This window comes from Nodularia harveyana UHCC-0300, from assembly GCF_034931085.1.
GTDB lineage: Bacteria > Cyanobacteriota > Cyanobacteriia > Cyanobacteriales > Nostocaceae > Nodularia > Nodularia harveyana.
The window spans coordinates 1-44,078 of the sequence record NZ_JAYGHG010000002.1 but is presented as its reverse complement, the minus strand read 5'-3'; the positions used below and the strand labels follow the sequence as shown (position 1 = coordinate 44,078).

Here is a 44,078-nt window from a genome sequence, read left to right as displayed (position 1 = left end):
ATTTATCATCGACGAGTGATGATGATTTAGAGGAAATTAGTGCCTTTGAACAAGAGCCAGAAACTGTTGCGGAACCAAGACCTCTGAGTTCGGATGCGAATGATTTATTTGGGGACGATGCAGCCTTTAATTTATTATCGACAAGTGATGATGATTTAGAGGAGATTAGTGCCTTTGCACAAGAATCAGAAGATGATTTATTTGGGGACGATGCAGCCTTCAATTTATCATCGACGAGTGATGATGATTTAGAGGAAATTAGTGCCTTTGAACAAGAGCTAGAAACTGTTGCGGAACCAAGACCTCTGAGTTCGGATGAGAATGATTTATTTGGTGACGATGCAGCCTTTAATTTATTATCGACAAGTGATGATGATTTCGAGGAAATTAGTGCCTTTGAACAAGAATCAGAAACTGTTGCGGAATTGGGTGAGGAAATATTAGGGGAGACAGTAGATTATTTATTAGATGATCCGTTGAACATAGAGCCAATTTATGAGGATACAGAATTAGCTGAGAGCGAAAATGCTAATTTTGTTCTTCCTGAAGAGGATTTGACCACAGTAAGTTCAGTAGAGGAAGCTACCCCGGAAAATGACATTGGTACTGATATCCAAGATGAATTTGCAGATTTGGAAGCATTGTTAGAAGAGGAACCAGAAGCTAGTTTCACTACTAGTTCGATGGGAGAAGAAGATTTTGCCGATTTGGAAGCTTTGCTGAATACCAGCGACGATGAGTCAGAAGTAACTGGATCGGATCAGCAAGCATCTTACGCACCACATTTGGAAACAAATAGTACGTTATTAGATGTGGGTGATGAATTTAGCGATTTAGAAAAATTGCTCGCGGAAGCAGATCAAAGTATATCCCACTCATCAGCGAAGAAACCCACACTGCACACGAACAAAATCTCTCGTGCTTCAGATCGCCGTACTGCTAGATTTGAAGAAACAATGAAAGTACCAGTTAAGCAACTGGATGATATGAGTAATTTAGTTGGGGAGTTGGTAGTCAACCGTAATACTTTAGAGCAGGATCATGAACGGCTAAGACAGTCTTTAGATAACTTGCTGGTTCAGGTGCAGTATCTGTCAGATGTGGGAGCAAGGATGCAAGAATTGTATGAGCGATCGCTATTGGAAGCTTCTCTTCTGGCTAGTCGCAAACCCAAAGGAATTCCAGCACCTAACTTGAATAATGATAGTTCCCATACAAAAATGGGTTTTAGTGAGTTAGAAATGGATAGTTTCACTCCTTTCCACACCTTATCTCAGGAAATGATTGAATTTATTGTGCGGGTGCGTGAGTCAGCGAGTGACATTGACTTTGTAACTGAAGAAAGCGAAAGAGTAGCGCGACAGTTCCGCCAAGTGACCACCCAGCTACAGGAGGGACTGACACGAGCGCGAATGGTTCCTTTCTCTCAAACTATAGATCGCTTGCGACGAGGAGTTCGGGATAATGCGATCAAGTATGGTAAACAAGTAGAGCTAGTGATTTCAGGTGGAGATACCTTGATTGACAAGATGATTTTGGATCATCTCACGGACCCGTTGACTCATATGCTCAACAATGCGATCGCACACGGTATTGAAACACCAGATGTCAGGCAGAAATCTGGTAAACCACCAGTGGGATACATTACGATTCGGGCTTTCTATCAAGGGAACCAAACACTAATTTCTGTGGGTGATGACGGTGCTGGTATCGATCCAGAAAAGGTCAAAGCAAAAGCAATTCAGATAGGCATGATTACAACAGATCAAGCCGAATCTATGTCTCACATGGAAGTCTATGACCTGCTATTCCAGCCTGGTTTTAGTATCAAAGATAAAGCCGATGAAATTTCCGGGCGCGGCGTAGGAATGGATGTAGTGCGTTCTGAAATTAGCGAAATTCGTGGCATAGTCAACACAGATTCGGCTATTGGCAAAGGAACCACCTTTACTATTCGTCTACCGTTGACTTTGAGTATTTGCAAGGCTCTGTGCTGTGTCTCGGATAAAGCGCGGATTGCCTTCCCAATGGACGGGGTGGAAGATACCTTAGATATACCAGTAAAAAGTATTCAGCATCACCCCGATGGACAATCATATATTTCTTGGCGTGATACATTACTGCCTTTCCGACCGTTGAAAGAACTTTTAACCTTCAATCGTCTGCTGAGTCGCGGTAATGTCTATGGTGGAAACCGAGATGATGATATGGTCTCAGTGGTAGTGGTGCGATCGGGAAATACTTTGATTGCTCTACAAATTGACCTGGTGTTAAGTGAGCAAGAAATTGTCATCAAGCAATTTGAAAGCCCAGCACCCAAACCCATTGGCGTTGCTGGTGCTACCATCTTAGGTGATGGACGCATTATGCCCATCGCTGATGTATTAGAGATTATTGAAATCTTCCAAGGACGGATTTCTAAACAAAATGGTAGTAAACTTTGGCAGCAACCAGAAGAGCCAATTGAGCCAGAAACCACGGTCGAAAAAATTGATCCTACGGTGCTGATTATTGATGACTCAATTACCGTTAGGGAATTACTCTCGCTGACATTTATCAAAGCTGGTTATCGTGTTGAACAAGCACGTGATGGGCAGGAAGCTTGGGACAAACTCCGTTCTGGTCTACCTTGTGATATAGTATTTTGTGATATTGAAATGCCCCGTTGTGATGGACTGGAATTGCTCTCGCGCATTCAAAAAGATTCCCAACTGAACCGCCTACCCATTGCTATGCTGACTTCACGCGGTGCAGACAAGCACAGGCAAATGGCAATTCAACTCGGTGCTAGTGGCTACTTTACGAAGCCCTATCTCGAAGATGTGTTACTAGAAGCTGCTTCACGGATGCTGTCTGGAGAAAAATTGGTAAATTAACTCGACACTTCCAATATATACGCTGAAAGTTTTCCCGCAGGGTAGCAGGAAAAAGAATTTGGGATTTGTTAGTTTTGTCTTATGGGGAATAGGATTGAGAAATTCGTTTCTGCTTTACCTAATTTGAATACTCAAATGGCAGGGTTATGATTAATTCTGTTCCCTTCCCAGTTGTTGAATTACAGTTAATATTTCCATTATGTTTATCAACAATAATTTGGTAACTAATAGCTAATCCTAGACCTGTTCCTTTACCTACAGGTTTGGTTGTAAAAGATGGCTCAAAGATTTTAGCTTGCACTTCAGGCGGCATACCAAGAGCATTATCTTCGATACCAATGATCACAGATTTTTGTTGATGATTGATTGATGTCGTGATGGTGATTGTATAAGGGAAAGAATGAGCGGTTTCCTTGGTTTGCTTTGCGTGGAGATCATCAAAGGCATCAATAGCATTGGCGATAATATTCATAAATACCTGGTTGAGTTGTCCAGGGTAGCAAGTAATTGTAGTTAAATCGCCATACTGTTTAATAATCTCAATTTCTGGGCGATCGCCTTGGTCTTTCAAGCGATGTTTTAATAGCATTAAAGTACTATCTATGCCTTCATGAATTTGGAACTCCACCTGAGATGAAATATCAGAGCGCACAAAGGTTCTCAAAGACAAGCTAATATCTTTTAGTCTGCCAATACATTGGTGCATTGATCCTAAAATTTTGGGTAAATCCTCGACCATATACTCTAAGTCGATTTCTTCCACAAGTTCTTCAATTTCTGGATCTGGTTGTGGTAGCTTTTCTTGTTGGAGATTGACCAACCTCAGAAGATCCTGCACATAGTTTTCAATATGAGAACAACTTATACTAATAAACCCAATGGGATTATTAATCTCATGTCCAATACCTGCAACCAGTTGTCCCAAAGTGGACATTTTTTCACTTTGAATAAGTTGTAGTTGAGTTTGTTGTAGTTGCTGTAGAGATTTAGATAATTCTATAGTGCGTTCTTCTACTCTATATTCTAGGGTGCGGGTGAGATGAGAAATTTTTAGATGTAACTTTAATCGGGCAATAACTTCTTCTTGTTGAAAGGGTTTAGTAATATAATCAACTGCACCTATTTCCAATCCTTTAACCTTATCTGTGGCATCAGATAAAGCAGTCATAAAAATTATTGGTATATTCTGAGTATGAGAATTAGCTTTTAGTCTGCGGCAAGTTTCAAATCCATCTAGACCTGGCATCATCACATCAAGGAGAATTAAATCAGGATGGGCGTATTCTGTTTGTTCAATGGCCGATTCTCCATCTGTGGCCATGAGAGCTTTCCAACCACATCCTTGAATTGCCTCTGATAGAACTTTGAGATTATTAGCATTATCATCGACTAATAGAATATACTTTTCCGGTGCAAGAGAATCGGTGATCATTGGCGTGACTCCTTGATAACAAATGATTTTAGTAATTTACGTATTTTTGCTGTTTGAAAGTTGGCAGTAAGTTGGGACAACTTAGTCGTGAAGGGTATGAGTTCACTATTTTGCTGAATTAGCTCTTGGATAATCACCTCAATTCCCGGAATATCTCCCATCATTGCCAGATGGTAAAGTTGCTGTACAATTTCCTGTGATGGCAAAACCAATTCAGCCTCAGAGAGTTGTTGTTGAGGTTGTGAAAAGGACGGTTGAGGTGTAGATTGGTCATAAATCCACTCAACTTTAAGCAGTGATATCAGTGCATTGAATAGTTCATTGATTTGCAAAGGTTTGGGCAAAAATGCCGTTGCTCCCGCCTCTAAACTGCGTTGGCGATTTTCTTCAAACACACTGGCACTAGAAACAACAATGGGAATAGAAGCAGTTTGTGGATTTGCTTGTAAATGAACCATGAGTTCAAAACCATCCATATTAGGCATAGCTAAATCCAGTAAAATCACGTCTGGATGATGTTCATTTGCTATTTTTAGTCCCTGTTTTCCGTCTCTTGCTTCCCAGATATGACAACCCACTTTTTGCAGGAGACTGTTTAACATCAAACGGTGATTGGCATCATCATCGACAATCAAAATTTGTGGTGCTTTTCCGTGAACACCAACTACTTTCTGTGAAGTTAAATTGTAGGTGTAGCTTGTCGGATCTATGGAATTTGTCTGCCAATCATGGTCAACTGGGATGGAGACTGTTAAATCCAGCCAAAACAGACTTCCTTCGCCTAAACAACTCTGTACCTGAATTTTACTACCCATCAATTCCGCAATTCTTTGACTAATGGCTAATCCCAAACCAGTACCTTCAGATTTATGCTTGATATTACCTACTTGCTCAAAGGCTAAAAATATTTTTTCTAATTGTTCTGGTGACATACCAATTCCACTATCTTCAATCTGGAAACGAAGTGTCTGATGTCTGTTGTCTGGGAGTTCTTGGTCAATAACATCTATTTTGAAAGTGACGCTACCAGCATCTGTGAATTTAATCGCATTGCCTAGTAAGTTAATCAACACTTGCCGTAGCCGCTTTTCATCTACTTGAATGGCAACTGGTAGGTTATCGCCAATTAAAATCTTGAATCCTATTTGTTTTTGTTCGGCACGGATACTACAAATCTCAGTGACACCGTTTAGGAATTTAGGCAGATATACATGAGTGGGAACTAATTCTAATTTACGAGCTTCAATTTTTGACAAATCAAGAATGTCATTAATTAACATCAATAGATGTGTCCCACATTGGTGGATGATATTTACTCCTTGTAGGTTTTTATCTGTTAAATTAGGCGAGGCTTCTAATACTTGGGCAAAACCTAATATCCCATTTAGTGGTGTGCGGAGTTCATGGCTCATATTAGCCAAAAATTCGCTTTTGGCTTGGTTGGCAGCATCGGCAGCTTGCTTGGCTTCTAGTAGTTCCTGGGTACGTTCTTGGACTTTGACTTCTAAAGTTTTGGAATAATCTAAAAGTTGAGTATTGGCTATTGCTAATTGTCGATTGGCTTCTTCTAATTTCTGCTGTTTATAAGCATTGGTTGTTGCAATGACGCTGCCAATAAAAGCGGCTAAAGTAGGAGTAACAGGAATTAATATGCCACGCGAAAATATGCTGTAGCCACTCCCTAGAATTCCTACACTAATACCCAGAGTGGCCCAGAGAATTTTTCCCCCTGGTATCTTGAGTTTGGTCTGCGTACTAGCTAACCACCAACTACCGCCAGAACCAATCACAGTCCAAAAAATAATCCAGAGTAACGCTGTGCTAGCAGCAACACCATGCAAATTGGCTTCACCAGTTTTGGCTCCGCGTATGAGTTGGTGAGCAATATTGGCATGGATAACTACACCGGGTGTTGGTTTTTGGGCAGAAATCAAAGAAGAACTAAAAGGAGTGCTAAAAAAGTCATTGGTACTAGCAGCAGTTGAGCCAATAAATACCATGCGATCGCGCATTAAGTCTGGTGCAGTTTTCCCTGCTAATACATCACGCATACTAACTGTGCGAAACGCAGCCTCTGAACCATGCCAATTGAGTAAAATTTGATAGCCACCTAAATCGGCATCACCATAACCTGCTTCTAGATTTTCCAGTGGTATGTGTATTTGCTGACCTAAGCGAAATTTCTGCTGCTCTGGGTCAACCGATTCTAAGGAAATGTTTTCCGTTTCTAAATACTTAAGTGCCATAAGGGTAGCCAATCCGGCCTTAATATTGCCTTCTTCTTGGTCATCGATGGCTGTCAACAAAGCACGCCGCACAAAGCGATCGCCATCCAAGACTAAATCAGCTAATCCAACTTGGTCATTTTTTTTCAGTTCTGGTGGCGGATTGACACGTTCACCGGTGATTTTTTCCACTCCTATTAAATTCGGAGTAGTGCGAAAAATTTCTACAAGTTTTTCATGACCATCACCCTCTGGTAAATCCCGATAAAGATCCAAACCGATGGCGCGGGGTTTTTGTGAGCGAATTTTTTCTAATAATTGGGCTAGAGACTCATCTGGAATTGGCCATTTACCCACCGATTGAATATCACGTTCATCTATGGTGACAATGACAATTTCATCTGCGATCACACCAGATGATTGCTGACGTACCCATTGATCACGAATTTTCCATTCCAGTAAATTAAAAAGTCCCAACGATTGCCCAACAATGACAGTTAAAGCGACCGTGGGAGTAATTATTAAAACGCCACCAGTGCGTTGAATAAAAGATTGGAATTTGCGCCACATATTTGGGCCACACACTTAAATAATATTAATTAGCTTTGGGGACCAGGAGTTGAGAAAATATTTGTATCTCTCTATCCCTGTATCCCCTGCGTTCCCCGTCCTGATTTCTACTTAGCAGATGTTAATAACGGAGCTGTCACAATATCCTTCAAGCTAACTGAAGAAAGAAGTTCTTCCCACTGGTTGGCGACATTTGCATTATTGGGTTCAGCAATGTGTAATGTTGCCAATGTTGCTACACAGTCGTACCACACACCGTTTTTCCCAAAAGCAGTTGCTCGCTTCAATACATCTTCCTGCTGCATGGCTGTTGCCAGTTCAGCAGTAGGCTGGATGCGCTGAATCCAACCGTCAACATAAGGTGTACTGGGGGTGAGTGTGCCATCTACTTTGAGGGCTAAAAACCATTGGTAGTTTTTACCAACTGCTAAAGCGGGGGCATCTGCTGGTAAGGGAATTGATATCACTCCTGTTTTGCCAGCAACAGATATACTCATTTCATGCAGTGTATTACCAGCTTCATCCTTGAGGCTGAATATGGCTTTTTCTGCCTGAGTATCAGGAAGATATACTAGAATCGTCGGACGTTCTGATACTGTTGTCCCGTAGAAGCTCTGGGGTAGAAGTGCAATTAAGGCTGCTGGGCCTGTGCCTATTACCGTTCCCGGATTTAGATAATAAGTCCCAACGCGAGAAGCACCACCACTGGCTTGTCTGGGAGCGCCTTTATCGGACTCCGGTGTAAATAAATTCCCTCTGGAAGCGCCACCACTGGCTTGTCTGGGAGCGCCTCTATCGGCATTCGGTGTAAATAAATCACCTCTGGAAGCACCACCACTGGCTTGTCTGGGAGCGCCTCTATCAGCCTTGGGTGTAAATAAATTCCCTCTGGAAGCACCACCACTGGCTTGTTTAGGAGCGCCTCTATCAGCTTTGGGTGTAAATAAATTCCCTCTGGAAGCGCCACCACTGGCTTCTTTGGGAGCGCCATTTTTGATTGGTGGGGTAAATGTGATAGCGTAGGCACTATTCCAAGTACTGCCAGCAACCAGAGCTATGATGCTCAATGTACTAACTAAATATCGGAATTTCATGGTTTTAATTTTTCACAGCTAGGTGATAGTAAATACATTTATCCTGTTTGGGCAATCAGCAATTAAATTGCCGTTAAAACATCAAAATGTTTATATACCTAATCTGTATTATAACTAAGTCATGTCTTACTTAATGTAAAATTATGCATTGTTTTTTCCAGAATAGGTGAGTGTATTCACTTTATTTAAAGCCAATTACCAACTAGAACAAAAGCCGACCAAAAGAAAGGATGATCAAAATCAGTTTGCTGAATAAAGTTGATTTGGGCTTGTCGCAGGGCTTCGGCTTTAGTTACGTCGGGCTTTCGTAGTTGTTCATAGAAAAGCGTCATCAAGATTTTGGCGGCTCTATCTTTCACAGGCCAGAGAGTAGCAATAGTGGAACGCGCTCCGGATTTGACAGCTAACCCTGCTAGTCCCAAGACAGCGCGATCATCTCCAGTTGCTGTATCACAAGCACTTAGTACTAATAATTCGATGGCTTTGGATGAATTACCACTGCGATTTTGCAGGAGTTCAGATAACTCTTTGACATTTACTTGTCCATCCCATGTCAGTAAGAAGGTATCTTCAAGACGTGAGCTAAACTGTCCGTGGGTTGCTAAATGAATCAGGTCAGCATCACTGGATTTCAGGCGATCAGCAAGGGCTTGACTGGTAAATTCCTGATTCAATAAGACCGAAGATGGTACTGTCTGGGAAATTTTCTTGACTTCTGATTCCACATCTGGTAAAGCACTAAAACCAGCGCGGGATTGACTAATACCACCAATGATCCCCTGAAGGTTTTTTTCCTTGAGTGATTGGGCGGCCATTAGTTGTAACCCTGGTGAAAGGGCGACAGCATATTTTTCAATCAGATATTTCTGACCATCAAATAAAGCGGATATGGGTATATTGCGTAATTTCCCATCTAAAATAAACACTAATGTGTCGATATTGCGAAATGCTTGATCTTGTTCTGCTGGACGAATTAGCCAATCGTAAATCTGTCGGGACAGTCGCACCTGATCTTGAGTATCAGAAACAGGGTTGAGCGCTATGAGGAAATTATCAATAGTTTGCTCAATTTCTGCCTGTGGTTTGAGTGTGAAATAATAACGCAGAGGTTGTCCGGCTTGAGAAAGAATTACTGCCAAGCGATCGCTGAGGATAATCGGATAAATCACTGTGGCTGTGGGGTCAACTTGATCAATTTGCTGCACTTGATCGATACAAGCTTCCCGGAAAAAGTTATCTAATTCGGCAATTTGCAATGATTCAATTAATTCTCGCGCTTGCACTAATGCAGCTTGAGTTGGTTGTTCATCTAAAAGTAAACTCACCAATTCCCGATACACAGGTTCTACACTTTCGCGGAAAGAAAACTGTACATCGGGGTTGACGGCTACCATATCCCCTCTTAGTGCTTTTAATGACTGGACTGCCTCTGTATAAGCCGCAATTGCTTGAGGACGTTTACCTTGCTGTTTATATAACTGTCCTACTTGCCATGCTGATTGAGCAATAATATCTTCGGCTTGCAGTTTGCGGGCAATATTCAGGGATTGTTGAGTTAATTCTCTGGCCTCAGACCACTGGTTTGTTCGGCTGTAAAGTTGTCCCCATTGATAAAGAGCATAAGCTTGGGCGGCTTGATCTTCAATTTGTTTTGCAGATTTGACTGTAGCTGCCATCAGTTGTGCTACATCTTGCCTGGGTATAACTTGCTCAGGATTTTCTAACTGGTTCACACTGGCTACAAAATTAATTGCCGCATACAGGGAACTATGGCTAGGTGGTAATTCTAATAACTGTTGTAGTAGTTGAGGTGCTAGGGGAATGGCATATTCCAGTTTGTCGTAATCCACTAATAATTTGAACTGAGCTAAACGCGCTTGTAAAGCTTCATTGGGGTTTGTGGCTGCGATTTGTGCGTCTTCAAAGTAATTTAATGCTGCTTCCGGGTCTTGGAAATCAGAGGCAACTTTCCCTAGAGTGGAAAGAATAGAACTTAACTGAGTTTTAGCGTTAATTTTCTGGGCTATGGCTAGACTTTCTGTTAACACTGGTTGACTTTGTTGATCACCGATGGCTTGTAAAGCTAAACCGAGCGATCGCAACCCACTAACTTTGACTTCCGAATCAGGTAAATCACGCAGCTTTTGAGTAATCATTTTCAATTGCTGTTTTGAGCGGCGATAGAATCCCAATCTTTGTAAAGCTTGGGCCTGATTAATTTGACTACCTAAACTGCCTGTTATATCGCCGACTTGCTCATAATATTTTTGGGATTGTTGCCAATTTTCCAGAGCAATTTCCGCTTTACCAGTCAATAGTTCTAAATTAGCTTTGGTATTCAGTATTTGCGCCCAGATGATTGCATCCGCAGGTTGAGCCGTGGACAATATTTTCATACTTTGCTCAAGAGATTGTCTAGCTTCTGGCCATTGATTGAGTTCTTGTTGAGCTATAGAAATATAACTTAAACTTAGGGCTTCGTTGTTGCGATCGCCTTGGATACGATACTGTTGTGCTACGGTTTCCCAGATTTTCACAGCTTCTGCAAAACGTCCAGCTTGGTAAAGGTTTCGTCCTTGTTCTAACTGATTAGTAGACTGAGAAACAGAGACAATAGCAGGTTGGACTGGTGATGATGCTTTTACAGGTGTAATTATAAATGCTAAACAAAAAGTAAAAATACTAATACTGGCATATACCCAAGGATTTGGTTTGATTCGGAAGGCCATAATCACTAAATAGTAGGTGTTAATAACGATTACTAATAACACAAATGTTTGTATAATCACTTGTATCTTCTATATAGTATAGTACCCAAATCATTTTGTAATTTATCAGCGTTATATTTATTTGTGCCGACTTACTTAGATTCTGGAGTAAGCATTAGCACTGATGCGTAGAAGATTACTGTTTACTAAGTAAGTCAATTAAGGAGAGTGCATTCGTGAAGTTAGCTATTCATAAAAAAGTCATAAGCTCAGTAGTTATTCAGTCAATATTCAAGCTACATCTGAAATGCGGTTTTGTAATATTAGTAGGCTTATGCAACTATCATCAGGCGATCGCGCAAACTTCTAATCCGCAAAATTTCTCCCCTGGCCGCATAGAAGAGATTCCGATCAATCCCTTACCATCGGATGTACTACCACAACCAACCAACCAAGAGCAATTACTTCCTCCCCCACAAATGCCGGATCAGCCAACTCTACTAGAAAGTGATCCTGATGCTAAATTTCTAGTTGAACGCATCGAAGTTGTGGGTAGTACAATTTTCTCTCCAGAAGACTTTGCGGCAATTACAGATTCCTTTGTGAGACGAGAGATATCCTTTGCAGAACTGTTCCAAATCAAAGATGCGATCGCCAAACTCTACACTGATAACGGTTATGTAACGACTGGTGCTTTAATTCCACCACAGACAGCAGAAGCTGGGGTGATCACAATTCAAGTAGTAGAAGGTCGTTTGACAGAAATTCAAATCGTGGGTAATCAGCGATTGCGTAATAAATACATCCGCGATCGCATTTTACTTGGTGCTGGTACACCCCTTAATGTACCTTACTTAATTGAAAAGTTACAACTACTCCGCCTCGATCCACGTATTCAAAACTTATCAGCTGAGTTGCAAATTGGTGTAACTCCGGGAACCAATATATTACAAGTTGAAGTTCAAGAAGCTGATACATTCTCCCTCACCGCAACTTTAGATAATGGGCGATCGCCTAGTGTGGGGACTTTTCGCCGGGGTGTGGAACTACGAGAAGCTAACTTATTAGGTTTAGGCGACACCCTGGATATAGGGTACACCAACACTGATGGCAGTGACACAGTTCATTTACAATATTCCCTACCAATTAATGCTCACAATGGTACTATCTGGTTTAACTTAAACAGAGGATGGAATAACGTCATTGAAGAACCATTCAATGTCTTAGATATTCAGTCAAATATCAATTCTTATGAAATAGGCTATCGCCAACCACTTATACAAAAACCTACCCAAGAATTAGCAGTGGGGCTATCCTTTTCTCGTCAAGCCAGCCAAACTAAATTAGGTCTGGATGATATTGGCGGGTTTGCTTTATCACCCGGTGCAGATGCAGACGGAAACACCAAAATTTCGGCTTTACGCTTGACCCAGGAATATACCCAACGTGATAATCAGCAAGTTTTCGCCGCGCGATCGCAATTTAGTGTTGGTTTAGATTTGTTTGATGCCAATATCAATGAAGATGAGCCAGATAGCCGCTTTTTTGCTTGGCGAGGACAAACTCAATGGGTGCGACAGTTAGCACCAGAAACATTATTTTTAGCTAGAGGTGATTTTCAACTAGCAGCAAATTCCTTAGTACCTTTAGAACAATTGGGTTTAGGAGGACAAGTAAATGTCCGGGGCTATCGTCAAGATACATTATTAACAGATAATGGTGTACTCCTATCAGCAGAATTACGGTTACCAATAGTACGTGCCGACAAAATAGGAGGTGTACTACAATTAACACCATTTATCGACCTGGGTAAAGGCTGGAACACCCAAAGCGAAAATCCATCCACAAGCACCTTGATTGGTACTGGCTTAGGGCTATTGTGGCAACAAGATAATAATTTCTCAGCTAGGTTAGATTGGGGGATTCCCCTAATATCCGTAGAAGAAAATGATGGGCGATCGCTCCAGGAACAAGGCTTGTACTTCTCAATTCGATATTCGCCGTTTTGATACCTGATTTGGAAACTATGTATAAGTGCTGATTGCTGGGAACCAATCAAAGCATCTTGTGTTGGCAGGAATTTAGTTAATATTATTTTGACAAGTGGAATAATTTTCTGGAGTAACTTACCTAATGTCCAAATTACTCCAGATCAGACACTCAACACCACTGTTTCTCAAACTGGTAATAACTTTACATCACTAACGGTAGCCCTGCCCACAATCACTTATTTCACACTTCATTGTTCCCTACGTCTACGAATAAATTCAGAAACCAAACCGGATTCCTACAGTTAGTAATTTGAATAAAACTAACATTAGTGGGCATAATAAACTCGGTATAAAAGGAAATTATGCAATGACAATAGTTAGAGTGGGCTGGGATGTAGGAAATAAAATATTGCTAAATGTCATACTCCTACCATTAGGAATTTTTCTGAATATCGACTTTGCCAATGCTCAAATTAACTCAGATGGCAGTCTCAATACTACTGTCTCTGAAAATGGCAATCACTTCACAATTACCAATGGTAGTGCTTTAGGCAATAACTTATTTCATAGCTTCAGTAATTTTTCTATACCTACTGGTGGTTCAGCCACTTTTGATTTAGTAAATACATCTAATATTTCTACTATATTTAATCGCGTCATCGGCGGGAACGTATCTCATATTGATGGGATGATACAGACTATTAATCACAGTAACCCTGTCAGTTTATTCCTCCTAAATCCCGCCGGAATCGTCTTTGGGCAAAATGCCAGCCTGAATATCAGTGGTTCTTTTGTGGGTACAAGTGCGGAAAGTGTGGTGTTTGCTGATGGATTCAAGTTTAATGCAACCGACACGACAACACCCCCATTATTAACCATGAGTGCGCCTGTGGGATTGCAACTCGGAGCCAATGCAGGAGCAATTCGCACCGAAGGAATACCAGCATCTAATTTCTTTTTTCGCCCCTCGCAAAGCTTCCAAGCACAAACTTTAGCATTAGTGGGGAGTGACATTGATATCAATCAAACTAGCTTTACCAATCCAGACGGCAGAGTGGAACTATGGGCATTAAAAAATGCAGAAGTGGGATTGCATGATCAAGACGGATGGCAATTTACTAGTCCGGTAACTGCTGATTGGGGCATGATTTCCCTCAGACAATCTTCACTCATCGATACTTCTGGCATTAATGGGGGAGCAGTGAACATCCAGGGACGAGGTTTGACTATTCAGGAGGGATCAGCAATTTCTTCTGCTACCAATGCCTGGGGAACAGGACAAAATATTACTGTCAAAACTACAGAATTTGTCGATTTGTTGGGTGTATCTAGCCCAGAAAATTATTCCACCCCAGGAATCTTCACCAGTACATTTGGCTCTGGGGCAAAGGCAGGAGACATTACCATTGAGACTGAACGGCTACGCATTGCCAATGGCGCTTGGTTACAATCGATCAACTATGGCTTTGCTTTTGACTTATTGACTTTGATGCCTATTCCCATTCCTATCACCGATGCTAGTACCGGTAATATCATCGTTCTAGCCAAAGATATAGAAGTGAGTGGTTACAATCCATTTGCCGATTTTTTTACTGGTATGGCTAATTTCCAGCCGAGTGCGATTACTACCTTAGTCACTGGTGGTCAAAGAAATAATAGCGGCAGCATCACTATTGAAGCAGATCAAGTTCGCTTACTTAATGGAGGGCGTATTAGCACTGATCTCGTTGGTTCCGACTTTCCTGGTTTTGAGATGATGACCACTGGTAATGCCGGGGACATCTCCATCCAAGCTGCGGAAAGTTTGGAAATTCAAGGGGTGACACCAGGGGAAATGGTTAGTGCTGTGATCAGTGCCATTCAACCTTTTGCAGAAGGTTCAGGCGGAAATATTACTATTAACACTGGAAGTTTGCAGTTATGGGAAGGTGGAACTGTATCTAGTGCGTTATCAGGTGCTGGCGAAGCTGGCAATATAAATATTCAAGCCCAAGAGATAGAAGTTAGCGACCCAGTAATTGATATCATTAGCCAAACAGTAAGCGGGATCACCGTTGCAGTGGGAGAAAATGCGGTTGGTTCTGGTGGAAATATTAATATTCAAGGCGATCGCTTGCGTGTGTTTAACGGCGGACAAATCACATCGTCTAGTTTGGGGCAAGGTGCAGCTGGCAGTGTAAATTTACAAGTTAAAGATATAGACGTGCAAGGCATTTCGCAATCTTTATTTGATGGTCGTCAGCGACCCAGTACCATCACAGCCTCCTCAGCTAATGCTTTTACTGCTCAGTCAGTTAATATCATTGCTGATAGTTTGGGAGTCCGCGACCAGGCAGAAATTAGCGTCAGCAATTCTGGTACAGGAAATGCAGGTAACTTAAATGTCTTGGCTGGTCATATTTTTCTTGACAATGAAGCCAGTCTCAAAGCAGAAGTGAATGGCGGCGATCGTGGTAACATCAGACTCTTTGCCAGTGATTTTCTCCTGCTCCGCAACGGCAGTAAAATTATTACCAATGCTGCTGGTGCTTCTACAGGGGGAAACATTAATATCAATGCTGATTTTATTGTTGCTGTACCCAAGGAAAACAGTGATATTTCCGCTAATGCTGTCATGGGAAGCGGTGGTAACATTCAAATCACCACTGAAGGTTTGTTTGGCTTACAGTTTCGAGAACAACTCACACCGGAAAGCGACATTACCGCCAGTTCTCAATTTGGCCTGAGTGGTACTGTTCAAGTCAATACTGTCGGCGTTGACCTCAACTCTGGTTTAGTCGAACTACCTGCCAATGTCACCGACCCATCCCAACAAATTGCTACAGGTTGTATGGGTAGTGAAGGTAGTCGATTTGTCGCCACTGGTAAAGGTGGTATACCCCAAAATCCCAATCAACAAGTTTGGAGCGATCGCACTTGGTCTGATGTCCGTGATATCTCTGCATTCCAACATAAAACTAGCCCAGTCACAGCCAAAATATCAGAAACTCCAGCACCTTTAGTACAAGCAACTTCCTGGAGACTTAATGCACAAGGAAAAATTGAATTAGTTGCAGATGAATCTATTGCGCCAACACCACAATTATTAACTTGTGCTACGGTTACTAAAAGCTAATTTTTGGGAATCCTAAGTACAAGTCTAAATGGAAATGGGGTAAATGAACTTAACTTCTGTGTGCTTGGGTTTGATCAGTGGAATCTTGGCAGGTGGGATAATTTTCCCTGCAAATGCACAAGTCATATCAGATGGAACAACTAACACTACTGTTAACCCAAATGATAATAATTTTAATATTCTTAACGGTATAGAAAAAGGTAATAATTTATTTCATAGTTTTAGTAATTTCTCTCTACCCACAGGCGGTTCAGCGACTTTTAATTTAATTAATACACCAAATGTTACAACTATATTTAGTCGAGTAACTGGTGGCAATGTTTCTAATATTGATGGCTTGATTCAGACACTTAACGGCAATAATCCCGCCAGTTTGTTTTTAATGAATCCTAACGGGATTGTATTTGGAGAAAATGCCAAATTGGATATTGGTGGTTCATTTGTAGGAACTACTGCTAATAGTATTAAATTCGCAGATGGTGCAGAATTTAGTGCTGTTAATACCACATCACCCTTATTAACAATGAGCGCACCCATTGGATTGCAAATGGGCAATAATTCTGCTGCCATCAAAGCTGAAGGGAGAGGATATAAAGGATATACAAGTAGAGTTTTTTTTATAACTGGAGATGCAGACTCTACAGAACTACGTGTCAAACCAGGGAAAACTTTAGCATTAGTAGGTGGTAATTTACAAATAGATGGATTTGTATTGAGCGCCCCAGAAGGGCAGGTAGAACTGGGTAGTACAAACGGAACTGGACAAGTTAATTTAGTTCCCAATGCACAAGGTTATACTTTTGGCTATGAGAACGGGCAAATTTTTGATGATATTCAATTAGTAGAAAGGTCACTTATAGATGTAAGTGGTGTAAATTCAGGTTCTATTCGTTTGCAAGGCAGAAATATCCTTGTAAGTGACGGTTCATTATTGTACTCAGAGAATTATGGCGATCTTCCTGGTGGAGAACTGAGTCTTCAAGCATCGGCAGCAATTGATATAATTGGTAGAAGCGATAATGGAGTCGTGCCGAGCGGACTGCGTAGTGAAACCTATGGAATTGGAATAGGTGGAAATATTAGGGTTTCTGCTCAAAAGCTTACTGTCAAAGAAGGCGCTGGTTTGAATACTATAGTCGCTAGAACTGCTGACAGTGGTAATATCGAAATCAATGCACAAACAATTGAAGTATCTGGTTTTTCGCTAATAAACCCAGATAATGTTACTGGCATTGGCTCTCTGAGCTTTGCTTCGGGTAATGCTGGTGATGTCTTCGTCAATGGTGATAATTTACTAATATCAGATGGAGCTTCCATATCTTCGGTGACTTTTAGCACTGGAAGCAGTGGTAAAGTTTCAATTCGTAATCAACATACCAGGGTCATAGGCAACAGCCCTTCAGGATTTGATAGTGCGATTACCTTAGCGACATTCGCATTCGGAAATAACCAAGATTTGACATTGGATACTGCCAAATTAGAAATTTTAGATGGGGGAAGAATAGGTTCATCTACACTCTTTGCTGGTAATGGGGGAAATGTAAATATCAATGCAAGTGAAGAAATCTTAATTAGTGGTAGTAATAGTAATAACAATAGTGCCATCAATTCCTCTGCTTCGCGTTTAAATTCACAGCTAAATCCAATATTTGGTTTACCGGATCTGACAGCAAATTCAGGTACTCTTAGTATTACAACACCAAATCTGATCCTGGCGGATAGTGGTACTGTAACTGTAACGAGTGAAGGTACTGGTAATGCGGGCAATCTCAACATCACCGCAGATAACATCCAGTTAAAAAATCAAAGCTTAATTCAGGCACAGACAGAATCTGGGAATGGTGGTGACATTAATTTGCAAGTGGGAAATTTGTTATTAATGCGCGATCGCAGTAACATTACTGCAAGAGCCAGTGGTGCAGGAGATGGGGGTAATATCAACATCAATGCACCCGTTATTACCGGATTGGAAAATAGTGACATTATTGCTAATGCTGTAGAAGGAAATGGCGGTAATATCAATATTACGACTCAAGGCATTTTCGGTTTAGAATTTAGCGATGAATTCACCCCTCAAAGCGACATTACAGCAAGTTCTGAATTTGGAGTTAGCGGTACTGTACAAATTGATAATTTTGGAGTTGACCCCAATTCTGGTCTAGTTGAACTACCTGCAAACTTAGTAGATGCGTCCCAACAAATTGCCGCAGGTTGTGCAGAGACAAGTGGTAGTAGTTTTGTCGCTACAGGGAGAGGAGGAATACCCCAAAATCCCACTCAGGATGTGAGGAGCGATCGCACTTGGTCGGATGTTCGCAATTTGAACCCATATCGTCAAAATAGCCCAGTCACAGCCAAAATATCAGAAACTCTAGCACCTTTAGTACAAGCAACTTCCTGGAGACGTAATGCACAAGGAAAAATTGAATTAGTTGCCGATAAATCTATTGCGCCAAAACCACAATTATTAACTTGTGCTACGGTTACTAAAAACTAATTTTTGGGAATCCTAAGTACAAGTCTAAATGGAAATGGTGTAAATGAAGTTAACTTTTGTGTGCTTGGGTTTAATCAGTGGAATTTTAACAGGTGGGATAATTTTCCCTGCAAATGCTCAAGTCACATCAGATGGTACAACTAACACCATTGTCAACCCAAATGGTAATAATTTTAATATTCTCAATGGTATAGAAAAAGGTAATAATTTATTTCATAGTTTCAGTAATTTCTCTCTACCAACAGGCAGTTCAGCCACATTCAATTTAATTAATACACCAAATATTATAACTATCTTTAGTCGGGTTACAGGTGGAAATATTTCTAATATTGATGGCTTGATTCAGACTCTTAATGGTAATAATCCCGCCAGTTTATTTTTAATGAATCCTAACGGGATTGTATTTGGAGAAAATGCCAGTTTGAATATTGGTGGTTCGTTTGTGGGGACAACAGCCAATAGTATTAAGTTTGCCGATGGTGCAGAATTTAGTGCTGTAAATGCTTCCGGAACTCCCTTGCTGACCATGAGTGTTCCTATTGGGTTACAAATGGGGCAAAATTCAGGAGATATTCAAGTACAAGGAAGTGGTCATCAATTGACAGGAGGAGCATTTACCCCTGTAATTCGGGATAATACCCAATCAACCTTAGAGGTGAATTCCGGAAAAGCGATCGCATTAGTTGGGCAAAATGTCACTTTGTCAGGTGGTGTTTTAACTGCTGAAAATGGCAGGATTGAGTTAGGTGCAGTCAAAGCAGGTACAGTTAATATTAATGACGCATCCTCAAACTTGCAGTTAGATTATGATGCAAATATCGAAAATTTTGGAGATATCCAACTTCTAAATCAGTCTTTAGTCGATGCAAGTGGCTTAACCAGTCGTGGGATTCAATTGCAAGGGCAAAATATTAGTCTCAAAGATGGTTCTGTGGCTTTAATTCAAACCACGGAAAGCCAAGCACCGAGTAGTATTCGCGTTCGTGCAACAGGTTATTTAGACCTTTCTGGAGATGTCAGAACAGCACCGGATGTAGGAATTGTGACGGGAGTTATTTCTAGTCGCTTGATAACTGAAAGTTTAGGTCTAGGGAAGGGTGCTGATATTGATGTTTCTGCTGGAGATTTACTACTCAATGATGGAGGTATTGTCCTAGCAAGAAATTATGGTTTCGACTCTGGGGGTAATATTAATGTAAATATTTCCAGAGATATTCAAATTAATCGTGTATCACCGCTAAATCTGATTGCTACTAGTGGAATTGCTACACCTACCTTTGGCTCTGGTCCATCGGGCAATATAAATATCACTGCATCGAACCTAACAATTACAGATGGCGGCTTAATTATTTCTAACAATTTTGGAAAAGGGGATACCGGAAATGTAAATGTGAATGTTTCCAGAACTATAGAAGTTAAGGGTATATATCCAATAACTTTAGCTCCTGCTAATATTAGTTCATCTGTATTTGGCCAAGGTAATAGTGGTTATTTAAATATAAATACATCCAGACTGATTGTAAACAATAGTGGATCTGTTTCTGCTGCCACTCTCAATAGTGGTGCTGGTGGCAACCTCACCATTAATGCTTCTGAATCAATAGAATTTAGTAATGGCAGTATTAGCGCAGCAGCTCCAATTTTACCAATAACTTTGCGTCAAGCATTTGGACTTCCTGATCGCCCTAGTGGAAATGCTGGCAATGCAACCATTAATACTCCTACATTGCAAATAGATAATGGGTCATTAGTTACTGTCAATAATGAAGGATTGGGAAATGGGGGAATTTTAACTATAAATGCAAATTCCTTACGACTCAATAACCAAGGTAAATTAATTGCCAATACCGCTTCTGGGGAAGGTGGAAATATCAACTTGAATCTACAATCTGACTTGATTCTACGAAATAACAGCCTCATTTCTACAGAAGCTCTAGGAACTGGCAATGGCGGTAATATTACTATCAACTCTCCCATCATCGCCGGCTTAGAAAACAGCGACATCATTGCCAATGCAGTACAAGGAAATGGCGGTAATATCCAGATTGCTACTGAAGGTATCTTCGGGTTACAATTCCGCAACGAACTGACTTCAGAAAACGACATTACAGCAAGTTCTGAATTTGGAGTTAGCGGTACTGTACAAATTAATAATATTGGCATTGACCCCAATTCTGGCTTAATAGAACTACCTGCAAACTTAGTAGATTCATCTCAAAAAATTGCCGCAGGTTGTGCAGAGACAAGTGGTAGTAGTTTTATCGCTACAGGGAGAGGAGGAATACCTCAAAATCCCAATCAGGATGTGAGGAGCGATCGCACTTGGTCGGATGTTCGGAATATCTCTGCATTTCAACATAAAACTAGCCCAGTCACAGCCAAAATATCAGAAACTCCAGCACCTTTAGTACAAGCAACTTCCTGGAGACTTAATGCACAAGGAAAAATTGAATTAGTTGCAGATGAATCTATTGCGCCAACACCACAATTATTAACTTGTGCTACGGTTACTAAAAACTAATTTTTGCGGAATTATAAATATAACAGGACTTACGCAAGAATTACCGAGAATCTTGATTTATCGTTCGCGTAACGTGCGCGAAGCGCATACCGCCAAGTCACCCGCGCGCAGCGATGACCGCAAGGGCTGTAGAACGCCAATAAAAAGTAGATTATGCGTAAGTCTTATATAAGTAGGAATGGAGATAGTGTAAATGAAGTTAACTTCTATGTGCTGGGGTTTAATTAGTGGAATCTTGGCAGTTGGGATAATTTTCCCTGCAAATGCACAGGTCATATCAGATGGGATAACTAATACCATTGTCAACCCAAATGGTAATAATTTTAATATTCTTAACGGTATAGAAAAAGGTAATAATTTATTTCATAGTTTTAGTAATTTCTCTCTACCCACAGGTAGTACGGCAATCTTCAACAATAGAGCAAATGTACAAAATATCTTTAGTCGTGTAACTGGCGGGAGTGTTTCCAACATTGATGGTTTAATTCAAGCAAACGGTAGCGCTAATCTGTTTCTGCTTAATCCCAGTGGAATTATTTTCGGTGCAAACGCTCAATTAAATATTGGCGGATCGTTTATTGGCACAACTGCCGAAAGTATCAAATTTGCAGATGGTGTTGAATTTAGCGCAATTAATGCCTCAATTACCCCATTATTAACGATCAATGCTCCCATTGGTTTGCAACTAAGTAGTAATCCTGCAAGCATCAATGTTCAAGGCACAGGACACTCCTTGAGGAATTCCAGTGGACTGGCTCTGTTTCCTCTGGATCGGACTTCCAGTTCTACAAAACTGGGGGTACAACCGGGAAAAACCCTAGCTTTGGTGGGCGGCGACCTACATCTCAATGGGGCAACCCTGCTCGCTGAAAGAGGGCAAGTTGAATTGGGTAGTGTCAGAGGCAGAGGATTGGTCAACCTGATACCAAGCACACGAGGCTATACATTGGGATATGAAGATGGGCAAAGCTTTGGTGATATTCAGCTAACAGAGCGATCGCTATTAGATATTAGCGGAGTCAATGCAGGTGGCGTGCAAATTCAGGGTAGGCAAATTAATTTTACCGATGGTTCTTTGGTACTCGCACAAAATTACGGCAATCTCCCCGGTGGTGATATTCACTTTCAGGCAACGGAGTCCATTGATCTTATCGGCACAACAGCTGATGCTGCAATTCGGAGTGGAGTCCGTAGTGAAGTTCTCGGTATCGGCACAAGTAGTAAAATCAGTGTCATCACTCCCAAGCTCACCCTCAAGCAAGGAGCCGGGTTAAATAACACAACTTTGGGAACAGCTGCCGGTGGGGATATCTACATCGATGCAACAGCGATGGATGTGTCTGGCTTTTCACTGATTAATCCTAGTGTTATTACGATTGTTAGTACCACCACACTCGGCACTGGAAATGCTGGTGATGTTTTTGTTAATGGTAATAATCTACTAATATCAAGCGGTGCTTCACTGTCTTCGAGTACTTTTGGACTTGGTTCAGGCGGTAAAGTGACGATTAGCAACATCAACACCACGGTTACAGGAGAAAGCCCTTCTGGACTTTATAGCAACATTAGCTCCACTACATTTGCAACTGGAAATGTCCAAACCTTGACGCTGGATACTGCCAAATTGCAAATTCTAGATGGAGGTGCGATCGCCGCCACCGCATTTTTTGTAGGTAATGGCGGAGATTTGAGCATCAACGCTACTGACTCCATTCTTGTCAGTGGTCAAGGCCAGGCAAGTAATAGTAGTATTAACGCATCCACCATCCGACCAAATCCCTTCTTACGAGAGCGATTCGGTTTGCCAGATATACTAACAGCAAATGCTGGCAGTGTGAGCATTACCACACCGAACCTAACTTTGACGAATAGTGGGACAGTCAGTGTCACCAGTCAAGGCAGTGGAAATGGTGGCAATACTAGAATCAGTGCAGATCGCATCCAATTAAAAAATCAAGGCTTAATTCAGGCACAGACAGAATCTGGCAATGGTGGTGACATCAACTTGCAAGTAGGCAATTTTTTGCTGATGCGCGATCATAGCAAAATAACTGCAACAGCCGGTGATTCGGGAGATGGGGGTAATATCAAGATTAATGCACCTATTGTTGCTGGGTTAGAAAATAGTGACATTATTGCTAATGCTATTCAAGGGCGTGGGGGTAATATTGCAATTGCCACCCAAGGTATATTTGGCTTAGAATTTAGCGATCAACTTACCCCAGAAAACGACATTACAGCAAGTTCTGAATTTGGAGTTAGCGGTACTGTACAAATTGATAATTTTGGAGTTGACCCCAATTCTGGTCTAGTTGAACTACCTGCAAACTTAGTAGATGCGTCCCAACAAATTGCCGCAGGTTGTGCAGAGACAAGTGGTAGTAGTTTTGTCGTTACAGGGAGAGGAGGAATACCCCAAAATCCCACTCAACAAGTTTGGAGCGATCGCACTTGGTCGGATGTTCGCAATTTGAACCCATATCGTCAAAATAGCCCAGTCACAGCCAAAATATCAGAAACTCCAGCACCTTTAGTACAAGCAACTTCCTGGAGACTTAATGCACAAGGAAAAATTGAATTAGTTGCCGATAAATCCATTGCAACAACACCACAATTATTAACTTGCGCTGCGGTTATCAAAAACTAATTTTTGGGAATCCTAATGTAGAAGTCTAAATGGAAATAGGGTAAATGAACTTAACTTCTGTGTGCTTGGGTTTGATCAGTGGAATCTTGGCAGGTGGGATAATTTTCCCTGCAAATGCTCAAGTCACATCAGATGGTACAACTAACACCCTTGTCAATCAAAACGGGAATAATTTTAATATTCTCAATGGTATAGAAAAAGGTAATAATTTATTTCATAGTTTCAGTAATTTCTCTCTACCAACAGGCAGTTCAGCCACATTCAATTTAATTAATACACCAAATATTACAACTATATTTAGTCGAGTTACAGGTGGGAATATTTCTAACATTGATGGTTTGATTCAGACGCTAAATAGTAATAATTCTGCCAGTTTATTTTTAATGAATCCTAACGGCATTGTATTTGGAGAAAATGCCAAATTGAATATTGGTGGTTCGTTTGTGGGGACAACAGCCAATAGTATTAAGTTTGCAGATGGGACTGAATTTAGTGCCGTGAATCCGGTGGAACCACCGTTATTAACAATGAGCGCACCTGTAGGATTACAAATGGGAAGTAATGCTGGAACAATACAAGTGCAAGGAACTGGACACCAACTCCAACAAAATGGTAACTCTATCCCTCTAGATAGCAGCAATAATCCCACTGGATTACAAGTTAAAACAGGTAATACGCTGTCCCTAATCGGCGGTGTAGTCAACTTTTCTGGTGGCGTTGTCGTTGCAAATGGCGGTGGACATCTGGAAGTGGGCAGTGTTAGCTCTGGCCAAATTGGGCTTAATCCCACAGAACAGGGATGGGTGGGGGATTACTCCTCGGTATCCCAATTTAATGATATCCATTTCGCTCAACAATCCTTACTAGATGCTAGTGGTAGCAATGGCTCAATCCAAGTACAAGGTCGAAACATTAGCTTAACTGAAGGTTCTGTTACCTTAATTCAAAATCTTGGAACACAACCATCTGGTGGGATTTCCGTCAATGCCACGGATTCCATCAAACTAACAGGCAATACAGCCGATGGTCAATTAGGAAGTTTCATCAGAATCTCTAATTCTGGCACGAGTCAGACAGGAAATATTACCGTCTCCGCCGCAGAGTTATCTCTCCAAGATGGGTCAAGAATCGAAAATCGCATATTTTCTAACGCGGATAGTAGCAAAATTATAGTCAAGGTTGCAGGCATCACCGAAATCGATGGTTTTGCCCCTAGTAATCCACGCATTCAATCTGCGATCTCGACTAACACAATTAGTAGTGGTAACGCAGGAAATCTTAAGGTATTAACTGGTAGTTTGAGGCTTTTGAATTCTGGCATTATCGTCTCTGCAACGCTAGCCTCTGGAAAAACTGGAACAATAGAAATTAATGCGAAAGATTTAATAGAAATTGTTGGTAATAATCCCCTCACCCTAGCACAAAGTGGGGTAACTTCAGTCACTATTGGCTCTGGTAATTCCGGTAACGTATTTGTCGATACGTCCAGATTAGTGATTCGAGAAGGTGGATTTTTAGGGTCTAGCGTTCTTGCTACAGGTTCAGCAGGTAACGTAACAGTTAATGCTTCCGAATCCATAGATATCCAAGGTAGAGCCAGTGGCTCTATTATTAATAGCCGCATCGCTTCAAACGCTGAAATTCTCGATCAAATTTCTCAAATATTTTTTAGACTACCTCCAATTCCCAGTGGTAATTCAGGTTCTCTAACAATTAACACGCCATCATTAAATATCACAGATGGGGGATCTGTGAATACTAAAAATGATGGTTCAGGTATTGCTGGAGATGTGCATATTAATACCAACTCTATTTTCCTAGACAATCAAGGTAGTATCACTGCATCAACTGCTTCTGGAAACGGGGGTAATATTAACTTAAATCTCCAAGAAAACTTACTGATGCGTGGAAGCAGTTTGATTTCTGCTACCGCTATGGGTAGTGGGAATGGTGGAAACTTGTCAATTAATGCACCCCTTATTGTAAGTTTAGAAAACAGCGATATTGTGGCGAATGCGCTAGAGGGAAGTGGGGGAAATATCGATATTACAACTGAAGGTCTCTTTGGGTCAGAATATCGCAACGAACTCACCCCAAAAAGTGATATTACAGCAAGTTCTCAATTTGGAGTTAGTGGTACTGTACAAATTAATAATATTGGCATTGACCCCAATTCTGGCTTAGTTAAACTACCAGCAAATATAACAGACCCATCACAGCAAATTGCCGCAGGTTGTGCAAATCAAGGTAGCCGATTTGTTGCTACAGGGAGAGGAGGAATACCCCAAAATCCCAATCAGGATGTGAGGAGCGATCGCACTTGGTCGGATGTTCGGAATATCTCTGCATTTCAACATAAAACTAGCCCAGTCACAGCCAAAATACAAGAAACTCCAGCACCTTTAGTACAAGCAAATTCCTGGCGACGTAATGCGAGCGGAAAAATTGAATTAGTTGCCGATAAATCCATTGCACAAATGCTACAATTATTAACTTGCGCTGCGGTTACTAAAAACTAAAGTGCGAGTCTAAATGGAGATGGTTTGCATGAGAGTAATTGCTATGTATTTAGGTTTGTTCGGTGGAATTTTGGCAATTGGGATAATGTTTCCTGCAAATGCTCAAGTGACATCTGATGGCACAACTAACACCATCGTTAACCCAATTGGGAATGATTTTAATATTATTAATGGGATAGAAAAAGGTAATAATTTATTTCATAGTTTTAGTAATTTTTCTGTGCCTACAGGCGGTTCAGCGACATTCGATTTAATTAATACACCAAATATTACAACTATATTTAGTCGAGTAACTGGTGGAAATATTTCTAATATTGATGGCTTGATTCAGACTCTTAACGGTAATAATCCCGCAAGTTTATTTTTGATGAATCCCAACGGCATTGTATTTGGAGAAAATGCCAGCTTAAATATTGGTGGTTCGTTTGTAGGGACGACGGCGAATAGTATTAAATTTACAGATGGGACTGAATTTAGTGCAGTGAATGGGAATAATTCACCGTTGTTGACAATGAGTGTCCCCGTTGGTTTGCAAATGGGTAATAATCCGACCCCAATCACAGTTCAAGGTACAGGTCATGCCCTAACAGTTGTCAGTAACCTTGCCCCTATCACTAACAATCCTAGTTCCTCAGAATTGAGGGTACAGCCAGGAAAAACTTTGGCATTGGTTGGAGGCAACTTAAATCTCACCGGAGCAACCTTGAATGCACCCCAAGGGCGAGTGGAATTGGGAAGTTTAAGCGGAGTCGGAACTGTCAGTTTGAACCCCATATCCGAAGGTTATCAGTTAGGTTACCAAAGTGGACAAAGTTTTGCAGATATTAATCTCACTCAACAATCCTTGCTGACTGTAGGAGCATTGGCAAGTTTAGGGGCGTTGAATGCTGGTTCAGTACAGTTGCAGGGAAGGAACATTCAACTCAGTGATGGTTCAATTATATTTTCCGAAAATTTGGGAAATGTCGCTGGAGGTGAAATTTTTTTACAGGCTTCGGAAAGGATTGATATTGTTGGTACAACACCCAATGCCCAAATTCGTAGTGGTATTCGCTCAGAAGGGTTGAATACTGGCACAAGTTCATCTATCCATATCCTTACTCCTCACTTAACACTTTCACAAGGTGCAGGAGTCAACGCCAATGCTTTTGGATTAGCTGCTAGTGGCGACATTCAGATTGATGCTGGGACTGTCGAAGTATCGGGATTCACTCCCCTCAATCCCACAGGAGTAACTTCCCTCAGCACAAGTTCCCGAACTACTCAGTCAGCAGGTAATATCTCCATTAACAGTGATAATCTGTTAGTTGCTGATGGAGCAGCCATTTCTTCACTAACATTGGCCAGTGGTTCCACAGGGCAGGTAAACATTCGTAGTCAAAATATTACGATCGCCGGAGACAACCAGGTGGGACTCTATAGCAACATTAGTGCAATCACCTTTGGTACAGGTAATGCCCAAACTTTGACTTTGGATACGAACCGATTAGAATTGCTGAATGGAGGAGCGATCGCAACTACGTCCTTTTTGATTGGTGAAGCTGGAAATTTAAATATTAATGCGACCGAATCTATTCTAATTGACGGCAACAGCCAAGGGAACAATAGCAGTATTAACTCAGCCGTCCTTTTCTCTCCACCATTAATCCAACAGCTATTCAATTTGCCAGATGTTCTCTTAGCAAATGCCGGAACTGTGAATATAACCACCCCAAATCTGACTTTGAGCAATAGCGGTGTAGTCAGTGTGACTAACCAAGGGACAGGGGATGGAGGAAATATCAATATGACTACAGATAATATTCAATTAAGAAATCAAGGCTTAATTCAGGCACAGACAGAATCTGGTAATGGTGGTGACATCAACTTGCAAGTAGGAAATTTGTTACTAATGCGCGATCGCAGTAACATTACTGCAAAAGCCAGTGGTTCGGGAGATGGTGGTAATATCAACATTAATGCACCCGTTATTACCGGATTGGAAAATAGTGACATTATTGCTAATGCTGTAGAAGGAAATGGCGGTAATATCAATATTACGACTCAAGGCATTTTCGGTTTAGAATTCCGCGACCAACTCACAGACGAAAACGACATTACAGCAAGTTCTCAATTTGGTGTGAACGGTACAGTAGACATTAATAATTTTGGCATTGACCTCAATACTGGCTTAATAGAACTACCTACAAACTTAGTAGATTCATCCCAAAAAATTGCCGCAGGTTGTGCAGAGACAAGTGGTAGTAGTTTTGTCGTTACAGGGAGAGGAGGAATACCCCAGAATCCCACTCAGGATGTGAGGAGCGATCGCACTTGGTCGGATGTTCGCAATTTGAACCCATATCGTCAAAATAGCCCAGTCACAGCCAAAATATCAGAAACTCCAGCACCTTTAGTACAAGCAACTTCCTGGAGACGTAATGTACAAGGGAAAATTGAATTAGTTGCAGATAAATCTATTGCGCCAACGCCACAATTATTGACCTGCGCTGCGGTTACTAAAAACTAATTTTTTCGGAATTATAAATATGAATCTAAATGGAGATAGTGTAAATGAATTTAATTTCTGTGTACCTGGGTTTATTCGGTGGAATTTTTGCAGGGGGAATAATTTTACCTGCAAATGCAAATGCACAGGTCAGATCAGATGGCACAACTAACACCATAGTTAACCCAAGTGGTAATGATTTTAATATTATCAATGGTATAGAAAAAGGTAATAATTTATTTCATAGTTTTAGTAACTTCTCTTTACCTACTGGCGGTTCAGCCACATTCGATTTAATTAATACACCCAATATTACAACTATATTTAGTCGAGTTACAGGTGGAAATGTTTCTAATATTGATGGCTTGATTCAGACTCTTAATGGTAATAATTCTGCCAGTTTATTTTTAATGAATCCTAACGGCATTGTATTTGGAGAAAATGCCAGTTTGAATATTGGTGGGTCATTTGTAGGGACGACAGCCAATAGTATTAAATTCAGCGATGGGACGGAATTTAATGCTGTAAATCCGAATCAACCCCCCTTGTTAACAATGAGTGTACCCGTCGGTTTGCAGATGGGGCAGAACTCAGGAGATATTAGCATACAAGGAAATGGACATCAGTTAAGTATTATAAATAGTTTTTTAGCTTTAGAAGCTCGCAATACCGGGTTTGGTTTAAGAGTTAATTCCGGTAATACTCTGGCTTTAATCGGAGGAAACTTGACTTTGAATGGAGGTATTGTTAGCGCTGATGGTGGTCATATTACACTGGGAGCAGTAGCAACTAAAAATGGGAATTCCGCCCAAGTTAAATTGAACAATGTAGGTACGTCTTGGACTTTGGATTATTCACAAGTAGAAGAATTTAAAGATATTAACCTTACGAAACTTGCCTTAGTAGATGCAAGTGGTGTGATTAATGGTTCCATCCAAATTCAAGGACAAACAGTTTCTCTCAAAGACGGTTCCCTTATTGCTTTAGAAAATAAAGGAGAACAACCAGGAGGAGACATTCAAATAAACGCCACCAAGTTATTGGAATTTGCTGATTCTCCTAATGCAAATCCTAAAATAAGTCTTTTCAATAGTTTGATGAATGGCATATTTAATGATGCTACAAGCAGTGGTCAAGCAGGGGATATCATCATTTCAACGGAAGAATTATTAATGCAAAATGGAGGCGGTTTTATCACAAACCGAACATTCACAGAAACTGCTGGAGGTAACATTGTCATAGATAGTAAAGACATCAATATGCTCGGTTCAAGTAGCATAGACTCTGGCGCAATTGTTGCACGGACATTAGGGGCTGGGAATTCAGGAAATGTTACCATAAATACCGAACGGCTAAAAATCCTTAATCAAGGATTTATTGGTGCTGTCTCCACGGCTTTGGGTTCAGGGGGGAATATTACTATTAATACCCAAGAAAAAATAGAATTGATTGCTCCTGACTTCTCTGATTTTGGCTCTGCAGGTATTGGTGCTGGTGCGGTGAGCGAATCAGGCAATGGTGGAAATGTGACGATTAATACAGGTAAATTGATCCTACGGGATGGGATGCTCATTAGTTCCTCTACCTATAGTAATGGTAATTCAGGTTCAATAGTCATCAACGCTTCGGAAGCTTTTGAAATAGGTGGGGCGCGAGTATTGGATAATCAAGATGGTACTACTACTGTCGATGGTAGTATGGTTAGCTCTGCTGTTATTTTTTTAAATCCATTTCTAAGGCAGTTGTTTGGTTTACCAGATGTACTAGGAGGGAATGGAGGTAACATCATAATTAACACACCCCGTCTTAAGTTAGAAGATAATGGGTTAATTACAGTAGGTAATGACGGTACGGGGGATGCCGGAAACATAATTATTAATGCTGAGTCAATTTCTCTTAATAACCAAGGAGAAATTACCGCTACAACTGCATCCGGTGAAGGTGGAAATCTTAATTTGAATTTAAAATCCGACCTGATACTAAGAAATAATAGCTTGATTAGTACTGAAGCATTAGGTACTGGTAACGGCGGTAATATTACTATTAATTCCCCCATCATTCTTGGCTTGGAAAACAGCGATATCATCGCCAATGCAGTTGACGGAAATGGCGGTAATATCAATATCACTACCCAAGGTATATTTGAGCTAAAATACCGCGATCAATTGACTGATGAAAGTGACATTACTGCCAGTTCTCAATTTGGTGTCAAGGGTACTGTGGATATCAACAACTTTGGTGTTGACCCCAATTCTGGTCTAGTTGAACTACCTGCAAACTTAGTAGATTCATCCCAACAAATTGCCGCAGGTTGTGCAGAGACAAGTGGTAGTAGTTTTGTCGTTACAGGGAGAGGAGGAATACCCCAGAATCCCACTCAGGATGTGAGGAGCGATCGCACTTGGTCGGATGTTCGTAATTTGAACGCATATCGTCAAAATAGCCCAGTCATAGCCAAAATACCAGAAACTTCAGCACCTTTAGTACAAGCAACTTCCTGGAGACGTAATGTACAAGGGAAAATTGAATTAGTTGCAGATAAATCCATTGCGCCAACGCCACAATTATTGACCTGCGCTGCGGTTACTAAAAACTAATTTTTTCGGAATTATAAATATGAATCTAAATGGAGATAGTGTAAATGAAGTTAATTTCTGTGTACTTGGGTTTGATCAGTGGAATCTTGGCAGGTGGGATGATTTTTCCTGCAAATGCACAAGTCATATCAGATGGTACAACAAACACCATTGTCAACCCAAATGGTAATAATTTTAATATTCTTAATGGGATAGAAAAAGGTAATAATTTATTTCATAGTTTTAGTAATTTTTCTGTGCCTACAGGCGGTTCAGCGACATTCGATTTAACTAATACACCAAATATTACAACTATATTTAGTCGGGTTACAGGTGGAAATATTTCTAATATTGATGGATTGATTCAGACTCTTAACGGCAATAATCCCGCCAGTTTGTTTTTAATGAATCCTAACGGGATTATGTTTGGAGAAAATGCCAAATTGAATATTGGTGGTTCCTTTGTGGGAACTACTGCTACTAGTATTAAATTTGCTGATGGGACGGAATTTAATGGAGTTAATAGCAATACAACTCCTTTACTGACTATGAGTGTACCAATTGGGCTACAGTTTGGTAGCAATCCGGGAACAATTGCCGTTCAGGGAACAGGAAATAATCAGCAATTAGATGGCTCATTTCCTATTTCTGGATTAACCAGTTCCAATGGGTTACAGCTGTCATCTGGAAAAACACTCGCTTTGGTGGGTGGTGATCTTGTCCTAAATGGTAGCTTTCTTTCCGCACCAGGAGGACGAATTGAACTAGGAAGCGTTATTCAAGGCAATACAAATATCAATTTAACTTCTCAAGCATTAACACTTAGCTATCCTCATGACACCCAGAGCTTTGGTAATATTCAGATGAGCCAAGGTGCTGTAGCATCTGTTCGCGGAACAAGTCCAGGATCGATTCAAATTCAGGGAAAACAGATCGATCTTCGGGATGGTTCTTTGGCGGTAGTGCAAAATCTAGGTAGCAAGACTGCGGGGGATATTACCATTAATGCCACAGAATCGCTGCAAGTGATTGGGATGTCCCCAGACTTTCAAAGTTCTAGCGGTATAGTCAATGAAACTCTACAAGCTGGGGCATCAGGAAATATTGCCATTAATACCCCAAAACTCACTATTGATCAAGGTGCGATCGTTATTAACCGTACTTATAGTTCAGCACCAAGTGGTAATGTCGTAGTCGAAGCAAATGAAGTGTCAGTGGGTGGTATTAAACCTGGTAATCCTTCTCCTGCGCCGATATTTGGCGTGTTGATAGCTGCAACTTATGGCAGAGGCCAAGGTGGAGATTTATTGCTTTCTACCGATCGCCTAACAATTTTTGGTGGTGGTAATGTGGGTACGAGAAGCTTTCTCGCTGGTAATGGTGGCAATGTTAAGATTCGTGCCGATACTGTTCAGGTATCAAGTTTGAATACCCTGCCAGGATCTTTATTGATTAGTCTCTTATCAGCTAATACTTTTGGCTCTGGGAATGCTGGCGATCTTCAGCTTGATACTCGCACACTGTCGATTCAAGATGGGGGTTTAGTTTCAGTTTCTACTGTGAATTTTGGGAACGCTGGCAACCTCACGATTAATGCCTCTGAGTCAATTGATGTAAGTGGGATAAAAGACTCGCAAAATCCCAGCTATATTGGAGCGATCGCCCGTCCATCCACTGTGTTCACACCTGCTGGTATTAGTGATAATAGCAACTCTACTGCCAAAGCTGGTAGCGTCACCATCAATACTCCTAAATTAACCGTTCGCAACCAGGGAACAGTTTTTGCTCAAAACCAGATTCTAGGTGATGCCGGAACTTTAACAATTAACGCAGATATCTTACATCTTGACAATGGCGGTAGTCTTTCGGCATCTACAAAAGTAGGTGAAGGCGGTAACATCAACCTGCAACTGCGCGATCGCTTACTCATGCGTCATGATAGTTTGATCAATGCCGAAGCTGGTGGTACAGGCAATGGTGGCAATATCAACATCAATGCACCCGTTATTACCGGATTGGAAAACAGCGACATTATTGCTAATGCTGTAGAAGGAAATGGCGGTAATATCCAAATTACAACCCAAGGTATTTTTGGCTTAGAATTTAACGATGAATTAACTCCTCAAAGCGACATTACAGCAAGTTCTCAATTTGGTGTGAACGGTACTGTACAAATTGATAATTTTGGCATTGACCCCAATTCTGGTCTAGTTGAACTACCTGCAAACTTAGTAGATGCGTCCCAAGAAATTGCCGCAGGTTGTGCAGATACCAGTGGTAGTAGTTTTGTCGTTACAGGGAGAGGAGGAATACCCCAAAATCCCACTCAGGATGTGAGGAGCGATCGCACTTGGTCTGATGTCCGTGATATCTCTGCATTCCAACATAAAAATAGCCCAGTCACAGCCAAAATATCAGAAACTCCAGCACCTTTAGTACAAGCAACTTCCTGGAGACTTAATGCACAAGGAAAAATTGAATTAGTTGCCGATAAATCCATTGCAACAACACCACAATTATTAACTTGCGCTGCGGTTACCAAAAACTAATTTTTGGGAATTATAAATATGAATCTAAATGGAGATAGTGTAAATGAAGTTGATTTCTGTGTACTTGGGTTTGATCAGTGGAATCTTGGCAGGTGGGATGATTTTTCCTGCAAATGCTCAGGTGAAATCAGATGGAACAACTAATACCATCGTCAACCCAAGTGGGAATAATTTTAATATTCTCAATGGTATAGAACAAGGTAATAATTTATTTCATAGTTTTAGTAATTTCTCTTTACCTACAGGCAATTCAGCGACTTTTGATTTAATTAATACACCAAATATTACAACTATATTTAGTCGGGTTACAGGTGGGAATATTTCTAACATTGATGGTTTGATTCAGACGCTAAATACTAGTAATCCAGTAAGTTTATTTTTGATGAATCCCAACGGCATTGTATTTGGAGAAAATGCCAGTTTGAATATTGGTGGTTCGTTTGTGGGGACAACAGCGAATAGTATTAAGTTTGCTGATGGGACGGAGTTTAGTGCAGTGAATCCGGTGGAACCACCGTTATTAACGATGAGCGCACCTGTAGGATTGCAAATGGGAACTAATGCGGGTGCAATTAATGTCCAAGGGGCAGGACACAATGCTCAGTTAAGTTCTTCATCTCGTATTTCTGGATTGAACCTTGATTCACTTGGATTGCAAGTGCAACCTGGAAAAACGCTGGCATTAGTGGGTGGGAATGTTGCCTTGGAAGGAGGGTTACTCACCGCACCAGGAGGACGAATAGAACTAAGTAGTATTACTAGCTCAAGCGTCGCCCTGAATTCCATCCCTCAAGGATTCGACTTAACTTATCCCAATGCTTTGAGTTTTGGCGATATTCAGATCACCCAAGAAGCCTTAGCATCTACAAGCGACTTCACTGGGAAAAGTGGAGGAGACATCCAAATTCAGGGGAAACAAGTCAATATCCGAGATGGTTCGCTGATATTAGTACAAAATCTCAGCAACGAAACTGCTGGTGATATTGCCATCAATGCCACAGAGTCCCTCGACATCATCGGCAAGTCTGCTGATTTTAATAGTTCTAGCAGTTTAATTAATGAAACTATTTCTTCTGGTGCTGCTGGCAATATTATCGTTACCACACCAAAATTGAATATTGATCAGGGTGGATATATATTAAGCCGTACTTTTAGTGCAGCACCAGGTGGCAATATTGCACTCAATACTCATCAAATACAGGTCAATGGTTTTGCCTCTGGCGACCCTTCTCCTTTTCGATCTGTTAGCCAGATATTAGCTGCTTCTTTTGGGGCTGGTAACGGTGGAAATGTTGCCATCTCCACTCAACATCTCTCTATTTTAGCTGGTGCTAATGTGGCAGCAAGACCTTTCTCTTCAGGTAATGGCGGCGATGTTACCGTCAAGGCAGATACTATTCAGGTGACAAATGAGGGAGCGCCAGCCGGTCTTTATTTTAGTCTATTGTCTGCTGCCACATTCGGGCTTGGTAATGCAGGTAATTTGAAAATTGATACCCGTACACTTTCAGTTCAAGCTGGCGGTAGAGTATCTGCTTCTAGCATAGTTTTAGGAAATGCGGGTTCACTGACTATCAATGCGTCTGAATCTATTGATGTTAATGGTATAGAAGATGCAGAAAATCCCAGCTATATTGGTACGGCCGTTCGTTCTGTTTTTGGAGTTTCTAGGGCTAATTCAGGTGCCACAACAATTAACACATCTGTTTTGAATATCACTAATGGGGCAACGGTTTTTGTTGATAATCTTGGACTTGGTGATGCTGGTGCTTTAAATATTAATGCGAATACTTTGGGACTCGACAATGGGGCAAGCATTTCAGCATCCACAAACGCAGGTGAAGGTGGTAATACTAATTTGCAACTGCGGGATATACTACTGATACGTAATGATAGTTTTATTAGTGCAGAAGCTGGTGGCAGTGGTAATGGCGGCAATATTACGATCAATGCTCCGATTATTGTGGGTTTAGAAAACAGTGATATTATTGCCAATGCCGTGCAAGGAAGGGGTGGCAATATTGAAATTACCACTCAGGGTATTTTCGGCTTAGAATACCGTTCCCAACTCACCCCAAAAAACGACATCACAGCCAGTTCTCAATTTGGACTTAGCGGTACTGTTGATATTAATAATATTGGCGTTGACCCCAATTCTGGCTTAATAGAACTACCTACAAACTTAGTAGATTCATCTCAACAAATTGCCGCAGGTTGTGCAGATACCAGTGGTAGTAGTTTTGTTGCTACAGGGAGAGGAGGAATACCCCAAAATCCCAATCAACAAGTTTGGAGCGATCGCACTTGGTCGGATGTTCGCAATTTGAACCCATATCGTCAAAAAAACCCAGTCATAGCCAAAATATCAGAAACTCCAGCACCTTTAGTAAAAGCAACTTCCTGGAGACTTAATGCACAAGGAAAAATTGAATTAGTTGCCGATAAATCCATTGCAACAACACCACAATTATTAACTTGCGCTGCGGTTACCAAAAACTAATTTTTGGGAATCCTAATGTAGAAGTCTAAATGGAAATGGGGTAAATGAACTTAACTTCTGTGTGCTTGGGTTTGATCAGTGGAATCTTCGCAGGTGGGATAATTTTCCCTGCAAATGCACAGGTCACATCTGATGGCACAACTCATACCACTGTTAATCAAAGTGGGAATAATTTTCATATTATTAATGGGATAAAAAAAGGTAATAATTTATTTCACAGTTTTAATGATTTCTCTATACCCACAGGTGGTTCAGCCACATTCGATTTAATTAATACACCCAATATTAAAACTATCTTTAGTCGAGTTACAGGTGGAAATGTTTCCAACATTGATGGCTTGATTCAAACTCTTAATGGTAATCATCCTGCCAGTTTATTTTTAATCAATCCCAACGGGATTATATTTGGTCAAAATGCCCGTTTAGATATTGGTGGCTCGTTTGTGGGAACGACAGCAAATAGTATTAAGTTTGCCGATGGAATAGAGTTTAGTGCCATTAATCCCAGTGCCTCGGCCTTGTTGACAATGAGTGTACCAATCGGACTTCAGTTGGGTCAAAGTCCAGCCGATATTCAAGTTAATCAAAATGGCCATACCCTGTCTCAACCTGTTCCCAGAATTTTCCCTTTTCCCACCACCCGCGATCGCAATAATCTCGGTTTAACGGTCAATCCAGGCTATACAATGGCTCTGATCGGTGGGAATATTTTCCTCAATGGTGGTATTTTAACCGCAGAATCGGGACGGATTGAATTAGGTAGTGTCAGTCAGGGCAATATTGGTATCAATCCTGACACCCAAGGATTTGCCTTTGACTATGGACAGACCAATCATTTTGGCAATATCCAATTATCACAACGCGCCCTATTGGATGTGAGTGGCGCGCCTAGTGGTTCTATCCAACTTCAAGGTGACAATATTTTTCTCAGGGATGGTTCTACAATTTTTGCTCAAAATCAGGGAGTTACAGCAGGTGGAATTCTTCAGATCAGCGCCCAAGACATGATTGAAATTTCGGGATTTTCAACCACCATTCCCAGCACCTCCTTAATCCAAAGTGAGACCCTTGGACTCGGTAAAGGCAATGATGTAATTGTTTCGGCTAAACATCTATCAATCCAAACAGGCGGGCAAATTCTTAATTTCAGCTATAGTAGTGCGCCCACTGGCAAAACCACCATTAATACTTCTGAATCCTTGATTTTATCAGGTTTTGCCCCTCCTTTTCCCACCCAAGCTAGTGCCATTGTTTCCCAAAATTTTAGTAGTGGATTTATCAATCCCATCAGCATATTTACCGGACAGCTAGAGATTTTAGAGGGTGGAACTTTGAGTTCTGTGGTTTTGGGTTCTGGTAAAGGTGGGGATGTAAATGTAATTGCCAAGTCTATTGGAATAACAGGTATTAATCCCTTAGCACAATTACCTAGTACACTGGCAACCACAACTTTTACATCAGGGAATGGGGGACATCTGCGAATTGATGCGGGAACAATTCTTGTTCGTGATGCCGGACTGACTGCCAACACATTAGCAGCAGGTAACGCTGGTAATATGGTACTCCATGCCTCTGAGTCTATCACCATCACAGGTGAAGACAGTCGTATTGCTTCTAGTGCGGTGAGGTTGTCACCATTGTTCCAAGCCCTGTTTGGATTGCCAGAACTGCCTACGGGTAATTCAGGAAGTGCAGAAATTACAACGCCTCGGCTAAGTATTAGTGACGAAGGAGTGATTGGTGTCAGAAATGAAGGGCCAGGAGATGCTGGTAACTTACTGCTGCGAGCCAATAGGATTAATTTAGAAACAGGTGGTATGATATCCGCCGCCACCAATTCTGGAGAGGGAGGGAATATTGCGATCGCATCCGATATCATTTTAATGCGCTCTGGTAGTAGTGTTACAGCAACCGCAGGTGGTATTGGCAATGGCGGTAACTTATCCATTGATGCTCCCATTATTGTCGGTTTGGAAAACAGTGACATTATCGCCAATGCTGTTAATGGTAATGGTGGTAACATTAACATTACTACTCAGGGTATTTTCGGCTTAGAATACCGTTCCCAACTCACCCCAAAAAACGACATAACAGCCAGTTCTCAATTTGGAGTTAGCGGTACTGTTGATATTAATAATATTGGCGTTGACCCCAATTCTGGCTTAATAGAACTACCTACAAACTTAGTAGATTCATCTCAACAAATTGCCGCAGGTTGTGCAGAGACAAGTGGTAGTAGTTTTGTTGCTACAGGGAGAGGAGGAATACCCCAAAATCCCAATCAACAAGTTTGGAGCGATCGCACTTGGTCTGATGTCCGTGATATCTCTGCATTCCAACATAAAAATAGCCCAGTCACAGCCAAAATATCAGAAACTCCAGCACCTTTAGTACAAGCCACTTCCTGGCGACGTAATGCACAAGGAAAAATTGAATTAGTTGCAGATAAATCCATTGCACCAACACCACAATTATTAACTTGCGCTGCGGTTACTAAAAGTTAATTTTTGGGAATCCTAAGTACAAGTCTAAATGGAAATGGTGTAAATGAACTTAACTTCTGTGTGCTTGGGTTTGATCAGTGGAATCTTGGCAGGTGGGATAATTTTCCCTGCAAATGCACAAGTCGCATCAGATGGGAAAACCAATACCATTGTCAACCCAAATGGTAATAATTTTAATATTCTTAACGGTATAGAACAAGGTAATAATTTATTTCATAGTTTTAGTAATTTCTCTTTACCTACAGGCAATTCAGCGACTTTTGATTTAATTAATGCACCAAATATTACAACTATATTTAGTCGGGTTACAGGTGGAAATATTTCTAACATTGATGGATTAATTCAAACACTAAATAGTAGTAATCCAGTAAGTTTATTTTTGATGAATCCCAACGGCATTGTATTTGGAGAAAATGCCAGTTTGAATATTGGTGGTTCGTTTGTGGGGACAACAGCGAATAGTATTAAGTTTGCTGATGGGACGGAGTTTAGTGCAGTGAATCCGGTGGAACCACCGTTATTAACGATGAGCGCACCTGTAGGATTGCAAATGGGAACTACTAATGCGGGTGCGATCGCAGTACAAAATAGTGGACATCGCATCACCAGTAGATTCTTTGCTCCTGCTGATCGCAGCCAAAATCCCATCGGATTACAAGTTGGCGCAGGCAATACCTTAGCATTGATTGGCTCAGGTGTGAACTTCTTTGGTGGTGTTGCAAGCACGGATGGAGGAGGACATCTGGAAGTGGGGAGTGTTAGTGATGGGTTAGTTAAACTTAACTCCACAACAGCAGGGTTGGTTGGTGATTATTCAACAGTTAATAACTTTAACGATATTCATTTGGCGCAACAATCTTTGTTAGATGCTAGCGGTAGCGGTGGCTCAATTCAATTACAAGGACGGAATATTAGCTTTACAGAAGGTTCTGCCGGTTTGCTACACAACTTTGGCATCCAACAACCATCTCATGGCATTACCATCAAAGCTACTGAGGATATTAGTCTCACCGGAAATACATCCGATGGCAAATTAGAAAGTCTCATCCAAATTGACAACTTAGGCATTACACCATCAGGGGATATTAACCTTTCTGCACGGTTACTACTGAAAGATGGGGCAAGCATCCGTAACTGGACATTTACACCCGTAAATGGTGGCAATATTACAGCAAATGTTATGAATATGATTGATATTGATGGCTTTGCCCTTGCTAATCCCATTGTTTCAACCTCAATCAGTTCCGTCACGTTAAACTCAGGTACAGCAGGTGATATTAACCTCTCAGCTGGTAACATGAGAATTATGAATAGTGGCACTATTATTACTACATCTCAAAGCTCAGGGCAGGCTGGAATTTTACGATTTGATCTTGCAGATTTGCTTGAAATTGCTGGTAATAACCCCTTTACAGCATTCCCAAGTTCAATAAGTTCATCAACTAGCAACACAGGAGACTCTGGTAGCACTTTCATTAATACATCTAGATTATTGATTCGAGATAGTGGCATACTAGGTTCTAGCACTGTGGCTTCCGGTGCAGCAGGTAATGTCAGAATTAATGCTTCAGAATCTGTAGAGGTGAAAGGTAGAGCATTTAACTCAATACTTCCTGCTCGCATTGCCTCAAGTGCCGAAATTCTCGATCCTATCACTCAAGCTGCGCTGAGACTTCCTGCCATTCCCACTGGTAAAGCTGGTTCTCTAACTATAAACACCCCAATATTAAGTATCACAGATGGGGCATTTGTTACTGTCAAAAATGATGGACCCAATAGTGCGGGAGATTTGCAGATTAATGCCAACTCAATTTTCCTCAACAATCAAGGTAGTATTAGCGCATCAACGGCTTCTGGCAACGGTGGAAATGTCAAATTAAACTTGCAAAATTACTTATTGATGCGCCGCGATAGCCAGATTTCCGCAATGGCTAGGGGTCAAGGCAATGGCGGTAACTTGTCAATTACATCACCTGTAATAGTGGGGTTAGAAAACAGTGATATTATTGCCAATGCCGTGCAAGGAAAAGGTGGCAATATTGCCATTACCACTCAAGGTATTATTGGTCTGAAATTCCGTAACACCCTCACCCCTAGGGAAGACTTAACCAACGACATTACCGCTAGTTCCGAATTTAATCTTAACGGTACTGTACAAATTAACAATTTTGGCATTGACCCTAATTCTGGCTTGGTTGAACTACCTGCAAACTTAGTAGATGCGTCCCAAGAAGTTGCCGCAGGTTGTGCAGAGACAAGTGGTAGTAGTTTTGTCGCTACAGGGAGAGGAGGAATACCTCAAAATCCCACTCAGGATGTGAGGAGCGATCGCACTTGGTCTGATGTCCGTGATATCTCTGCATTCCAACATAAAAATAGCCCAGTCACAGCCAAAATATCAGAAACTCCAGCACCTTTAGTACAAGCCACTTCCTGGCGACATAATGCACAAGGAAAAATTGAATTAGTTGCAGATAAATCCATTGCAATAACACCACAATTATTAACTTGCGCTGCGGTTACCAAAAACTAATTTTTCGGAATTATAAATATGAATCTAAATGGAGATAGTGTAAATGAAGTTAATTTCTGTGTACTTGGGTTTGATCAGTGGAATCTTGGCAGGTGGGATGATTTTTCCTGCAAATGCTCAACTAATATCAGATGGTACTACAAACACCCTTGTCAATCAAAACGGGAATAATTTTAATATTCTCAATGGTATAGAAAAAGGTAATAATTTATTTCATAGTTTCAGTAATTTCTCTGTACCAAAAGGCAGTTCAGCGACATTCGATTTAACGAATACGCCTAATATTACAACTATATTTAGTCGGGTTACAGGTGGGAATATTTCTAATATTGATGGTTTGATTCAGACTCTTAACGGTAATAATCCCGCAAGTTTATTTTTAATGAATCCTAACGGGATTGTATTTGGTCAAAATGCCAGTTTGAATATTGGTGGTTCGTTTGTGGGGACAACAGCGAATAATATAAAATTTGCCGATGGTGCAGAATTTAGTGCTGTAAATGCTTCTGAAACCCCTTTACTTACCATGAGCGTACCTGTGGGTTTACAGATGGGAAGTAACTCTGGTGCAATTAATGTGCAAGGTCTCGGACATAGTGTGACACAAGCAGGACCTTTTGCCCCCTATATCTATACAAATAATGGTGGATTACAGGTACAACCAGGCCAAACCATCGCATTGGTGGGTGGAGATATGGCACTCACAGGCGGTATTTTGACCGCACCTGGAGGACGAATTGAGTTAGGTAGCGTGCAAGATGGAATAGTAGGGCTAAATTCGACCGTAAGTGGTTTAACCCTAAATTATAACGGAATTTCTGACTTCAGAAATATACAGTTATCCCAACGAGCGATCGCAGACGTTAGTGGTAGTGGTTCCGCCTCGATTCAGTTACAAGGTCGTCAAATTATTCTCAGTGAAGGTTCAGCCGTTTTTTACGACAATCAGGGCAATACAGATAGCGGCGACATAAATATCTATGCCAGTGAGTTACTGGAATTGAATGGTTTTGATCCTAAAGACAATTTTCGCTCTAGCCTAGCCATACAAACAACCGGAACAGCTGCTGGGGGAAGCATTGGCGTTAACACTCAGCGCTTGCGAATTATTAATGGTGGATTTTTAGTAAATTTACAAGCCAATGCTGTCGGTGGTGGTTCTATTGAAATTCAAGCAACAGATTCTACGGTGCTAGATGCTGTTGATTCTGGAGATGCAAATATTTTGGCCACGGGTCTGGGTACAACCACACTTTCCAGTGGTTCAGGAGGAGATGTGACAATAACTACCCCAAAATTCTCAATTTTTAACGGCGCACTTGCTGTTGCTTCTACTACAAGTAGTGGAACTGGTGGTAATTTTACCCTGAATGCGGATGAGATCAAACTAATTGGTGGAAGTCCCCAGAGGAACCGTAACAGCCTTATTTCTGCATCTAGTTTAGGTTCTGGGACAGCAGGTAGTATTACGCTTAATAGCCGTACTCTCAATCTGCAAGATAGTGGCGAAGTCGCAACCTTTGGTAACGGTACTGGCGACGCGGGTCAAATTATTGTGAATGCCTCTGAATCGGTTGAGGTCAGTGGTAATCTTTCAGGAGCAGCTAATCCCAGTCGAATCAATTCGTCAGTTCAACCCGCACGTCCATTTTTACAGCAATTATTTAACCTTCCTGCGGTTCCCAGTGGCAGTTCGGGGGATGTTATCATTGACACCCCAGCATTGAGGGTCGCTAATCAGGGAATTGTTAGTGTAAAAAATGGTGGTATCGGTAATGCCGGAAACCTGAGAATTAATGCAGATTCAATCTTTCTCGACAATAACGGTAGTTTTACCGCCGCTACTGACAAGGGTGAAGGTGGTAACATTTTTGTACAGAGTAATTCTCTGGTGATGCGGCGGGGTAGCCAAATCTCGTCTGAAGCAGGTGGAATTGGTAATGGTGGCAATATTAGCCTCAATTCTTCCATTATTCTTGGCTTAGAAAACACCGATATCATTGCCAATGCAGTTCAAGGTAACGGTGGAAATATTGATATCTCTACCCAAGGTTTATTGGGGTTAGAATTTCGCCCACAACTTACCCCAGAAAGCGACATTACAGCAAGTTCTCAATTTGGTGTGAATGGTACAGTAGACATTGATAATTTTGGCATTGACCTCAATTCTGGCTTGGTTGAACTACCTACAAACTTAGTAGATTCATCCCAAAAAATTGCCGCAGGTTGTGCAGAGACAAGTGGTAGCCGATTTGTCGCTACAGGGAGAGGAGGAATACCTCAAAATCCCACTCAACAAGTTTGGAGCGATCGCACTTGGTCGGATGTCCGTGATATCTCTGATTACCAGAGAACAAGCACTACCATAGCTGAAATTTCAAAATCTTCAGCAACTCTCGTTCAAGCCACAGGCTGGCATCGTAATCATCAAGGCCAAATTGAGTTAATTGCAACCCACTCTTCTCTACCAATACAATCGCCTTTGACCTGTTCTGCCATGCCGAATCATCAGTCTTAAAGTCGTTTGTCCTAACTTCCTTGGCGGTTGCTGTATAATGAAATTCCTTGCGTTGGGATGGGACGTAGGCAATCAACCAGCTTACATTTTACCAAAAAACTGGGTCTAAAGCCTCGCCGTTCTACGGCGACTTTTATATGATATAATTTGTTGCGTATAAGTTTTCCACGTAAAATGATTGTCTTAGAGTTCAAAGCCAAAGGGAAAACAACTCA

Annotated in this window: 18 protein-coding genes; 14 read left to right on the top strand and 4 right to left on the bottom strand. The window is 41.1% G+C overall.

All coding sequences use genetic code 11. The features are described from left to right. The coding region (locus tag VB620_RS01730; protein ID WP_323194406.1) for a hybrid sensor histidine kinase/response regulator at positions 1-2,876 on the top strand (2,876 nt) is incomplete at its 5' end. Between the two features lie 118 nt (positions 2,877-2,994). Here VB620_RS01730 and VB620_RS01725 read toward each other — a convergent pair. From VB620_RS01725 to VB620_RS01710, 4 genes are all read right to left on the bottom strand, one after another. After that, a complete protein-coding gene (locus VB620_RS01725) occupies positions 2,995-4,308 on the bottom strand; it encodes a hybrid sensor histidine kinase/response regulator (protein WP_323194405.1) in 1,314 nt (437 codons plus the stop codon). Next, on the bottom strand, positions 4,305-7,103 hold the full coding sequence (locus tag VB620_RS01720) for a CHASE2 domain-containing protein (RefSeq protein WP_323194404.1): 2,799 nt from the start codon (positions 7,101-7,103) through the stop codon (positions 4,305-4,307). Before VB620_RS01720 ends, VB620_RS01725 begins: the two co-directional genes overlap by 4 nt. A gap of 107 nt (positions 7,104-7,210) precedes the next feature. Beyond that, entirely contained in the window at positions 7,211-8,197 is a 987-nt protein-coding gene (locus tag VB620_RS01715; protein ID WP_323194403.1) for a DUF928 domain-containing protein, read from the bottom strand. A gap of 185 nt (positions 8,198-8,382) precedes the next feature. Next, a complete protein-coding gene (locus VB620_RS01710; RefSeq protein ID WP_323194599.1) occupies positions 8,383-10,926 on the bottom strand; it encodes a CHAT domain-containing protein in 2,544 nt (847 codons plus the stop codon). A 281-nt stretch (positions 10,927-11,207) separates the two neighbouring features. Between VB620_RS01710 and VB620_RS01705 the strand changes: the two genes are divergently transcribed. The 13 genes from VB620_RS01705 (at position 11,208) to VB620_RS01645 (ending at position 43,863) form a co-directional block, all read left to right on the top strand. Then, complete coding sequence (locus tag VB620_RS01705) at positions 11,208-12,914, top strand: ShlB/FhaC/HecB family hemolysin secretion/activation protein (RefSeq protein WP_407674175.1); 1,707 nt, start codon at positions 11,208-11,210, stop codon at positions 12,912-12,914. A gap of 349 nt (positions 12,915-13,263) precedes the next feature. Then, positions 13,264-16,011: an S-layer family protein gene (locus tag VB620_RS01700; protein WP_323194401.1), complete on the top strand. Its 2,748-nt coding sequence runs from the start codon at positions 13,264-13,266 to the stop codon at positions 16,009-16,011. Between the two features lie 43 nt (positions 16,012-16,054). After that, the gene (locus VB620_RS01695; RefSeq protein ID WP_323194400.1) at positions 16,055-18,508 is read left to right on the top strand and encodes an S-layer family protein; all 2,454 of its coding nucleotides are present in this window, start codon (positions 16,055-16,057) and stop codon (positions 18,506-18,508) included. Positions 18,509-18,551: 43 nt separating this feature from the next. Then, positions 18,552-21,029, top strand: a complete 2,478-nt coding sequence (locus VB620_RS01690) for an S-layer family protein (protein WP_323194399.1) — start codon at positions 18,552-18,554, stop codon at positions 21,027-21,029. 193 nt (positions 21,030-21,222) lie between these two features. After that, on the top strand, positions 21,223-23,676 hold the full coding sequence (locus VB620_RS01685; protein ID WP_323194398.1) for an S-layer family protein: 2,454 nt from the start codon (positions 21,223-21,225) through the stop codon (positions 23,674-23,676). A 44-nt stretch (positions 23,677-23,720) separates the two neighbouring features. Continuing rightward, entirely contained in the window at positions 23,721-26,195 is a 2,475-nt protein-coding gene (locus VB620_RS01680) for an S-layer family protein (RefSeq protein ID WP_323194397.1), read from the top strand. A 28-nt stretch (positions 26,196-26,223) separates the two neighbouring features. Beyond that, positions 26,224-28,704: an S-layer family protein gene (locus VB620_RS01675; protein ID WP_323194396.1), complete on the top strand. Its 2,481-nt coding sequence runs from the start codon at positions 26,224-26,226 to the stop codon at positions 28,702-28,704. A gap of 44 nt (positions 28,705-28,748) precedes the next feature. Further along, positions 28,749-31,280 (top strand): S-layer family protein, encoded by a 2,532-nt coding sequence (locus VB620_RS01670; protein ID WP_323194395.1) that lies wholly within the window; start codon positions 28,749-28,751, stop codon positions 31,278-31,280. Between the two features lie 44 nt (positions 31,281-31,324). Next, on the top strand, positions 31,325-33,808 hold the full coding sequence (locus VB620_RS01665; RefSeq protein WP_323194394.1) for an S-layer family protein: 2,484 nt from the start codon (positions 31,325-31,327) through the stop codon (positions 33,806-33,808). 43 nt (positions 33,809-33,851) lie between these two features. Beyond that, positions 33,852-36,308 (top strand): S-layer family protein, encoded by a 2,457-nt coding sequence (locus VB620_RS01660; RefSeq protein WP_323194393.1) that lies wholly within the window; start codon positions 33,852-33,854, stop codon positions 36,306-36,308. 44 nt (positions 36,309-36,352) lie between these two features. Next, the gene (locus tag VB620_RS01655) at positions 36,353-38,812 is read left to right on the top strand and encodes an S-layer family protein (protein ID WP_323194392.1); all 2,460 of its coding nucleotides are present in this window, start codon (positions 36,353-36,355) and stop codon (positions 38,810-38,812) included. Positions 38,813-38,855: 43 nt separating this feature from the next. After that, the gene (locus VB620_RS01650; protein WP_323194391.1) at positions 38,856-41,345 is read left to right on the top strand and encodes an S-layer family protein; all 2,490 of its coding nucleotides are present in this window, start codon (positions 38,856-38,858) and stop codon (positions 41,343-41,345) included. Positions 41,346-41,388: 43 nt separating this feature from the next. Beyond that, the gene (locus VB620_RS01645; RefSeq protein WP_323194390.1) at positions 41,389-43,863 is read left to right on the top strand and encodes a two-partner secretion domain-containing protein; all 2,475 of its coding nucleotides are present in this window, start codon (positions 41,389-41,391) and stop codon (positions 43,861-43,863) included. Positions 43,864-44,078: the final 215 nt, after the last annotated feature.

Excerpts from the sequence above, each read along its gene's own strand:
- VB620_RS01725 (WP_323194405.1), bottom strand. The coding sequence starts at position 4,308 with ATGATCACCGATTCTCTTGCACCGGAAAAGTATATTCTATTAGTCGAT.
- VB620_RS01720 (WP_323194404.1), bottom strand. The coding sequence starts at position 7,103 with ATGTGGCGCAAATTCCAATCTTTTATTCAACGCACTGGTGGCGTTTTA.
- VB620_RS01715 (WP_323194403.1), bottom strand. The coding sequence starts at position 8,197 with ATGAAATTCCGATATTTAGTTAGTACATTGAGCATCATAGCTCTGGTT.
- VB620_RS01710 (WP_323194599.1), bottom strand. The coding sequence starts at position 10,926 with ATGGCCTTCCGAATCAAACCAAATCCTTGGGTATATGCCAGTATTAGT.
- VB620_RS01700 (WP_323194401.1), top strand. The coding sequence starts at position 13,264 with ATGACAATAGTTAGAGTGGGCTGGGATGTAGGAAATAAAATATTGCTA.
- VB620_RS01695 (WP_323194400.1), top strand. The coding sequence starts at position 16,055 with ATGAACTTAACTTCTGTGTGCTTGGGTTTGATCAGTGGAATCTTGGCA.
- VB620_RS01690 (WP_323194399.1), top strand. The coding sequence starts at position 18,552 with ATGAAGTTAACTTTTGTGTGCTTGGGTTTAATCAGTGGAATTTTAACA.
- VB620_RS01685 (WP_323194398.1), top strand. The coding sequence starts at position 21,223 with ATGAAGTTAACTTCTATGTGCTGGGGTTTAATTAGTGGAATCTTGGCA.
- VB620_RS01680 (WP_323194397.1), top strand. The coding sequence starts at position 23,721 with ATGAACTTAACTTCTGTGTGCTTGGGTTTGATCAGTGGAATCTTGGCA.
- VB620_RS01675 (WP_323194396.1), top strand. The coding sequence starts at position 26,224 with ATGAGAGTAATTGCTATGTATTTAGGTTTGTTCGGTGGAATTTTGGCA.
- VB620_RS01670 (WP_323194395.1), top strand. The coding sequence starts at position 28,749 with ATGAATTTAATTTCTGTGTACCTGGGTTTATTCGGTGGAATTTTTGCA.
- VB620_RS01665 (WP_323194394.1), top strand. The coding sequence starts at position 31,325 with ATGAAGTTAATTTCTGTGTACTTGGGTTTGATCAGTGGAATCTTGGCA.
- VB620_RS01660 (WP_323194393.1), top strand. The coding sequence starts at position 33,852 with ATGAAGTTGATTTCTGTGTACTTGGGTTTGATCAGTGGAATCTTGGCA.
- VB620_RS01655 (WP_323194392.1), top strand. The coding sequence starts at position 36,353 with ATGAACTTAACTTCTGTGTGCTTGGGTTTGATCAGTGGAATCTTCGCA.
- VB620_RS01650 (WP_323194391.1), top strand. The coding sequence starts at position 38,856 with ATGAACTTAACTTCTGTGTGCTTGGGTTTGATCAGTGGAATCTTGGCA.
- VB620_RS01645 (WP_323194390.1), top strand. The coding sequence starts at position 41,389 with ATGAAGTTAATTTCTGTGTACTTGGGTTTGATCAGTGGAATCTTGGCA.